Genomic DNA, 57,671 nt, shown 5'->3' with positions numbered 1-57,671 from the left:
CCCGGTTCAACCGTCCGGCTCCGGCCCCGGAGCTGTCCCTGCAGGACCTCATCCGCGACGTCGTCGAAGGCCACAGTGCCGGTGACGCATCGAATGCTCTTCTGGGAGCTGTCCAGCGCGGTTACGCCGCCGGCCCGATGGTCCGCCTGCAAGAACTTCTGGAGACGAGCGGCCAGTTCGCCAGCGCCCTGGAGACCGTGCAGGGCCGCCAGATCGCCGCCCGCCTCTCCGCGCTGGGCCGGCAGATCGAGTTCCTCACCCGCGAAGTCGAAGAGGCAGCCGAGGACCTCGGTGCGACCGTCGCCGTCCTGCCTCCGCACCGCACCCCCGTGCTGCGCGCCCGCTCGCGCCCGGCCGTGGACACCACACCGCCCGCGCCGCCGCCCCGCGCCAGCACGACGGCCCGCCACCGTTAGGAGATCCGCGTTGCCCGAAGCAGCAGCAGAGCCGTTCATACCGATCCGGCACACCATCACCGGCGAGATCACCACCACCGGCTACAACGCCGCCGCCCGGCGGATCCTGCTCCAGGACGGCTTCGAAGAGACGCCCGGCTGCGCCTGCCGAGTGACGGGACTCGGTACGGAGCAGGCGCGCGGGGCTGCCCGGCAACCAGCCAGCTGCTCGTCGCCGGCCGTCCCGTGCCCCTGGACCGAGCCCTCGGCCGGCCGGTGAGCGCCGACGGTACGCCCCGGTTGGCCCGGTCGCCGATGTCGGCACAGCCCGTGATCCCCTCCGAGAGCGGCCGGCCTCTTTAGCGCATCGCCCACCCCGCCCCCACCCACACCTGTTGAAGGGTTCTCGTTTTGACCACACCCGGGCCTACCAGATCAGCGCGCACCAAGGGCGGCGAACTACGGGCCAAGGTGGCCCGACTGCTGGCCGACCGGCCGGCGGACAAGCTCACCATAGGGGACATGGCCAGGCAGCTGGGCCACTCCCATGGCGCCGTCCGCAACGCCGCCCTCACCCTGGTGCGACGGGGCGAGGCCGACCAAAGCGGGACCGGGCAACCGCAGTTCCGCGCGAACGCGAAAACTGCCGCAGCCGCGCAGAGGGCTGTGATCAGCCCACCGGGCACCCACTCTCCCCGCGCCCAGGCGGCCACGACCCGTACGACCTACACCGCAGCAGCCGCGCCCAAGCAGACCGGCCCGATCCGCCGCGCGGGGGGCCAGCTCTACCACCCCCGGGAGCTGGCCGATCTGCCGGACGTCGAGGCGTTGAATCGCTTGCGCGACGCCGACGTGCCGGTACTGCTCTACGGCCCTCCGGGCACCGGCAAGACGAGTTTGGTCGAGGCGGCGTTCCCGGACCTGCTCACCGTTGCCGGTGACGGTGACACCACGGTCGGCGACTTGATCGGCGAGTACACACAGGACGACGCGGGAGCCTACGTCTTCCAGTACGGTCCGCTGGTCACCGCGATGACCGAGGGCCGCGCCCTGCTGATCGACGATGCCACCTTGATCTCACCGAAGGTCCTGGCGGCGCTGTATCCCGCGATGGACGGGCGCCGGCAGATCCAGGTCAAGGCCCACAAGGGCGAGACCATCAAGGCCGAGCCGGGCTTCTACGTGGTGGCGGGCCACAATCCCGGCGTCCACGGGGCGGTGTTGACGGAGGCGCTCGCGAGCCGTTTCAGCGTGCAGATCCAGATCGGCACGGACTACGACCTCGCCCTGGCCTTGAGGATCGATGCCCGGGTGGTCCGGGTCGCCCGACACCTCGCCCAGCAGGTCGAACTCGGCGAGCTGGGCTGGGCCCCCCAACTGCGGGAACTGCTCAGCTACCAGAAGACCGAGGCCGTCCTCGGTACCAAAGCCGCGCTCGCTAACCTCGTCGGCATCGCTCCTGTGGAGGATCGCGACGCCGTCGCCGACGCCGTCACGAAGGCTGTCGGCATCAAGAGGATCGCACCTCTCACCCTCGGCAAGCAGCTCCCCGCCTCAGCCGCCCGGCAGCCTCCGGGCAGCACCGGCTCCGCACACCGGGGCCGCCCGCGATGAGTGCCCACCACCACATCCAGTCCACGCCGGAAGACGACGCCGACCTCGCGCGCTGGGACGACGACGGCGCCCCGCCCGCGCAACCCCGCTCCTCCCCGGCCGCGTGGCTGCGCGTGGGAGCCGAACTCGGCGACCGGCTGGTCGCCCTCTCCGGCCGCCAGGACCTCCTCGTCACCTGCCGCCCCGGCACGCGCAGCGGCGCACCCGCCGCCTACTTCCCCACCCTGGGCGAAGTCGAGTTCGACGCCAACCTGTTCGCCCCACTCCAGCCCCACGAGATCCATCCGCGGATCGAGGGCGACGAGGAGCGGTATCCCGCCGCTTGGGGCGTGTTCGTCCACGAGGCTGCGCACGCGGCCCACTCCGTCTGGACACAGCCTGCCGGAGCCAACCCCCGCGTCGTCGAGGCCGCGCTCCTGCTGGAGGAGAGCCGCGTCGAAGGCGCACACCTGATCACGCGGCCCACGGACCGCACGTACCTCCGCACCAGCGCCCGAACCCTGGTCATGCCCGACATCGCCCACCCCACCCTCCAGGGCATTGAGCAGGCCGCCGCCGCGGCAGCCCTGATCCTCGGCCGCCGGGACGTCGGCATCCTGGACGCGGGCGAGACCCGGGCCGTCGCCGATCTGTGCGAAAAGGTGCTGGGCGCAAACCTGCTGACCACCCTCACCCGCATCTGGACCGCAGCTCACCAGTGCGCCGACCACGACGCCACGGCCATGCTCGCGCACGGTCAAGAATGGTGCGACGTTCTGGACGCCGCGGCCCCCGACCTGCCCGTGCCGGAGGGCCTCTCCGATCTGCTGACCGGCGCCGTGAAGGTCGTCATGGACCACGCGGCAGCCACCGACGCGGCCGACCTCGCGGCACAGGACGCAGCGGCCAACGCCATGGCGTCGCGCTCCAAGGCGCAGGCTCAGGACCGCGCCCAGCGAGCCCGCCAGCGACGCACAGCCGCCGCCACCGCCAAGTCGGTGTTCAACGCCCGTAGCACCACCGTCCACCCCGACGGCACACCGGCACCCTCCGGCAACCCCGTCACCGGCACCCGCAGGCCCACCGCCGCCGAGCAGAGTGCCGCCGCGCGCCTGAGCCGCGCCCTGCGTGCCGCCGCCTACCGCGAGCGGACCGAGGAACGGACCACCAGCCCCACCCCGCCCGGCCGCCTCAACATGCGCGCGGCCCTCGCCCGCGACGCTCAGCGCGCGGCCGGGTCGGTCCCCACAGCGGAACCGTTCACCCACACCCGCCGCCGGAACTCCCCCACCCCACCACTGCGTGTGGGGATCGCCGTCGACGTCTCCGGCTCCATGCGTGCCGCCTGCGCGCCCGTCGCCTCCGCTGCCTGGATCGTGGCACGCGCAGCAGCCCTGACCGACCCCGACTCCCGTACCGCCACCATCGCCTACGACAGGCACCTGACCGCACTGACCCGCCCCACCCACCGAGCACCAGAGCGCGTGACGACGTTCGATGCCACCGGCGGCCACCACAACCTCGCCAACGCCATCGACGCACTCGACCACGGCCTCGAACTCAGCCGCCCCGGCGCCGGCCGCCTCCTCGTGATCGTCACCGACGCCCACTACGGCAGCGACGAAACCGCTCAAGCCGTCACCCGCGTCAAGCAGCTCACGACCGCCGGCTGCGCCGTACTCCAGCTCACCCTCACCGCGGAATCCCGCCACTTGCCGGGGACCACCTTGCTGCACCTGCCCCAGCCCTCCAGCGCTCCCGCCGCCATCGCCAAGGCGGCCACAGACGCCATCCGCAGGACCCGCTGAGACGACGCAGAAGGCGAAAGCGTCCCCGAGACCACCGCCAAGCACTCCAGATCACCCCCGTCCGTCGCATGACTCGTGCAACCCCAACCGTCAACGAAAGGCACTCGATTTGAAGCCCCAGACCAGCAGCCCGACCTCGAACGTAACGCCCATCAAACGGAATTCCCCGGGGGTAAGTACGCACTGGACCGTGGAGCACGCCTGCTCCCACCGGGTAGATCACGACCTGTCCAACCGCCCCGCCGACAAGCGGGCCGGCTTCGCCCGTTGGCTCGTGTCGAAGGACTGCACCGACTGCTGGAAGGCGGCGCGCGACGCCGACTCCGCGTCCAAGGAGAAGTGGCTCGCGGAGAAGCGCGCCGAGGAGCAGGAGGCAGCCGCCACCTGGGCCAAGCAGTTCGACATGCCGCAGCTGGAGGGCCCGGCCAAGGCCCTGGACTGGGGTGAGCGCTCCCGCCATCAGCTGATGATGGCCGCGCACACCGCCCTGGTCGTCGAGGGCAGTTGGGACGAGGCGGACTGGGCGGAGCTGGAGGAGAAGGCCCGCTCCATAACCCGTGCCGGTTGGTGGATCGACCAGCGTGACGCCGAAGACACTGACCTGCTCGAACTCCTCGACGCAGCCACCGAGGCGGACCGCGGGACGGAGAATCCGTTCCGCTGACGGCGGGACGGAGAATCCGTTCCGCTGACGGCGGGACGGAGAATCCGTTCCGCTGACGGCGGGGCAACATAGCCGGGAAACGCCGGTTAGCCAAACCGGCGTTCCTCCGGACTATTGATGCTCCCACCCCGCCAGCCATCGCGTGGAAGGAACCGCGTGCTCCCTCCGTCCTGGGACCATCAGCCCACCCCCGTCACCGCCCGCACCCCCGACCCGCTCACTCCCACCCGAGATATCACTCACGCCCACTTTCAGGCCGGGGACACCGTCGTCGTCCTCAAGGGGGTGGCCGGCGGAGAACTGTGGGGAGACTCCATGCGCATCGTCGCCCCCTCCTGGCACACCCCCACCGACGAGGACGGATGGCGACTGCGTGACCCCACCGGGGGTGCCCAGTCCTACGTCACCGCTCACCCCCGCTACCTCGTGCACCTCTCGCGCCGCTGCCCGGACTGCCTGATCTACCTGCGGGCCATGGAAGACGCCCTCCTTACGCGGTTCGCCGGCCGCGACGAGCTGATCGACTGCTGCTGGTACACCACCAGCGCCCTGGGCCAGCTCGTGCACACCGCAGACACCAGGGGCGGCCGGTGACTCCCCCCACGAACCGCCCGGACCGTGCCGCTGCGCTCCACAAGGCCAGGGCCCGAGCCACCGCAACTGCGGACGATCCGTCCTGGCCGCTGCACCTGGCCGAAGACCTCCACGGCATCCGGGCCGACTGGAAAACCTCAGCCGAGGTGTGCGCGGACGCCGCCTGGGCGGCACGGTCAGCCGGTCGCAGCGTCCTGGGCCTGCTGTCCCCGGAGGATGTCCTCGCAACGAACCGCGATCCGATCACCACCCGCACCTTGGCGCATCTGTACCTGAGCGCCCTGCGGTTCGACTTCCGCTGCCCCACCCTCCAGCGCCTCGTCGAACAGCTCGCGCAGACCGCGTGTCAGCCGCTGGACTGCTACACCCGCGCCCTGTACGCCTTCGCGCTGCTTGGCCAGTCCCGCCCCGAGGGCCTGATGGTCATGGACGAAGTCCTCGCCATGGCCGAGGAGCACCCCAAGACCCTGCACGTCCTGCTGCACGGACTGTGGCTCGGCCAGGACCTGGACGAGGGTGCGGAGCGTCTCCTGGCCCTCAGCTTGCGGCCCGCCCTCGCCACCGGCACCGACCCGATCGTCCTCTTCCGCACGGCGGGTGCCCTGCGCCGGCTGGGCCGGTACGACGAGGGGCTGAGCGCCATCGACAGGGCGATCGACTGTCTTCCGCCAGGAGACATCTCGGTCCACGCCGACCTGGTGCGCGAGCGCTCGCTGCTCTGTGCAGCCCGCGACCTTCATCAGCACCGGTCACCCACCCGCGCGTCGAGTGGGGTGCCGTCGTGATCCCCCGCCTGCATGCAAGGGCCCACTCGCCGCGCGAGCCGCTGGCCGAGGCGCTCGGGCGGCCCCTTTCCCCGAACGAGGGCCTGACGGAGTACACCGTGGTCGCCCACTGGCCGGGCCTGGACTACTACACCCCGGACGACGAGCAGAGGACCTGGACGTCCGTTGAGTGGGCCGAGCACCTCGAAGATCCGTACCTGGAGCATCCGTTCGCTGCCAGCCCGGACGACGACCGGCACGCGATCCTCCATCTCGACGTCCGGCTCCATCCGGACGACCGGGAGCTGACAGGTCCCGAGTGGTCCGAAACCGCCCACCGGTTCGCGCGGGCCGCTGGTATCGAGGTACCTGGCGCCGCAGAGCACGGCTGGCGGTGGATCGCTGTCCAGGGCCAGCCCGGACGTCTGGATCTGATCGCCAACCTGATCCACCTCGACGGCACCTGGCGCACCCCTCCCGCCGACATCCTGCGACGGCTTGCGGACGAAGCGCGCCGCATCGAGCAGGACCTGCACCTGATCCCCGTCCGCACCGGCACCACGCAGTGGTCCGCTGCCCGTACGGTCCCGACCGCATCGGCGCAGCTCGCTGGCGTCCTCACGCAGCTCGCCGACGAACAGGCCGGCCCGCTGGCCACGGTCCGCGGACTGGTCGAGCACACCGCTTACCGGATCGCCCGCCAACCGGGGGCTGCCGGCACGGACACGGCGCACCGTCTGGAGCTGATCGCCCGCCGCCTCCACGCGATTCAGCAGGAGCTGGACGCCACTGCGGCCCATCTAGCCCAGCCCCGGACCGCCGCCGCACCGGCCGCGGCCCGGCGCACCACCCACCGATCTCCGTAGGAGAAACGTCTCTTTGCCCCGCACCACCGGCCGCTTCCTGGACATCCGCCGTGACCCGCACTCCGGCGAACTCCTCGCCCGCGGGGGCGACGCTGAGGCGCACAGCCTTCTCCAGCGCGCGGGATTCGTCGCGGTCGTCCGCCTCCACGAGAGCTACCACCGCGCCCCCGTCGGCCTGACTGAGGACGAGGAGTCCCGTCTCGCCATCGATGCCGTAGGGCGCCTGCGGGCCGTCGGGTACCACGTCGACTGCGACGAGCCCTTCGACACCGAAGCCCGCCCCGCGGCCTATCCCACGCTCGGCGCCTCGGTCTCCCACCTCGCAGAACGCCTCCGCGAGGCCACCGACACCGCCGAGGCAGCCGACATCCTCACCGAACTCACCGCGCCCCACGACGGCATCCTCGCCGGGTTCGAGGAAACCCTCGGCGCCCTGGCGGAGTTCTTCGATGGGCTCGGCGACGCGAGCGATCCGTACACCGCCGGGCGCCTGCGCTACCTCGCCGACGCATACGTCCGCGTCATCCGCTCCGACCTCGCGTACACCCGCGAACGGCTGGCCGACCGGCACGCCCCTCACCCCGGACGCCGCGCCTGCACAGAGCAGGTTCCCGACCATGAGCCCGAACGCTCCGCGGTGTGCGCCTGCCCGCCCCCGCCGCGTGCCCTGCCGGCCCCGGCACCGCCACCCGTCGGTGCCACCCGCCTGCGCCGCTGAGCCCCTTCAACTGCCCAAGGACACCATGCACGACCACGACATATCCGAGCGCCTTGCCTCTTACGCCGACGTCCTCGCCGGCGAACTCCCCGACACCTGGACCAGCACCCACCTGACGGGCGACGCCAAGGACGACCTTGCCGAACTCACCGACCGCATCTGGGACCTGGACCTGGTCGCCGCCTCCCTGGCCGAACACCCCCTGCAGCAGGCAGCCGTCCTCAGCCGCCCCGACGGCGCCCAGCTCGTCCTGATCGACCGGCACGACGAACGCGACGGCTTCCTCCTCGCCGCCGTCGCCCCGCACGCCCTGCCGGACGAGGCGTACCGCGGCGTCCCCGAGCCCAACGGCATCGCCCTGACCGACGACCCGTTCCTCGGCGCCGAGCAGGTCGCCGGCGATCTCCTCGTCCGCTACGACCGTGCGCTCGCCCAGGTGAGGCACAACGCCCTGGACGGCATCCAGCCCTCCCAGCCGGACCGGGTCGTCCTGACCTGGCAGCCGGACGGCAGCGTCGCCACCGCCCCCGCCGACGACCGGGCCAGCACCATCCTCGCCGCCCACGGCTTCATCCAGGACCCGCACAGCGGCATCTACCGCCTGAGTGGCGACGACACCCAGGCCCAGGCCCGCGCGCTGCGCGAGATCGGCCCGCAGCTCGACGCGCTCGGCATCGGCACCGCCCTCCAGCACCCCGCCGGACGCCACGCGCCCACCTCCGCCCCGGCCTCCATGCCGCCGGCCCCCGCCGGCACCCGCACACCCACCGCCAGGACGCGATGAACCAGACGGAGCCCGACTTCTGGGTCCTGGAGTACGTCACCATCACCAAGGACCCCCGCACCGGTCTGGTCGTGGCCATCGGCGGCACCGAGCAAGCAGCAGACATCCTCCAGCGGACCGGCGGCTTCCTCACCTCTCCCGGACCCCGCGGGGACTACCACCGTCTTCCGCACGGCCTGCCCATCGAGCAGCAGCGCCTGAAGGCGACCACCGCCTCGCACGCCCTGCTCGCCGCCGGCCACAGCGTCCACCTCGACCCCGCCCTGAACATGCTGGCCGCCCCCGACGGCGACCGTGACGCAGCCCTGCGCTACCTCACCCAACTCGCCGAGCGCGCCTCGGCCGCCGAGACCAGCAGCGAGGTGGCCGAAGTCCTGACCGAGGTCGCGGCCCCCGTGCACGGGCTGCTGCCCCTGACCAGAGAAGTGATCGTCCGCGCCTGGATCGCCGCCAGTGATCTCCACGGCGCCGCGCCCGGCGAGGAACCCGAGCCCATCGCACGGCTCGGCAGCACCGCCAACTCCCTGAGCGAAGCCGCCCGCGTCATCCTGCACGCCCGCAACCACGCCGCCCGCCCGGCGCAGCCGCCAGCGACCGCACCGGCCCCGACATCGGCAGCGGGCCGTGCACCGTCCCCGGTTTCCCGCCGCCGCTGCCCCCGGAGAAGAAACGTATGGCCAATCTGGCCGACGAGTACGGCACAGACGTCGAGATCTACATCAAGGCCCTGACGACCACCATCCACGCCGACACCCCCACCGGCGCCCCCGCCGGCCTCCACGACCTGCTGGAACAGCTCGGCCTCGAACGCCACGAATACCCCACAGGCGAGCCGCTCTACGTCTGGCACACCGTGCCCGATCACCTCGGTGCCGAGGAGCAGAAACACCTGGCGAACCGTGCCATCCCCGCCCTGCTCATGGCCGGATACACGGTCAACTGCGACCCCGAAGTCTTCGACGAGGCCCTCTACCAGCAGGCCGTGCACCGCCTCCAGGCGCGCGCGGCCCGACCCGCCCCGCAGCAACCGGCGCCCGCCAGTCCCCCCTCGCACTCCGCACCGGTCCGCCGCACCCCGTAAGCCCGGGCGGCCCCGGCACCCCGCCGGGGCCGCCCACCCCCCCCCGCCCGATTCCACGGAGAAACCCGTAGCAGAACGCACACCCGCACCGATCAGCCATCGGCTCAAACCCCGGCTCGCAACCGCCCTGTTCCGCCGCTATCTACGCGCCTGCATCACGGCCGGCCCCGACCGCGCCTCCCCACTAGCCGGCGCCCGCCCGGAAGCCGTCCCCAACGAGGCGCAACGCGTCGGGCAGCGCCACCACCACTGACCGTCCACACACCCGGAGGAGCATGTCCCACCCCGCCCCCTACCCGGTGGCACTGGCCGACGAGATCACCCGCCAGCTCGGCCAGCTCTCCGACCACCTCTCTCAGCTCCCCCCGCCCCAGGCAGCGCAGGTCATCGCCCGCGTCCTCGACCCCGACAACGGAGTCCTCGGCGGCGTCACTCACCTCGTCATCACCGGCAGCCACTTCGCCAAGAGCGAGGCAGAACGAGGCGCCCTGCCAGCGGAGGTATGGCTCGCCCTGGGCCGTGCCGCCAACGAACTGCACGACATCAGCCTGGACCTGGACGAGCACCAGGACCTCCTCCAGCACCTCGGCACCCGACCGGCCACCAGCGCGGCGAAGCCTCCGGCTCCTGCCCCGCTCGTCGTACGGCGGCGCCGGTGAAGAAGAAGCAGTGGCAGGGCTGGGGGCCGGGCGAGCAGGCCGAGCAGCACTACCTCGTCCAGCCCCGTGCCCTGGCCGGCGGCGGTGACGTCCGGCACGTCTCGGAGTTCCTGCGCGCCTCGGGCTGGCGGGAGAAGTCCAAGAAGGGCGGCCCGCTGCTCATGGAGAGCCCGGACCGCACCGTCCGCGTCGCCTACGACCCCTACATCCTGCCGGGCGGATGGACCATCCACGGCCGGGCAGGCGGCGCGACCGGTGAATGGTCTGCGCACCTGGGCCGGCAGACTCCGGTGGAGATCGTCGCCGGTCTTACCGACGCCCTCACCCGCCCCCGCTCCGCACACGCCCCTAACGTCTGGGCACCTCTGCAGGAGCAGAACTGGCACACGCGGTTCGAGGGCCAAGACTATTCGGCGAGCAGCCCCGACGGCACCGCGTGGATGCAGTACCGCCAGGGTGTCGATGGCTCGGCGATGTGGTGGACCGGAGCGCAGGACAAGCAGGGCAACGGCTGGACTGCCCACTTCACGCCGAACACGCCGATGCACCTGGTCCAAGCCTTCTCCACCGAACTTGCCGGCCCGGACCCGGTGATGCGCCCACGCGGACGTGTCCCGCACAGCGCCCAGATCCGGACCTGGTCGGTCTCCGTCAAGCCCTCCCAGCTCAGCGCCTGGCAGCAGGCCCGGATTACAGCTGCCCGCGCCGCCACCTGGGCCCGCAACAGCGCCCGAAGCGCCCGGCCCCGCACCACCGCCCGTCCCTACGCCCCGGCCGGCGGTGCCCGGACCCGCCGCTGATCTCCATCCCCATCTGAAGGAGCCCGATGCCTGCCCCCACCCCGGAAACCCTGCGCGCCCTGACTGAAACGCTGTCGGACGTCACCGAGTACCTGCGCGAGAATCCCGACCCCGATGAAGCCCTCGCCCTCGTCGAGCCGCTCCTCGACGAGTACACGGGCCTGCCCGTCCAGCTCGCCGACACGCTGCGTGCCCTCGCCCGCACCATCCAGGAACACCAGGCCATCCCACGTACCGCGCACGTCAACGTCCTGATCGCCGAGCTGCGTTCAGCCGCCTGGGAACAGACCGACCAGCACACCCTCCACTACGTCCTGGACGAGCTGCGTGCGCTGCACGACGACGCCGAGAGCGAGCAGGGGTGCAGCCGGTGCCGTTGAGCGAGCGCCAGCTCGACGCCTTCGCCGACAAGCACGCCGGGCAGATCCCCTTCGACACCAGCCCCCGCCACCTCGCCGGCCCGGGCGACGCCCGTCACGTCACCCACGGCCTGGCCGCGGCCGGATGGGCCACGGTCTCCGACCCGCTCAGCGCCGAGATCGTGATGGCCAGCCCCGATCACCGCTACCGCCTGCAGTTCGACCCGCAGTCCGCCACCTCCGCCTGGTGGCGGCTGCGGGCCGCCCCCGGCGACAACGACCATGGCTGGTACGCCGAGTTCGGTGAACTCGTGCCGGCCGAGGTCCTCGCCGGCCTCACCGACGCCCTCATCACACCGCCCTCATCGCAACCGGACCCCTGGCAGCCCGTGACCAGCGCAGGCTGGCAGTACGAGGATGCAGGGAGAGCGTTCTCTCCGGACTCGCTGTGCCGGATCGAGCACCGCCCCATGAGTGAGTTCCATGAACGGCCGTCCTGGCACATCGAGGTCAGGACAAGCAGCGACGAATCATTCCCGGGCCCGCGGATCTGGCATGCCTTCCTCGACGAGCACGTTCCCGATCGCCTCGTAGGTGCCTTCCTGGGCGCGCTGGCCGACCAGAGCCCGCTGCAGCGCGGCATGTTCGACCGCACCGCCCACTACAGCGCCGTCAAAGAGCCGAGCCCGCTGCGCCCGCAGCAGGTAGTGGACGCGCACACCGCCCGGGTGAAGACGCTCCGCGCACAGGCCCGCGCAGTGCGCCGTCAGCAGACTGCCAACGCGACACCCCCGGCGCCCACGACCGCCGTCCAGTCGGCCGCCCGCCGCTGACCTCAAAGGATGCTCTCATCTCCCGCACCACGAACCACGGCCGCCGCACCTCGCTGCGGCGCCTCAATCGCTATCTGCGCCACAGTGAACGGATCCTGGCGTCCTGGGACGCTTTCACCGCGTTCAACACGGACTTGGACGGTTGGCCCTTCGACGAGGACGCCTACGGCCGCCGGGCCGCCGTCCGTGACGCGGACACCGCCGCAGTGTTCGACGGCATCCGTCCTGGCGCTCGCCAATTGCTGGCCACCGCCCGGCTCCAGCTCCAGCACCTGCCCGCACACCTCACGCGGGACAGCTGGCCCGGGCAGCTGACCATCCTGGAGGAGGCACTGAGCCATCTCGACGCCTTGGACGCGCAGTGGCGCCAGACCCGGGCCCAGCTCCCCGAGGGCGCCGGTCCGGGCGGCGACGCGTACGTCGACGCGCTGGACGAGCACCACGCAGAGTGCTGGAGCTATCTGGACGACTGGGCCTGCCACGGCCGCGTCATCCTCGACATCCAGGCCGCCGCACGCCGCGCACCGTCCCGGCCGAAGCGCTCGCAGCTCCCCGCCCTGACGTCCCGGCGCAGCGGACACGGCGCAAGGGGGCGGTGACCATGCCCGAGGTCGCCGTCAACGTTGACATCGACTACGTCGCCCCGCGCCACCTGGCTGGCGGCGGCGATCCAGCCTGGATCACCGTCCCCCTCCACCGAGCCTGCGGCTGGAGCTACGGTCACGACCCCCTGATGCCTCGCGTTCTGCTTTCCAGCCCCGACCAGAAGGCCCTCCTGCGGCTGGAGCCTGACCCCGACGGACGGTGGTGGACTCTGCAGCACGCCCCCGCGCCGGACCGGCCCGCCTGGTTCGCCAGCTTCGATGCCCGCACCCCCGTCGAGATGATCGCTGCGTTCACCGACGTGCTGACCGATCCCACTGCCGATCAAGGAGACAACTGGGATCCGCAGGAGCCGCTTCTGACAGCGGGCTGGTCTCCGGCCTACAGCCACCACCGGCTGGCCTCACCCGACGGCACCGTCCGCGTCGAGGCCGACGAGGCAACCGGGGCCTGGTGGGTCGACACCGCCCTCCGCGACTTCCGGACTCTGCTGTGGCAAGCCCACTTCAGCGAGCACACCCCACCGCACCTGATCACCGCGTTCACCGCCGCGCTCACCGACCCCCGACCGGTGCCGCGCACCGCAGGCCCCTCCAGCCTCCCGACTCGCAACCCGGACCTCATCACCCTCTCGCACCGGGAAGTACCCGCCCAGCAGGTCGCCGGCGCCCTGGAAGAACGCGTCCGCTCCCTCGCCGCACGCCGATCCGGCCCGCCGGCGACGAGCACGCATCCTCCGCAACGGCCGCAGACCGAGCGCCACCGCCTGCGCTGATCCCTCCGTCCCCGCCTGGAAGCACCTAGCCCTTGCCCCCCTCCTCCTCCAGCAGCAACACCGACGGATACGACCTCGTCCTGCGCCTCCTGCTCGGCGTGCTCGCCGTCGTTGTCCCCCTGTCCCACCTGGCCTGGCTGTGCGGCAACCTCACCGCCTCCCTCGCCGGAGGCAGCTGGGCCCCCTACCAGCCGACCAACGCCTTGCTCCACCCCGAGCAGGTCTGGCCCGAGGCCGGGGAGAACGCCCTGCTCATCGGGGCACGCATCGTTCCCGTTCTGCTCCTCCTGGCTCTGGCGGTGACGGCGGTCGCCCTGTGGCTCCGGCACAAGAACCACGGCGGCGGCCGGAAGAAGATCACCGGCATGGCCAAGGCCAGGGACATCGAGCCCTTGATGGCCAAGGCGATCACCGACAAGGCCCGCTCGCTGCGCCCGAGTTTGAAGGACGCCAAGCACATCGAAGCCCGCGACACCGGCATCCTCCTGGGCAATCTGCAGAACACCCGGCACGAGGTGCGCATGGGCTACGAGGATGTGGCCGTCGCCATCATGGCGCCCCGCTCGGGCAAGACCACCTCGCTCGCCATCCCCTCCATGCTCGCCGCGCCCGGCCCCGTCCTGCTGACCTCGAACAAGGCCGCAGGCGACGCATTCACCGCCACATACGAGGCCCGCTCCCGCGTCGGGCAGGTGTGGACCATGGACCCCCAGCAGATCGCGCACGCCGCACGCGAGATGTGGTGGAACCCCCTCGCCAGCGCGAAAACCCTGGACGGGGCGAACCGGCTCGCCGGCCACTTCCTCGCCGCCTCGGTGGACGCCTCCCAGCAGGGCGACTTCTGGTCCAAGGCCGGCAGCAACATCCTGTCCCAACTGCTGCTGGCCGCAGCGCTCGACGAGCGGCCCATCACCGACATCATGCAGTGGCTCGCCTTCCCCGCCGACCGCACCCCGCTCGACATCCTCCGCGACCACGACTTCGCCGCCGTCGCAGCACAGCTCAAGGGCACCGTCGAGGGACCCCCGGAGACGCGCGACGGCATCTACGAGACTGCCCGCCAGTACGCCGCCGCACTGCTGAACAACGAGATCGCCGCCTGGGTCACCCCGCAGAAGGACGTTCCCGAGTTCCGCCCGTCGGAGTTCGTCACCTCCACCGACACGCTGTTCCTGCTGAGCAAGGACGGGGGAGGCGGGGCCTCGGCACTGATCGCCGCGTGCGCGGACTCCGTCATGCGCGCGGCCACCGCCCAGGCCGAACGGGCCGGCGGACGCCTGGACCCGCCCATGCTGGCGATCCTCGACGAGGCCGCCAACGTGTGCAAGATCAGCGACCTGCCAGACCTGTACTCCCACCTCGGCTCCCGCGGAATCATCCCGATCACCATCCTCCAGTCCTACCGCCAGGGCCAGAAGGTCTGGGGAGACGCGGGCATGGACGCCATGTGGTCCGCCTCGACCGTCAAGGTCATCGGCTCCGGCATCGACGACCCCGACTTCGCGGACAAGCTCAGCCGCTTGATCGGCGACCACGACGTCGAGACCACATCGACGTCGCACTCGGAGTCCGGCAAGAGCACGTCGGTGTCGATGCGGCAGGAACGGATCCTGCCCGCCGACGCGATCCGAGCCCTGCCCAAGGGCACCGCCCTGTGCTTCGCCACCGGCATGCGCGCCGCCATGCTCGACCTGCGGCCCTGGTACCGAGAGCCAGGAGCCGGGGAACTGTCCGCGGCGTCCGCCCGCGCGTCGAAGGCGATCACGGCTCGCGCCGTCGCGAAGCACGCGCCGACACAGTCCGACTTCGGGACGGCCGCGTGAGCGACGCCCCGCTGCACCTGGTGCCGGTCCGCTCCCGTGAGGCGAAGGACTTCGTGCGCACCTGGCACCGTCACCCCCCGCCGCCCGCAGGATAGATCTTCGCGGTCGGCGCCGCCGACGAGAGGGGCACGCTGCGCGCCGTGGCCATCGTCGGCAGGCCGGTGGCCCGTCACCTGGACGACGGCGCCACCCTCGAAGTCACCCGGACCGCCAGCGACGGCGCCCGCAACGCCAACTCACTGCTCTACGGGGCCGCGTGGCGGGCGGCGAAAGCCCTCGGCTACCGACGGCTGATCACCTACACGCAGGACGGCGAGAGCGGCGCATCCCTGCGCGGCGCCGGGTGGCGCGTGATCGCCAGCCGGCCGCCCCGCGCCGGATGGCACACCCCGGCCCGCCCACGAGCCGGCCACGGCAACGACCACGTCACCCGCCTGCTGTGGGAAGCCCTGTGACCGAGCCCGCTCCTGCACAGCAACGGACCGACCATCTCACCTTGCCCCGTACCGCCCCGCGTCCTCCCGGAGTTGTCCTGCACACCGTCGACCTGACCGAACACACCCGCCTTCTCGGCGAGGTGGCCCCCGTCCTGAAGGAGCTGTCCGTGGAGGCGGCACGCATCCGGGAGGGCGAGATCGCCAAGCCCGTCCGAGAGATCGCACCCCTGAGCCTGCGGGTGCACGAGCTGGCGATGAAGTGCACGCGGCAGGTGCACGACCTGTCGGTCAGCCAGTACCCCGCAATGAAGGACGGGGCCGACAACCTGGCGCTCCTCGCCGGCGCCTGCTCCCAGATCTCACTGGCCGCCACCCTGTGCAACCTCGCCATCCATCACCGCACCGAGATGCTGCTGTACGAGGACGCCGATCCCACCCCGGCGACCAGCCGTGATCAGCTTCGCCGTGCCGGTGTCGAGATGCAGCAAGCGGCCACCACTTATCGCGCCGTAGCGCGACGGCTCTCCCGACGCCTCGCCTCATTCTCAGCGCGCGCTGAAGACCGGCAACTCATCGCCGAGGCCCAAAGGCCCAGCCCGCAGAAGGCGCCCTCCACACCGCCCGTGCTCGCTGCCCGGCGCCGCGTATGACGACGCCGCCCGAGGGCTTCCTGTTCGACGTGGCCGCCCCGCCGACGCCGGTTGAGCGCCTGCTGCTGCTCGCAGACCAGTACGTGCAGCACAACGACATGCTCGACCGTCTCCTGCGGGCCCATCCGCCATCCGAGCCCAACGCCCACGCCGCCTCCGCCCAGCGACTCGCTTCTGCGACCCGCACCGCCCTCAAAGCGGTCACCGACGTACGCCTCTTCCGCAGTCTCGACCTGTCGGACGCAGTGGTCCGCCTTGAGCAGCTCGCCTTCCTGAGCAGTGCCTCCGCGGACCAGCAGCTCCCGATGGCCCGCACTCTGACCGCCTTGGCACCCGAAGCCGCGATGGGCTGCGCCAACACCCTCGCCTACGAAATCCGACGCCGCGGGGGGACGGCAGCAGGCGACGGTCCGGAGCACACCCTGACCGCCGCTCACCACACCGCCCTGTGGGAGATCGCCTGCGGGAACGTGGTGGTCACCAGCTCCCTGGGACGGCAAACCGTCCACTACCGCGACGAGCGCGTGCTCCTGGGCACACTGCGGGCGTTGGAGACAAAGGGGCTCGCGGAGCGCGTTCCGGAGTCCGCGCCTGCCGCCTATGTGGGCGGCCCGCTCCAGGACCGAGTCCGCCTCACTCCCGCCGGCACCACCGCGCTGGCCACGGCCATCAGCAGCCCGCCCACTCGCAGGGTGCCGGGCACGACGCCCGCGCCCGCACCCACCGCTGCGAAGACGGCCGCCCGCAGCCGTTAACTGACCCATCGGAGCCCACAGCAGCCCATGACCTCGCACTACCCTGCAGAACACCCGGATCCACCCCGCGCCCGGGTGGACGGATACGAGGCCCCGCCCGCACGCGTCCCAGACGTCTCCTGCACACCGGCACCGACGCGCTGCACCCGATCAGTCCTGGCCCACTGCCGCCTGCGGTACAAGGCCCGGCGGTGAGGCCCTTCGCGCCCCAGGACCGGGTCCTGGTCTCCCCGCGCTATCTGGCGGGAGCGGGCATCGACCGGCTCGCCGATGCGATCGGCCCGCTGGTCCACCTCTTCGGCTGGCAGAGCGAGCACGATCGCGCAAGCGGACGCATCAGCGTCCACAGCCCCGACGGCAGCCTGTTCGTCAACTTCAACTCCCGGCACACCCACGGCCACTGGTGGTCCCTCGCGCACCACGAGCCGTACTGGGAAGCCCGCTTCACCCGGCAGACCCCGATCGAGGCCATCGCCGCCGTCACCCAGGCTCTGCCCCAGCTGCTCGGCGACGACCGGCACATCGACCGGATCCCGCTCACCACCACCCCCCTCGCGCAGATCGCCGAACTGAACCACTGGCACCGCGAGGACGACACGTTCACCTCGCCCGACGGCCACTGCCACCTGCAGCACACTCCGGCGGAAGACACCCCGTGGCGCTTCCGGCACCACGTGTACGACGGCTTCGACACCCACTGGGACGCCTCCTTCACCCAGGACAGCCCCGAGCGGCTCGTCGCCCAGTTCTCCACCCACCTCGCGACGACCACCCCGGTCGAGCGCACCTTCCGTGACGTCCCCTATCTCGTGCAGAACCTGGACGACGCGCTCATCACCCCCGTGCACCGAGCCGCCGTGAACCCACACGTCCACCACGCCGGCGCCCAGCTCGGCCGCGTCGTACACCGCCGCTGACACCGGCCTCACCGAAACCCGTCATCCCCAGCTGAACGAGCCGACTGGGCCGGCCGAGCACCTCCTGCTCCTCGCCGGCTACTTCACCCGGCACAACGACGCCCTGACTCGGCTGCACGTACACGTCCGTTGCCGCGAGCGCACTGCCATTTCTCCCGGCCTGCACTTCCGAATCCCTTGGACCACCGTGTCACTCCTGGACATCCCCGACGTATTCATCGGGTCCACCGACGACGGCCACACCTTCGTCATCCTCAACCGCCCCATCCGCGACGCCGACCGGCTGCTCACCGACGCCGGCTTCCTCCCTCGTGAACACCACGGCCGCAGGCTCCACCTGCTGCCTCCAGGCATCGCGCAGGACGTACACGAGCGCGCCGGCGTGGCGATGTACGGGCTCTTGGCCCACACCCACGACCTCGTCGACCTTTCCTGGACCACCCGCTGGAGTCCCGACCAGCCGGCAGGCGGCCCAAACCTGCACTTCCAGGTCAGGGACGGCACGGTTGCCGTGACTGCCTCGACCACCGCCGCCCGGTTGCTGCTAGAGCAACACGGCTTCGTCCCCACAGCAGACGGCGCGGCCTACCGCACTCGGGACGGGCTGGACGAGCGCCAACTGCTCAGCGCCGTCACCGCTCCCGAGGCACACGCGTACACCCACGGTCTCAGCGCGCGTGTCCACCTGGGCATCCCCACACCAGCCGACATCCCCGCCAGCACCCGCCGCCGCTCAGCTCCCGCCACCGGTCCACGAATCACACCATCGGCCCCTCGCCGCACCCGCTGACCACCCCAACGCATCCGGCACCGCCATCCGAGGAGCTTCCACGTCCGACACCCCCACCGTGCATGATCTCGCCCGTGCCCTCGCCGACCAGCTCCACCCCGGTGCCGCTCCCCGGGACGTGACCGTCAACTTCGGCGCCCGCCGGCAAGCCCCCATCGAGTACCGCAGCCGCGGTCGGGGCGGGCCCATGACGGTCTACGCCCAAGCACTGCACGCCGCCCTCTACGGCCTTCCCACGCCCGACGAGTCGCTGCCCACCGCCCTGGACGCGCTTCTGCAAGCCACACACACCGCGACCGCCCCGGAACAGAAAACCGCCGTCCTGCGGCAGGTCGCCGAGCAGCTGCGCAACGCCGCCGAGATCATCCAGCGCTACCAGTACCGAGCCCAGTGGGACCGGTTCCCCACCGATGTCGCCGAGCAGCTCGCTACTGCTCACGACCAGGCCCAGCAGATCGCCCTGGCCCTCGACCGCGTGGCCCCCGCCTTCAGCCACCAGCCCACCACGGACACCACGCCCCGTGCCCGGGCCGCCCACGGCCAGAGCGCCACCACCCTCGTAACCTCCCCGCCTTCACCGGCCCCACGCCACCGCTGACCTGCCGCGACAGCGCCCTCCGAGAAAGACATCTCCTGGCCACCACCGACTCCCTCCAAGCTCTCCTCGCCCAACCCCGCTGCGCGCTCGGCGTGTTCGTCCCCGCCGGACTGCATCCGGCCCGCGCCGAGCATCATCAGCTCGACCAGATCGCCCGAGCCGGCGCCGACCTGTTCGAGATCGGCCTCGCCCACCATGACGCCGGCCTCGACGGGCCCATCATCCAAGCCGCCTACCGCCGCGCCCTGAGCCGCGGGCACCTCCTCACCCGCGCCCTGCGCGGGATCGAGCACGCCGCTGGCCTTCGGCCGACCGTCGTTATGACCTACTGGGACCCCGTCAGCCGGCACGGCCCCGAACGCCTGGCCCGGCTGCTCGCTGACGCGGGTGCCGCCGGCGCCATGGTCGTCGACCTGCCCGACGACCAGGCAGAGCGCTGGCAGGCCGCAGCGAAGGCCACGAACCTCTCCACCCCACGCCTCGTCCCCCGCCACCTCACTGACACCGGCCTCGCCACCGTGGCCGCCGGCGCATCGGGATGGCTCTACGCACCCGCCAGCACCGCCCCCACCGGCTACCGCGGCCCGCTCGACGTGCCCGCTCTCGCCGACTTCACGACACGCCTGCGCGCCGCGAGTCCCCTGCCCGTCGTATCGGGCGTGGGGATCTCCACCCCGGCCCTCGCGGAACGCGTTGCGCCACTGGTGGACGCCGTCGTCATCGGCACCCCCGTCGTCCGCGCCCTGATGACCGCCCCCGAGCAGGCCCCGGCACTCACTACCGCGTTCGCCCAAACCCTGAACCCGCACGCCACCACGGAGACCCGTGCCTGACCCCGCCGACCCGGCCCCGGTCCTCGCCCGCATCTCGTCCGACGCGGCCTCGCTGCACCAGGCCCTGCATTTCCTGCCCGCCGAACGAGGCGCATCCGCATCCACACTGGCCGCGCGCCTCACTGACGCCCAAGACCTCGCCGGCACCGCTTTGCGGCTGTTTCTCACCCTCAGCCGCCAGACGACGCGGCCCTGCCCTCCGGACCTGCTGCTCCTTCACCGCGTCGCGCAGATCGCCAAGGCCGCCCAGGACGCCGCCGCCGAACTGACGGCTGCTCTTGCCCGCGCCGTGGAGAACCAGCGCCGCCAGGCAGCCGCCACATCACGGCGGGTGGTTCTGATCGGGCCGACACCGCAGCAGTTCATCGAGTCGGCCACCGACCTCGTCGACCGCATCCCCGCCCTCTGCGACGCCGTATCCCGCGACCGGCCGCAATCCCCCTGCCGCTGACGCGACCGCGATTCGAGTACTCCCTCCCCTTTCCCTAAACCCAGGACAGACCATTTCAGATCAGCCCCGATTCCGCGCCCTCTCCCTCGGTGCGGGAGTTCAATCCAGCACGCTCCTTGCCCTGTCAGCCGAGGGCATTCTCCCCAGGGTCGACTATGCGATTTTCGCCGACACCGGATGGGAACCCGAAGCGGTTTATGCACACCTTGACCGCCTGGAAGAAGAGATAGCCGCCCCCGCCGGGATACCCGTACTGCGCGTGTCGGCCGGAAATATCCGAGACGACGCCCTGAACCCGGATCACCGGTTCGCCTCCATGCCGCTCCACATCCTCAATCAGGACGGGCGACCTGGGATGACCCGGCGGCAGTGCACCGGCGAGTATAAGGTCAAGCCAATCAAGCAGAAGGTCCGCGAACTGCTCGGCTACCCCTATCCGGCACGCATCCCAAAGGGCGTTTTCGTCGAGCAGTGGGTAGGAATCTCCACGGATGAATTCCACCGCGCGAAAGACGCGGACGTCAAGTACATGCGTAACCGGCATCCCCTTCTGGACATGTCCTGGAGCAGGGCCGACTGTGCGCGCTACCTGACTTCCCTCGGTCTCGCCGATACCCCGAAATCGAGTTGCCTGGGATGCCCGTTCCATGGAAATGCGCAGTGGCGGCATATCAGGGACACATCTCCGTCCGAGTGGGCGGACGTCGTCGAATTCGACACGGCCATCCGGCAGGGCAACGCCCGCGCCAACGCCACCGGCAACAGACTGCTCGGCGAGGCGTTCCTGCACCGCTCCCGCGTCCCGCTCAGCGAAGCCCCCATCGATCACGTCACCGCCGCCGAGCGGGCCGCCCTGCGGATCAGCGCGGACGAGGCCGACGTCCTGGAGAACGGTGTCGAGGACGGCTGCTCGCCCTGGGCGTGCCGGGGCGACGCCGACGCGCTGACGCAGGACGACTTCGGGCTGGCCACGTGATACTCGACCTCTTCGCGGGGCCGGGCGGCTGGAGCAGGGCACTGCACGTCCTGGGCGTGCGCGACGTCGGCCTGGAATGGGACCCGTGGGCATGTAAGACCCGTGCTGCGGCGGGGCAGTTGACCATCCGGTGCGACGTGGCGAGGTATCCGGCCTGGCCGTTCCTCGGCCGCACCCGCGGTGTGATCGCTTCGCCGCCGTGTCAGGCGTGGAGCATGGCCGGCAAGCGCCTCGGTCTTCTCGACCAGCCGCTGGTGCACGCGGCGGTCGAAGACCTGGCCGCCGGGCGCGACACCCGCGAGCGCCTCCTCACCGCCTGCCGCGACGAGCGCTCCCTGCTCGCCGCCGAGCCGATGCGCTACCTGCACGCGCTGAACGCGGTCGGCGAGCCCGACTGGGTGGCCATGGAGGAAGTACCGGACGTGCTGCCCTTGTGGAAGCAGTACGCGGCCGTCCTGCGCGGGTGGGGGTTCTCCGTCTGGTACGGGATCCTCAACGCCGCCGACTTCGGCGTCCCGCAGACCAGAAAGCGGGCAATCCTTCTGGCCTCCCGCGTCCGCACGGCGCAGCCGCCCACGCCCACGCACGCCCAGCTCGCCGAGCCGGAATCGCTGTTCGGTCCGGGCCGTGCCCGCTGGGTCAGCATGGCCGAAGCCCTGGGATGGGGCGCGACCGACCGGCCCGTCCCCACCGTCTGTGCAGGAGGTGGGCCTGGCGGCGGCCCCGAGCCGTTCCCGTCGGGCTCTCGCAAGACACTGTCCGACGCGCGGGAGCGCGGCACCTGGATGCCGCGGCCGGACGGGGTGGTTCTGCAGTCCCGCCGGGAAGGCGCGGGGTGGGCGGCCCGGCACGGCACGCGCGAGAATCGTGCGGCCGACGCTCCGGCGCCCACGTTCACCGCCGAGGCGCACCGCTGGTCCTGGTCCCTGCGCAGCAACAACCAGGCCAACGCCACCGTCCGGTCCATCCAGGAGCCGGCTGGCACGCTGTTCTTCGGGCACCGCGCCAACGAGTGCACCTGGGTCGCCGAACCCGCCACACCCTCGGCCACGGACACCGATGCGCCGGCCGTTCCCGAGCCGATCCGGATCACCGCCCGCGAGGCGGGCCTCCTGCAGACCTTTCCCGCCGACTACCCCTGGGCCGGGAACAAGGGCCAGCAGTTCTCCCAGATCGGCAACGCCGTTCCCCCGCTGCTCGCCGGCCACCTCCTCGCCCCGCACCTCGGCGTCACCCTCGACCCCGACGACTTCACCCTCGCCGCCTGATGCCCCACACCCCCGAACCCGACGAAGACGACCTTGACGCCGTCCCACCGCCCCAGCCGGTGTTCCACGTCGAGCAGGCCCTCCTGGGGGCTCTCCTCCTCGACCCGCACCGCCTGGACGACGTGAACGGCATCGCCGCCGACTCGTTCTCCACCGCCGCGCACGCCGCCCTGTATGCCGCGATCAGCACCCTGCCGCGGCCCGATCCCGCCGAGCACGCGAAGAACACCACGTGGCTCGACCGCGTACTCGCCACCGCCCTGGAGGAGGCGCGCGGACTGACCGCCTCCTACCTGCACGCCCTCGTTCAGGTCTGTCCCTGGCCCCGCCACGCCCCCGCGTACGCCCGGATGGTCGAGGCCGAGCACGCCCGCCGTCGCCTGCTGACGGCCGCCGAACGCCTCGTCCACACCGTCCACGACGCCTCCCTCCCGCACCCCGTCCAGACAGCGCTCGCCGAGGCGGATGCACTTGCCGCGGTCGTGGACGACATCGCGAACCGCTTCCCCCCGCGCTCCGGTGTCCTTCCCCGCATCCCGGCACCTCCTCCCACCGCCGCCGACGACACCGAGGCGGTCGAGGAGGAGCAGCTCCTGCTCGCGACCGCCACCGCCCGCCCGGACGACATCGAGGCCGTCCGGTGGCTGCTCCCCGACGACCTCACCCTGCCCCTGCACGCCGGCCTGTGGCAGTGCCTGACCACCCTCGCCCGCCGCGACGAGCCCATCGACCCCGTCACCGTCCTGTGGGAAGCCCAGCAGCGCGGCCTGCTCGACTACGGCCGTGAACCAGGCGAGGTCCTGCGCATGCTGGCTGAACCGGCCGGATCCGTCGAGCACTGGGCCGAACGCGCCCTGCGGCGCTCCCTGCTGGCCACGGCCGAACACACCGGACGGCGCGTCGAGGCGTACGCCGGCGACTCAGCGAACACCCCCTTCCAGCTCGTCGCCGGGGCCCGCCGCGCTCTCGCTGACATCGCCGCCGTCCGCACCCGCTGGCAGCACGCCACCGGAACCACCCCGCCACAGCAGCGGCGACCGGCGCCCGCCACCCGCGCCGGCCCACCGACCACCACGGCCGCACACGCCGCCCGGCCCACACGAGCAACCCGATAACTCCCGATTACGCCGGTGGCCGGGCCCGCGGGTCCGGTCACCGGCAGAACGGATGAGACCCCCACGTGACTGCCTCCATCGACGCCCATGTCCGCCTCGACACCCACCCCACTCACCCGAGCGCCGTGCAGGCCGTCCTGACCGGCACCCAGGCCCGCGTCGCCTCCACGGCTCTGGAGGCTGCCGGCTGGAGTGCCGCCGCCACAGGCGTCCTGGTCCTGGCCCGCATCGATCACGAGGAGCCCTACTGGGCCGCCGACGCCGCCCAGCACCTGACCGCCGAAGGCATCACCGTCGAGATCACCCCGCGCCTCCAGGAAGCCATCGACGAGGAATGGACCTGGCCGAACTACCCAATGCCCTGGTGCACCCGCAACGAGATCCGCGAGGTCTCCGACCAGGCGCAGAAGATCCACGACGACATCCGCAACGGCCACCTCCTGATCCACGCCCACGCCCACGACGGCCACACCACCGTCGCGGTCGGCACCTACCTCCACCAGGGCGGCAAGTCCGTCTACCTCCACGGCGAGGACCATCTGCGTCAGATCGCCGACACCTTCGACTCACCCGCGGAAGCACTGGTGGCCTTCGAGAACGCCCACGCGGCCGAAATGCGCCCCGGCCCAGCGCCCCTGACCGACATCGAACGCGCCGCCACCGCAGCGCGTTCCGTCTTCGACGTCACCACAGCCAAGCCCGAACCGCCCCGCCCCCAGCTGGAGGCCGTCCCCATCTACCTGGCCGATGCCGGTGACCACGACGCGCTCCTCGGCACCTTCCTCGACACGCACGGCGAGTTCGAAAAGTGGCGCACCTGGTCCGATGAAACGACCCACGCCATCCACGAATCGCAGACCCTTCGCATCGAACGCGTCCACGAAACCCAGGCCCGCGAGACCGCCTGGATCGTAGCCGCCTACGAAGCGCCTGTCTCCGACCGCATGTGGCACCTCACCGCGACCAGCGCCACCCCCGCCCCAGTACTGCAGAATCTGCTGAAACACCTCGCCGACGGCGACGGCTGGGACACGGTCATCGGCGTCCCAGTGGGCGAGAGGACGGTCACCACAGCCACGCAGCCGCTCACTGAGGCCGGGTGGAAGCACACCCTGACAGGGCACGGGATCCGGTGGACGTCCCCCGACGGGCAGGCAGGCGTCCGGTTTGACCCACTGACCGCGCAGGCCCCCCAGAACCCAGCCACCTGGACCATCTGGGCCGGCCCCGATCCGGACCGGCCCACCTGGGCCATCACCGCGTCCCCGCACACCCCGAGTTCGCTACTGGCCGACCTCTCCGAAACTCTCGCCCACGAGACCGGCACACGCCAGCCCCAGCCGGGCCGCCGCGAGCACAGGACCCGCCTCGCAGCCAGTGCACCGGCGGCTCCGGCGGTCACGGCCGGCCGACCCGCCAGCCGTTCACGCTGATCATCACCCCCGCACGAGCGGGGCAACATAGCGCGGGATCGCCGGTTGGCCAAACCGGCGATCCCGCGCACCATAGATATTCCGCCGCCACGCCCTGCCCGCACGTCGAGAGGCTCCTCCCACGACCGCAGACACCACACGTAGCGCAGCCCGTCACGTGGCCGGGAGCGCCGGGCGATCACGCCGCCGCGTAGCTCGCCCGGAACAGCTCCTGCGCCCGCTCCACGTCCCTCAGCGTACGAAGCTGCACTTCCAGATCACCCGTGCCGTGGTGACCGAGACCGGACACGTCCCGAGTGAAGCCCGGAACAAGATCGACATCCTTCGGGTCGACCTTCAGATAGACCAGCAGCTTGCTTCGCTGCGGCGGGCACAGGCAGGCAAAGTTGCGCAGCCGCTGATACGCCCGGTAGGTCTTGCGCTCCACCCGGTTCACACCATCCCCGAGCCCAAGCAGGACCTCGTCGACCGCACCCGCCAACTCGCGCATCGCCGCGCCCTGGACATCAGCCGCCGACTGGGCAACCGCCTGGCGCCGTGCCCGGCGGGCCACCTGCACGCCGCCGCTCACGGAGGCCACGGTCTCAAGCCCGAGCAGGTCCCTGCCGAAGAGTCGGTAGCGAACCAGGTCGATCGACCTCCGGTGCTCGCGCACGGCATGCACGTCGTAGCGGGTGAAGTCGCCGGCGATGCAGATCAGGCGTGGTCCGCTCCACAGGACCTGGGACGCGGCCGTCACCCCGAGCCGGTCGCGGACCAGGTGCTCGAACTCCGCCCGGTGGTCCATCAGCCAGGCCAGGTAGAACAGGCCCTGGTTGATGACGCCGGCGTCCGTGCCACGCTTGTACTCAATGATGACCGGCGATCCGTTCTCGTCCAGCCCGAGCGAGTCGATCCGGCCCCCGTGGGCGGGCCCCGTGCTGTACTCGCTCGCCAGGAACCGGACGCCCAGCAGCGTCTCCATGTGCGCCTCGACGAGAGCCTGCACATCGGCCTCGATCTCAGCAAGACGCGGCATGACCTCCGTCATGCCGCTGTTCGTCGTGTCCGTGCGGAACAGCTTCAGGCCCGACACCTTCCCCTCCTCGGCTCGGTGATCACCAACGCCGACGGGGTGCGGGATTGTTTCCGCGAGAGCCTTCGGGGGCGTGAAGATAGTGTGAGACCCTACGTACTGCTCGACCAGGGAGCTCGCGCCCCCCGGTCACCGGGAATCCGCGATTCCCCCATGTGTCCCCCGCGACCTGGGGGACAGCTCCCGGAAGCTGCGTTTACGCAGGTCAGCCCCCGTAGCTCAGCGGATAGAGCACGTGCCTTCTAAACGCTTGGCCGCTGGCCCAAACCTTGCTCCTCGGGGCCGATCCCTTTTATCTCACCGCCACCACAGGTCGGACTCTGCGGGCGCTCCCGCCGAAGCTATAAGGGGCGCAGTCTCATAGCGCTCACTCCGGTACCGACCGCAAGTGATCATGGAGCGCGGAGCTTGTATCGCGCGAGTAGTTGCCTGATCCGTCCCCCTCCGAAGTGCGTCCCGGTAGCCTGCTACCTGCTGATCAGCAGGTAGGGAGACACATCAGTCATGTACGAGCGCGGGATGCGGGTACGGCTCCGAGATCGTTTGTGGGAGGTCGAGGCGGTCCGTGGCGCGGGCAGCGAGGCATTCCTCGATCTACGCCGGGCCGATGAACGCCCTGGGCCACGCCACCTGACAGTACTTGCCAGCAAGGAGCCGACGATCAGCCTGGAGGCGGCCACACAACTACGCTTCGAGCCAGGCAACGCCGTCCTGCTCAACGAACTTCATGACGCGCTGGCCCTCACCATGGCCCACGGCCGCGGAGACCTTCTGGCGGTCGAGCATGGCCGAATCGATGTGGAGCCCTACCAGCTAGTGCCAGTTCTCGTCGGCATGCGCCAGCCGCGTGTACGCCTGCTGGTCGCGGATGATGTCGGTCTGGGCAAAACCATCGAGGCCGGCCTCCTGCTGATGGAACTGGCCCGCCGTGGCCGCGCGGACCGCGTACTGATCGCCTCCCCGGCAGGACTCCAAGATCAGTGGGTCGAGGAGATGCGTTTCCGCTTCAACCTCGACTTCACCAAGGTCGACAGCAAGAAGTGGCTGGAGGTTCGCCGGGACAATCCGACCACGGTCAGCCCGTGGACCGCCATCCCTTACGCGGTGTCATCGATCGACTACCTGAAGAACAACATCGGAGCCATTCAAGCCGCGCCACCGTTCGACGTGGTGATCATCGACGAGGCCCACCATGTCGCCCGCGCCTATGCGGGGGAGGGCCGCTCCAGCGCCACCGACCGCAGCCGCCTGGCCCGCGCATTGGCCGACCACAGCCGAGAGCTGCTCCTGCTGTCGGCAACGCCGCACAACGGGTACCAGGAGTCGTTCGCTAGCCTGCTCCAGCTCCTGTCTCCGCACCTGGCCGCCGATGACGGGCGGCTGGATCCCGAGCTGGTCCAGCCGTACATCGTGCGCCGACTCAAGGACGACGTCACCCGCGGCGAACCGCCTCAGCCGATCAGCCGGCGCCTGCCGCCGCAGCCCATCGAGGTCCGCCCGACCAGCCGGGAGAAGGAGATCCACCAGCGGCTGCGCGGGCACAGCAAGCGCATGCTGACTGCCCTACGCGGCACCGACTCCTACTACGTGCAGGCATTCGCCCTGGAAGTGCTGCGCAAGCGCGCCCTATCCAGCCCCTATGCGCTCTTGCAGAGCCTGCGCCGTCGAGCGGAGAACCTCGGCATCCCGCCGGTCGATCGCACTGGTCGGCAGCGCATGGACGTACTGCAGCAATACCGCGGGGACACCGCACTGCCGGAAGCAGAACTGCGGGCCGCCGAGGAACTGGCGCTGGAGGGCGTAGCTGCCCACCTTCCGGAGGACCATCTGCGCGAGGAGCAGCGCCTGGTCGGCAGGCTCCTGGAGATGGTCGAGTCCCTCAGTCCCGGCGATGACAGCAAGCTCACCCGGCTGCAGGGTTGGCTGGAAGGCTTCCGTGCCGGGCGGCGCGGGGAGAGGGTCATCCTCTTCACGGAGTACCGCGACACCCTGGACTACCTGGAGAAAAACCTGGGCCACGGGCCGCTGCTACGGGTCGACGGCACCATCCCACTGGCGAAGCGACGTGAGGTACTGGAGCGGTTCGCCGCCACGCCTGGAGCTATCCTGCTGGCCACCGATGCCGCCGGAGAAGGTCTCAACCTGCAGGACGCCTGCCACGTAGTAGTCCACTACGAACTGCCCTGGAATCCAAACCGGTTGGAACAGCGCAACGGTCGTGTCGACCGCTACGGCCAGCCGCACGTTGTCGAGATCAGCTACCTCTATCTGGCCGAGACTCGTGATGAGGAAATCCTCCAACGGCTGCGCGACAAGCTCTCCACCATCACCAAGCAGCTCGGCTCCAGCAGTGACGTTCTGGGTGTGGCCGGCCGCAGCGACGTAATCGACGGTCTCCTGGAGGACATCGACGCTGCGGAACTGGAGCAGCGCCTGGAGCGGGCTGTCCAGCAGGTCCGTGACTATCTCGAGCGCAGCGGCGCCCTCGTGCTCATGCAGAGCATGAAGAACGAGAAACAGATTGAGGGCGAGACCACAGCCGCCCGCGAACAGGCTGGCTGGCTTCTGCCAGATTTCGACGAGTTCCGGCAACTGGTGGCCTCCGTGGTGAGGCAGTGCGGCGGCTCTGTCGTGGGCAATGGCGACATCGTGACCATCGAGCCCGGGCCTCTCCTCAAGCAGTACCCGCTCGTCCCCCAAGAGGCATTTCAAGCCACCTTCAGCCGCTCCGTCGCGCTCGAACCCGAGCACCACGGAATTGCCTTCCTCACGCCCGCCCACCCTCTGGTGCGGGCGGTCCTTCAGCGCGTCCGTACCCGCCTGTACGACGAGCGCGCCGCCAACCGCGTTGCTGTGCGCCCCGTGGTTGAGGGCCATGGCGGGTGGCTGTTCACCTACGTCGGCCGGATCACCTCCGACGACGGCCGTGTCCTGGAAGAGCCCTTGGTGCCCGTCTTCGTTCCTCGCAACGCGGACGGCACACCCGCCGCGCCCAGCCAGGACCCAACTACCGACCTGCGCCGCCTCCGCCAGCGCCCCGCGCCCTCCGGCAGCCTCGACATCATTGACAAGGCCCGTCAGGAGCTGGCTCCTGAATTCGACACCGCCGTCCTACGCGGGCAGCAAGAAGCCTCCCGCCGAATCGCCGTCCGCGCCGAAGCTCTGCGAGAACACTTGACTGCCCAATCCCAACGCCTACACGCCGACCTCGACCGCTGGCACGCCGCAGAACTGGCCGAGGCCGAGAGGCGCTTCGCCACAAGTGCCGGTGACAGCATCCAGCTCGGCCTCTTTGCCGACACCGGACACGGGGCCTTCCATACCGTCGACGAGGCCCGGGCCGCCGTCGACGACGAGTTCAACCGACGCCGCAAGGCCCTCAGTCTCGGCTATCAGGTCGCCGATGTCACCGCCGGTGAACCAGTCGGCTGCATCGTGTGCGTGGAGGTACCCGCATGCTGAACATCACCGTCGCTGGCACCACCCTGTCCACGTACTACCTTTCCGACCCCGCACTGTTCCTGCGCGAACAACGCGGCCGGGTCGGAGCCGACGACGCGGCAGAGGGCATCCGCCCCGCCAAGCGTGAGCTGCGGCGCCTAGTCGCTGATATCGATGAGACGAGCACCGCCGGGGAAACCCGTAAGCGCATGCTCACGTGGCTCTCGTGTTTCGGCTGGAGCTTTACCGGCAGCCTCCCGGCCATAGAGGAACCTGTCCCCGGTCGCGCCAGTGCTCCCGATGGCCAACACGGCACGGCCGACCTCGTCTCCGTACTGATCACCCCGCCCGGGCAGCACTTGGACGCCTCCCCCACCGGCCGCCGCACAGGCAAGCTGCGCCCCCAGCGTCAGGCCGAAGTGTGTGCCCGCGAGTACCGGCTCCCCGCCGTCCTGCTCAGCAACGGCAGCGAACTGCGAGTCATCCGACGAGACCCCGGACTCGGCGGTGAAGCCAGCTACCTCTCGGTCGACCTCGTCGGCCTGGCCGAACTCGGTGACGAGCACGAGTGGCGCGTCCTGTGGGCCCTGTTGCGGCCCGAAGCCTTCACCCCCGACCCCGCCGGCGAAATCCTGTGGAAGCGGGTCGAGGATGCCAGCTCCGACGCTGCCACCGCCGTTAGTGAGAACCTCTCCGGCGGCGTGCGCACCGCCATCAGCGCCATCGCCAACGGCGCACTCCACCACTGGCGGCAACACCAGCAGCCCATCCCCGAGCCACGCGACCTCTTCGCCGACGCCCTCAAGATCGCATATCGGCTGCTGTTCGTCGCCTATGCGGAGGACCGCGGCCTCCTGCCCGTGGGCACCCCCTCCTACGACCGCGGCTACTCCCTGCGCGCCCTGCGACGGGAGATCCTCACCGAAGCAGGCTGGGCACCTGACGGAGGTCTTTTGTGGAACTCCCTCCAAGCGTCGTGGTCCCTGCTGCGTGACGGCGTCGATGCTGGGGAACTTCAGATCACCGGCTTCAACGGGGGTCTTTTCGATCCTGTCAAGTGCCCTCTGCTCGACGACCCAAGTCTGGCTATCGGCGACACCTTCGTTCGAGATGCGATCGATGCCCTTTCCTGGACTAAGCCTGAACGCTCGACCAGCAAGACAACTGTTGGACGACAGGCGGTCAACTACCGTGAACTCGGCGTGGAGCAACTCGGCAGTATCTACGAGGGATTGCTCTCCTTCGAACCGCAGATCGCCGACGCCCCAAAGGTGCTCGCTCGCGTCGGTCGCGGCCAGTCTGCCATCGTGCAAGTGTTGGATGCCGAACAGCTGCCTGAGGGCGCCGAAACACTGGATGCATACGACGCCGGTACCTTTTACCTCTTCGAGGCCAGCGGCCAACGCAAAGGCTCCGGTTCTTACTACACCGCCCGTCCACTCGCGCACTTCGTCGTCGGCGAGACGCTGCGCCCGCTCCTCCAAGAGGCCACCCCAGAAGACATCCTCAACCTGCGGATCTGCGACCCCGCCATGGGATCGGGCGCCTTCCTCGTCCCCGCTGTGCACCAGTTGACCGAAGCGTACGGTGAAGCCCTGGCCCGGGAAGGTGAACTACCCGACCACAAACTCGACGATGCCGAACGCGCCGCTTATCGCCGCCTCGTCGTCGAACGCTGTATCTATGGCGTTGACCTCAACCCCATGGCCGTGGAACTCGCCAAGGTGTCCCTCTGGCTCACCACTGCCGCAGCGGGCAAACCCCTGTCCTTCCTCGACGCCCACCTCCGCTGTGGTAATGCAGTGATCGGCGCATACTTTGACAGCTGGGCTGGAGTGCCTGCTCCAGCTCAAAGCGGTCGCGGTCAGCGTGTGGGCACACCCAACCCTGATCAGCAGGATTCCCTATTTGAAATCGAGGAACCAGACCTAGCTGCTTTGGTGCGTGTGCGTCACGCCTTGGCTGCCGACCCTTCTGAAGACCGCATCCAGGTCCGAGCGAAGGAACGGCGTTTCGCTCGCCTTTTGGAGGGAGCCGACTTCAAGCGCCTGCGCACGCTGGGCGATTGGTGGATTGCCCCGTTCTTCGAGGAAATTTTCAGGGGCAATACGGCAGAGTGGCTGGCCGGCCACTACAGGATTATGCGAGGAGAAGCCCCCCGGCCAGAACTGGCCGATGCAGTTGCTCGTGTACGCACCGAGATCCGCCCATTCCATTGGGAAGTAGAATTCCCAGAGGTATTTTTTGACGCAAAGGGGGAGCGACTCTCAGACGCAGGCTTTGACGCCATGATCGGAAACCCCCCTTGGGAAGGAATCACGTTCAAATCCGCAGAATTTTATGGACGCTTCGACCCCTCTTATTCACTACTTAGAGGAAGGCAGGAAAAGGCGGATCGACAGGCACAACTAGATGAACGCCTAGACGTGTCCCGGGCGCGCCTTGCCGTAGACGGCACACTCCGCGGCATGAAGGCTTTCATTAAGAGTTCAGGCGTCTACAAGATGCTGGGCACTAAGGGAACATACAATCTATACCGATCATTCCTCGAACGAGAATTGAGCCTACTGTCAAAATATGGGCGAATTGGCGTCGTAATCGACTCCGGAGTAATCGGGGATGCCGGAACCCAGTATCATCGACGCGCATTGTTTGAGCAGCATCGGATCGACCACTTCATCCTTTGCGACAACACCAAAAAAATCTTCCCCATCGATAGCCGCGAGCAATTCCTCCTACTGATCGCCGGTCGCGGCGATTCGACCTCATCGCTCCGCTTCTCCAGTGGAGTAAACCAACTCGATCACCTAATGGACCTCGACCGCCGGACCATTGAAATCCCGTTCTCTGCGATCCGCGCCATGGCGCCGGAAACCCTGGCAGTGCCAGATGCGCGCGACGAGGACCTCTTGCGCCTGCTAGGAGATATCTACTCCGACCACCCACTCCTACTGGAGCACATGAAGAATGGTGGTTGGCTGGTGGACTGGGGGCGCGAACTCCATATCGACGACAACAAGGATTGCTTCTCCGAGGAACCGGGTGGAATCCCTCTACTCGAAGGTAAAAATATCCATCAATTCGTGAGCCACTTTGCCGAGCCATCATACTTCCTTAACAGTGCTGGAGGAGCATTGCTGGAAGGGCGGGCCCGGAAGCGCTCCAAGCGTAAAAATCTCAGCGGAGTTTCACGAGCCTCCGCAGAGGAGCGCTACTCTAACAGCGAGCCCCGCACCGGAGTGCTTGAAGTTCCCGCAGATGGATACCGACCCGTCCTACGAGAGACATCCAGCGCCACGAATGAGCGCACACTAATTGCAGCGGTAGTTCCGCCAGGAACAGCTGTATCACACAAATTGCACTTCTTCTACCGTTCGATTTGGGATCCCACCGCCAACGGGTACCGCACCGCTCTGAATAGTTCTGCGATGGTTTACCTCGTGGCTCTATTGAACAGTCTAGTGTTGGATTTCATTGTTCGCCGCAAAGCGAGCGCGAGTGTCACGAAGTCGATCATGGCGACCTTGCCCGTCGTTGATGTCCCTCTTGACCACGGGGTAGGGGCCGAGGTAGTGCGACTCTCGGGTCAACTCACCTGTCGCGCTCCAGAATTCGAAGCACTGGCAGAAATCCTCGGCGTGGAATGCAGTCCCCTGACGAAGAGGGAAGAGTATGGCCTCCGTGCCGAGTTGGATGCGCGCGTGGCTCATCTCTACGGTCTCACCGCCCAACAACTGGAGCTGATCCTGGCTGACTTCCGACAGAGCGCGGACGCGGAAGGCAGCCCGGTGCGTCCCAGTGAGGAGTACAAAGCGCTCGTCCGCGAGCACTTCGCGCGCTTGGCTGGCTGATCTCGACCCTCAGCGCAGGACATGTTGGACAGAACAACCGGAAGACAGCCCAGCAGGACGTCAGTCAGTGGTGGAGCCACGACCACCGGAACCTGCGTACCACTATCAATGTCAGTGGTCGGCACTACGCTCGACTCAAGTCGCAGGCGAGCCTCCTCTGTTCGGGTGGGTCGCCGCGCGGCAGGGTGATCGACAACGGGTGTAGGTAGGAAGGGCGAGAGATGAATCCGCTGGAGCTGGCTGATCGGTTGCGTGAGGACTACCGGCGGTTCACCTGGACCACCTACCCCGTCGCCGACCCTGGCTTGCGTTCCCGCCTGGAGCGGCTGGTGGACGACGAGGCGTTGCTGTGGCGCGGCCCGTACCTGTCTGTGCAGCCGCGCTTCCAGCTGTCCGCCACATTGTCTGACCTAGCCGGGATCATTGGGTTGCCACCGGAGGTCACGAGCGCCTTCCCTCGGGTGGACCGACTGTTCACGCATCAGGTAGCGGCGGTGACCCGGATCCGACAGGGCCTGAACACGCTGGTGGCCACGGGTACAGGCTCGGGCAAGACTGAGTCCTTCCTCATCCCGGTCATCGCGCATGCCTACGAGAACCGGCACCGTCCCGGGGTTAAGGCGATCGCGCTGTACCCGATGAATGCCCTGGTCAACGACCAGGAGGACCGTATCAAGGTGGCGTGCGAGGCGCTGGGGCTGACTTATGGGGTCTACACAGGGGCGACGCCTACACACGACCGTACCCGGATGCAGGAGATGCCCCCGGACATCCTGCTGACCAACTACTCCATGCTGGAGTACCTCCTGACCCGCCGGGAGGACCGGGAGCTTTTCCGGAACGGGGTACTGCGCCATCTGATCCTGGACGAGATCCACACCTACCAGGGCGCGCTGGGCACCGAGATCGCCGGCCTGGTGCGGCGGCTTCGCGGTCATGTCGCCGATGAGGGACTGGTGTGTGTCGGGCTGTCCGCGACCGTGAGCGCCGGAGGCGACCACGCGGTCGATCTGCAGCGCACCGCGGAGTTCGCGAGCAGCCTGTTCGCCGCCCCGTTCGATGTGGATGGCATTATCGAGGAGACGGCCGTGCCACAGCCGGAGCCGGTCGTGAGCCTGATCGGTCGGGCACCGGACCGCGACCAGCTTCGCCAGGCCCTTGCCGACGGCGGGGACACCTCGCGGCTCCGGGTCGTGCTGGGTGATCCACAGGCAAGCCCGGTACTGGACCTGCTGCGGGCACACCTGTCCGAGCCCAGCACGGTCGATGAGCTGGTGGATCTTCTCTCGAGTCTGCCGCAGCGGCAGGGAGCCGACCGGGATGCGCTGGAAGACGAAGTAGCCGGTTGGCTGCTGCTCGGGGCGGACACCCACACCCCGGAGGGCCCGCCCGTCCTGGAAGCCAAGGTCCACCTGTTCCTACGAAGCCTGCCCACACCGGTGCGCTGCACCGGGCAATCCGAGCATTTGTTGCTGGACGGAGCCACAACGTGCAGTCACGAAGGCTGCGGCGCGAAGGCCACAACACCGTTGGGGGTATGCCTGGGCTGTGGCCAGGACTATGACCTGGAGCGGGACGACCCCGACGGTCCTGTTGCTCGCTATGTGGCCCGCCGTCTGACGGCCGATGAACCGCTGCAGGTCCCTCAGACTGGTGACCGGAACTGGTACCCGGCGCGCCGCTGCACGAGCTGCGGCAAGGACGCCAACGGTGCCACGTGCCTGGGGTGCGGTGCCACGACCCGCGAGGTCATTGTCGCTGTGCCGGAGCCCGATCGCCCGCTCACGCGGTGCCCGGTGTGCGGGTATCTGCGCTCGCACGGCGCGGTGCAGGAGTTCACCGCCCGTACTGCCGCCGCGGTCACGGCCGCCGCGTTCAGTCTGCACACCGGTCTGGCGGCGCAGAGCGATGACGAGATGCTACGGCGTCTGCTGATCTTCGCCGACTCGCGGCAGGACACCGCCTTCCAGGCGGGCTACTTGCGCGACCGGTCCCGGGCCGTGCAGGTGCGCCGCCTGATCGTGGAGAGCATCTCCGACCGCGTCCGTCAGCAAGAGCCGCCCGCGAGTTTCAACAGCCTCGTCGAGGATGTCTTCCGGCGCGGTCAGGACTCCGGTCTCTACGAGGACCCGGCGGGCAAGGACGCCCGCCGCCGGGCCCTGCGCGTGTGCGAGTGGGATCTGCTCGGTGAACTCGCCAGCGATGAGCGCCGGCCGCCGACCCTGGAACGCCTTGGACTGATCACCATTGGCTACCCGGGTCTGGAAGCACTGGGAGATGACGCACTCGCGCCGCTCACCGACACTCTGGGCGCGGACGCCGCCGCAGCACGCTGGCTGCTGGCCCGCATGCTCGATCTCGTGCGCACCCGGGGTGGGCTCGGCCATGACCTGCTCCAGAAGCGCCTGGACGCCAAGACGGAGGCCGAGCTCGTCGAGGCCGGTGCCACCATGGGGGTGGGACAGTCGATCACCGGCTACGGCGAGACCAGCGTCAGGGTGCCGGGTGCCAATCCCCTGGCCATGAGCTACAAGGGCGCGGCCGGCCGCCTGGTGCGGACCGCTTTCCCGAGTGTGACGAGCTCAGATGCGATCGAGCGCGGGGTACGTAAGGCCGTTGACTTGCTGGCCGAGCACGATCTACTGAAGGGCGCCCAGGTGGGCAGCGGCCGGCAGCGGGTCGTGCTGCGCCAGGTTCCCCCCCAGGCCGTGGAAATTAGGCCCGCCAGCGAGACCACCTACCGGTGCCGCGCCTGCCGGGCGGTGCAGCCCGGCCCCTCGCCACGCAACAAGTGCGCCACTTTCAACTGCAAGGGCACCATGGAGCCGTGGCGGGGCGACCCGGATGACCACGAGCGGCTGCTGGCCGCCAGCGATGCTCCTCTGGTCATCAAGGCCGAGGAACACTCCGGGCAGGTGCCGCTGGAGGACCGCGAGCAGATCGAGGAGCGGTTCAAGGAGGGCGACCTCAACCTGCTGGTGTGCACCATGACGCTGGAGCTGGGCGTGGACCTTGGTCAGCTCCTCGCCGTTATCCTGCGCAACGTGCCCCCGCGTCCGAGCAATTACGCGCAGCGTGCCGGCCGAGCCGGGCGGCGGGAGGAGCGGGTCGCGCTCGTCGTCACCTTCGCCGGTGGCATGCCGCACGACAGCTACTACTACGCCCGGCCAGTGGAGATGATCCGCGGTGCCATCCGCCCGCCGGCGTTCCTGCTGGACAACCAGCGCGTGCTCAAGCGCCACGCTCGTGCCATGGCGCTTGAACTGTGCGGGCAGAACCTCCCCCAGTGGATGCGGGGCCTGGTCACCGAGGACGCGGACGGAAACCTCCACGGCATCGACGAGGTGAAGGCCGCTCTCATCGAAGGGCGCGACCGTATCGCGGCTCAGATCCTCGCCGCCTTCCGCCTCGGCCTCGCCGATGGGGACCTTTCCTGGCTCACCGAAGACTGGGCATACGAGGTGGTCGACTCCTGGATCGACGACCTCGACGCACACGTCGAGCCGTACCGCATCCGTCAGAAGGGCCTGCTGGAAGAGTGGATGCAGGCCGCCAGCAAGCCGGGGAACAAGGAAGCCTCCCGCGCGCTCACCAGCATCAACGCCAGCCTTGAGGCCATGCGCAGCGGCGACCGCATCCGCGCGTACGTGCTGTCCTACCTCAGCTCCGTCGGCTTCCTTCCCTCCTACGCCTTTCCCACCGACACTACGAGCCTGGCGCTGGAACGCGAGACGGCCGAGCTGTCCCAGGACTCCGTCCAGGCGCTCAAGGACTACGCCCCCGGCCAACTCGTCTACGCCCGCGGTGACAAGTGGGTCGTGGATCAGGTCGACTTCCGCCGAGCCAACCTGATCAACTCCGACGGCGTCGGCGCTCTCGACCACATCAACTTGTGCAACCGCTGCGACACCGTGAACGCGCCGACCAGCGCGCACTGCCTGTCCTGCGACAGTGACGACCTGAGCCCCCAGCTCAGCGTGCCAATGCGCGCCATGCGTGCCTCGCGCCGGCAGCGGATCTCGGCCGACGAAGAGCACCGCTCCCGCTCTCCCTTCGAAGTTACCCATCACCTCGGTGCCCCCAACACCGCTGAGACCTACCTCTTCGAACGCAGCGGCCTGGTCCTGCAGTGGGAACGCGGCGCGGACCTGACCGTCCTCAACCGCGGGCGCGTCACCAGGAATCAGAGCACCAGCGAGCGCTTCGTCATCTGCACCGGGTGCGGCTTGTGGTTCGACGCGATCCCCGGCCCTGCCCCGACCCGCGCTCAGCGAGATCGCCAGCAGTTCCACGACAAGATCTGCAGCAACCAACGGCTCGAATACAGCATTCTGCAAGTCGACCGCCGCGTCGACTGCCTGCAGGTCCTCCCCGACCTGGAGGCACTCGACGTCCGTCCGGACCGGCTTGAGGAGTTCCTCGCCAGCATCCGCGCCGCCCTGGACCTCGGCTGCCGCGTCATGCTCCAGGCCGGCGACGACGAAGTCGCCGGCTTCGACTGGCCCCGACCCGACCCGGAAAGCGACGAGGCCACCTTCCGACTCGCTGTGCTGTATGAAGAGGTGCCCGGCGGCGCCGGCTACCTCCGCCAGCTCGCTGCACGCTTCGGTGAAGTGGCCGCCGCCCTCGTCCCTGTGCTTGAGGACTGCTCCTGCGAGCGCTCCTGCTACGCCTGCCTGCGCTCGTACGGCAACCAGCTCGAAGAAGACCTGCTCGACCGTCACGTCGCCGCAGACTTCCTGCGCCGCTTCGCCCATGCGCCGACGGTGGACGGACGCCGAGTGCCCAGCTACACGGACGCCTTCCACGGCCGCCCGCGTTCCGCTATCGAGCGGCGCCTGGCCATCGCCTTGATGGCCCTCGCAGCACCTCGCGGCCACGCCCAGTACGACTGGGGAGACCGTGGCTCCACCGACGGAACACCCCGCCCCGTCACCGTGGCCGACTTCGCCTGGCCCGACCAGAAAGTTGCCGTCTTCTGCGACGGCTGGAAGCACCACCACACCCCGGAACGACAGGCATCAGACAAGACCAAGCGGGACGCCATGCGGGCCGACGGATGGACTGTTCTTTCCTACTGGGGCGGTCAGATCGTCCGCAACGCCGAGCAGTGCGCGGAAGGAATCCTGGAGCACCTCACCACCGAGCACTGATCAACCCAACGGCCCCGGTAGTACCGCCTCAAGGACGTTACTACCGGGGCCGCCACGGTAGGGGACCCGTATTCGTCACGTCACAGACACCGACACAGCTACCCCGCCGCGTAGCTCGCACGGAAGAGGCCCACAGCCCGCTCCGGATCCCGCTCGGAGCGCAACTGCACCTACAGATCGCCTGTGCCATGATGGCCGAGCCCCGTCACGTCCCGGGTGAAGCCGGGCACGAGGTCGACCTCCTTCGGGTCGGCCTTGAGGTAGACGAGGAGCTTGGTCTTCTGCGGTGGGCAGACGCAGGCGAAGTTCCGCAGCCGCTGATACGCGCGGTACTGCTTGCGCTGCGCCCAGCTGACGTCATCCCCGAGACCGAGCAATACCTCATCCGCCACCTCTGCCAGCTTCGCCAGTGCCCCGCCCTGCCTGCGGACAGGCAGCAGCCCGGCCCCGTGCCGGCGAACCCGCTTGGCGCTTGACGCTCGCCCGGTGACAGAAGCGAGAGGCTCAAGCCCAAGGAGGTTTTTACCGAGGAATCGGTAGCGGACCAGGTCAATGCTGCGCCGGTGCTCGCCCACGGCGTGCACGTCGTAGCGGGTGAAGTCGCCAGCGATGCAGATCAGCCTCGGGCTGTTCCACAGCACCTGGGCTGCGGCCGTGGCCCCGAGCTGGTCGCGCACCAAGTGCTGGAACTCTGCGCGGTGGTCCATCAGCCAGCCGAGGTAGAAGAGGCCCTGGTTGAGGACACCAGAGTCCACACCGCGCTTGTACTCGACGATGACCGGCGATCCGTTCTCATCGAGACCGAGCGAGTCGATACGTCCGCCGTGAACCGGGCCGGTGCTGTACTCGCTCGCCAAGGACCGGACGCCCAGCAGCATCTCCATGTTGGCCTCGACGAGGCCCTGCACATCCGACTCGACCTCCGCAAGACGCGGCATGACCTCAGTCACGCCGCTCTTCGTCGTGTGGAACAGCTTCAGGCCCGACACCTTCCCCTCCTCGGCTCAGAGAGAGCCAACGCCGAGAGTGGGCGGAATTGTTTCCGAAGCAGCCTCCAGCCGTGTGAAGATGATGTGGGTGACGCCATGTCGCCCCATGGGGTTCACGCTGTCCCCCGATCCACCGGAGCGTGACAGTTCCCCCATGCGTCCCCCAGCTGCGTTAACGCTTCGTCAGAATGAAACGAAAGCGCAGCTCAGGAGAGGGGCGAGCCGAAATAGGCCGAGCGCCTTCTACAGTAAGCGCCTGCTCTATTGCGTTGAAGCCAATTCACCAATGACTTCACTGACCGCACTCTGTGGCGGACGGGCCATCGTGATCAAGATCTAATCCGGATCTCGTCGATGGGGCCGCGCTTCTCGGTCCAGCCGCTACTGATCTAGGTCAAGCATCTGGACCTGGGCCCCACAGACTCGATGCACTGGTTGTTGATACACAGCCGGTCGTACAGGAGCTTCGTGTGCCAGCTCACCAGGAGACCGATGCTGTTGCCCGTCCGCTGGGCGACCTCGGCCGGGGCCGCTCACTGCCACACCGACTGGTCGAAATGTCTCAGGTCGTACGACCGTTTCGCGACCGAGGTGCTGGCGCGAGTGGGGGTGCGGCGCTGCCCGAGCCCACACCTGTGCATTCAGATATAGAACTTGAATTGAGGTAGTGGCTCCCGGTCAGCGGGGATCTCCCTCATGATCTCGCCAACCAGCCCGGAGAACTTGATCGTGATCGGCAGGAGTCCGCCCAATGCGGCCGAGTTCCAATTGAGCTTGGTGAGCGCGAGAACTTCCCTCAACAGGGTGTCCCGCGAAGAGTCCTGCCCGACGTGATCAGCGACCTGGAGCGGCGCCGGAACGTGCATCCCGTGGAACTCGTTGAGCGCGGGTATGTAACCCGTCGTGTACAGGTAGTCCAACTCCCCGAAGCTGAAGCGGGTTCCGCGAAGTGGCGGATACTTCGAGGTGGTGATGAGGCGAACCCGGCTCTGCGCCTCAAGGGCCATCAGGTCGTAACGCCGCACGCGGGACTCGATCACCGCACGGAAGCCGTCGCGTTCGTCCGGCCAGTAGCGCGAGGTCTTGTGCACCACGACGCGAGCCGGGGTCTGCTTCATCACTGACTCGTACCGCTCGAGCACCAGGGCCATCAGCTGGTGTGCGCCGTCGGCCGTCAGGTGAGGCGAACGGCTCCCGGTCTTGTTCGGGTCCCACTCGAATTCGTGTCCCCGAAGAACCAGCCCTTCCCCTCGCTCGTCAAACGCTTGTACGAGGCTGGTCTGCATCGTCGCAGCCGCGCTACCCAACGGCCGGTAGAAGCCGATGCCGACGTAGCAGGTCCCGGGCGTGAGGCCGTACGGACTCCATGGATAGCCTCCCGCCTTGCAGTACATCGCGGTGAAGAAGTTCCACGCGATGCGGGACGGCGGCGTCCTGTCGCGCCCGTCGAGCGTGGGCGCTCGGACGATCTGCGTCGGCATGCGGAACTTCATGGCGCTTGCCTTGAGGGCGCGGCGCAGGTCGCGATGCACCGCGCCGGTCTCTTTGCTGGTGTAGTCGGCCGTGCCGCAGCGCGCCACGATCTGGTCGGACAGCGCGATCACGACGTAGTCCGGGACGCTGTCACGCTCTGCCAACTGCCGAAACTTGGTCTCGAACAGGGTCAGGGCAGCGTGGAAGCGGTCCTTCTGCGACTTGATCTCCAGTACCTGCCGCAATTCGGTCTGCCCGAGTTCTTCATTCCACGCATCGTCGAACTCCAGCGACGAGAAGAACCCGCGGTCGGGCATCCACCCAGGGAACTCCGGGTTGTTCACGTCCCCACGTACGCCCTCGGCGCGACTGCGCATCCAGGTACGGGCCGCCTCGACGAGCTCTGCGGTACCGATCAGCCCCACGCGCAGCCGTGTGGGATGGCGACCCGATGCTGTCCAGGAACGCGGCCCGTAGCGTGCGATGCCAGCCTTGGGGTCAATGTGCAGGCCGTCGTCAGCGAACTGCAGCAGCGGTTCGGGAAAGTAGGTGCTCGCGATGAGGGACGGCGAGCCGGCGGGCGAGACACTCGGTGGAGCAGGGCGTGCCGTCATCGCAGCATTTCCTCCGCATCCTCGTCGCCTTCGTCAGCGGGATCATCGTCCTCGCTCAAGCCCTCCGCCTCGGCCCAGGTAAAGAGGTCGTCCACGTACTCGACGTTCTTGAAGGGCATGTCGTGCTCGGCGGGAATGCCCGGCCAGCGCACCTGCCCGCTGCTCAGCGATGTCGAGACGATCAAATTCTGCCTGTCCGTGCCGAAGGGGAAGAAAATCCGCGGAGTGCTCCTACCGAGGAAGTCCCGCCAGAACTGGACTTCGCCCAGGAGGTCATGGTTGAACAGTCGCGATTTCTTCCGGGTCACCTGCCGCCCAATGTACTTGGCCTGTATGGACTCGAAGCCATCGGATGTCACACGCAGCTCGGGTCTGACGCTCAGGCACCACTGATTGTCACCGATGAGGAAGAAGCGCAGCGAAACAGCACGGTGAAGCCAGTAGTTGCGAGCCTCTCCGGTCGCTCGCTTCTTGGGCTGCCAGACGACACTCCGGGTCGCCCTGCTGGCATTCAACGGCCGGTACGGCACGGAGCGTTCAACGCCTGCCGCCTCCGGTTCGAAGTAGTAGCGGTGGTGGTCGTGGTCAAGCCGCAGTCCGAGACGTCCGGTGAGTTTGTTCAGCGACCGGTTCAGCAGCGCGACGTACCACCCCAGCCTGTCGGGGTCCGTCCACCACTCCTTGGTGGAGAAGCGCTCGGTCTCCGTGCACGCCACCACGTCAGCGAACGGGTTGCTCGTGTCACGCAAGTCCTGGAATGCCCACAACCGTCCCTCACGCAGGATGAACGGCGTCATCATCCCGGCAGACGTCGCGGCCGGGCGGACCTCGTTCTCCCGTCTGGCAGAGCAAGGGGCTCCGTAGATGTAGCGCGGCATCTGCGTGACCGGCAGCACGTTGCTGTACACGGTGTCGTTGACCATCGGGGGCAGGTCTGACGACACATTGGAACGCCCGCCGAGCCTGCGCTCGATCCGCTGTTCGTGAGCCTCCTTCATGGCGTGCAGACGCTCCACCGTGTACTTCGCCAGCGCACCTTCGGAGTCGATCAGCTGGTGATGCTGATTGCACAGCAAGATCAGATTCTCGTACCGATTGCGCTCCTCTGGCGTCAACGGAGAATCGCCCCGCGGACCATTCGGGCTCTCCGCCACGATGTGGGCCATCTCGCCAAGCACCACAACGGGGTCCTCCGGCGTCCCCTGAGCCGTCAGCAGCAAGCCACATTCGGGAAAGGCGCAGATATTGCCGGAACGTTGGGTCAACTTGCGTTGCTGCGCGACAGGTACGGCCACAACACCTCCTCCGAGTAACCCACATGCTACGGACGACCTCTGGCAAAGGCCCCCTCGTCCCTCCGACGGTAATCGGAGCGGCCTCGGTTCAGATCTCCGCGAAGTGACTGGGTACCACCAGGTCGTGGTCCACCCCGTGGCGATGGCAGCGGGGAGTCTGCTCGGGTGGCTCATCCCCGCTGCCGTTCCCGGTCTGGAGCAGACCATCAGCCCCGTCCTGGGTACCCTCCTCTTCGTCACCTTCCTCCAAGTGCCCGCTGGCGAGCCGTTCCGCTCCTTGCGCCGCCCTGCTCGACACCCTCGTCGTCGCCGCCGTGGTGGTGGTCACCCAGCCCCCCCGTCGAAGTCCTCGGCATGGTCGCCTACGTCCGCGCCGTCCCCCGCCCGCTCTCGGCAGGTGAGCCATCATCTTCCGAGCCCGTTGAATGCTGATCCGTACGGGTTCAGCGGCGGGAGCATCCCGTCCCGCAGGCACTGGCGCGGTCGGCGTCCACGATCCGGTCGCGGTCGACGCACGAACCGCGGGTGGCCGTCGCACCGAAGCGGAGCCCATGCCCGTCCGTCGGTCTGGTGTCACCGCCACCTCGCCCGCGCGTTGAGGAGGGGTAATCGGCCTAGGCCGGCGCCAGGTCGTTCAATGCGACCTGAAGCGCCGCCCTGGTCACCGGTGCTGCCTCAGCGACCTTCCGGAGGTCTTCATCGGTCAAGTACCGATAGCTCTGGGGCGGATGGAACGACCCGGAGGCTCGCAGCGCGGCCAGAGGGACGGGGTCCTCGAAAGCGATCGGTTCTTCGAGTGACAGACCGCTGGCCTGGGTCGCTCCGCTCATGTACTCGTCGTACTCGCGCCGGCTGATCCCGGCGCTCGTACGGCTGGCCGACCAGACCTCCCGCGGGGAGGCCACCTGCACGGAAGCGATCCGCGCCATGCCCACGATGGCCATCGTAGGCGCGGTCGCGTACAGGAGCACGGGCGTGCCCGGTGGGGCGGCGACGCGCTGCCGGCGGACCTCGACCGTCTTGGTTCCGGCAAGGATCGCCGTGGCGAACCGAGGGTGGACGGACAGCAGCATCGCGCGCTCCGGATCACTCACGTCTTTCGGTGCCCCTCTTCGTAAACGGCCTGGAACAGCGCGTTGCTGATCTTGGACAGCGACATCAGCGACAACCGTAGTCCCAGCCCGTTCGCCAACGCGGTCAATCGTGAATGCGTCACCTGTACGGGAAAGATCTCTGTGTCCGAGAACCTCAGAGCCATGACCTTGCCCGAGTCGTCGGCTGTCGCACGCACTTCGGCACGACCATATACGCCCAGGTGTTCGAATCGCGAGAAGAGGGTGTCAGGGTCGTCGATGACCACCTCGTCCAGACGTGAACAGCCGATGACCATCTTGCCCTGCTGCCCCGAAGTCCCCTCACTGACGTACCACAGGATCCGGGCGGGAACGCTCTCTCCCCGGTGTCCGGACGAGCGGTAGTAAACGTGCTCGCGGCTGATGCCCAGGACGTCGTCCCGGGGAACGAGCATGGCCGGAACGTCGAAGAGCTCCGTGGACCAGCGCGGCTTGATGGGGGCGATGAAGGAGGGCAGGGCCGTGTCGATCAGTTTGGCCGGCCACCACACCCGCTCGGCCATGCTCACGATCTCGGGCGACGCGCGATCATCCAGCCGTGGCGTCGACCGCCTCATCCGTCCCGCGATCTCCGCGGCCTTCTCCGAGACGGACTCGGCAGGTCCGCAGACGTCGACCAGGAGTGCGGTGAAACCACTCTCGCCCTCCGTGAAACCGTCCGCGCCGGCAGCCGACATCGCCGTCGGCGACAGGAACGGATCGGTGATACGGACCGCCTGCGCCCCTCGCTCTCGGCCGAGCCGCTTGAGCAGGAACAGCAGTTGCCGGGCGAGTGTCTCCTCCAGCGGGTGCGATGCCGTGCGGAGGAACGCCACGTTCAGCGTGCGGCCGTCCATAGCCCAGACATAAAGGGCTACGGGATGCCCCTCTCCGTCCCGGAGCAGCTCCCTGCTCCACAGCACGCCGTCATTGGCGAGGCTTTTCAGTCGCTCCGCGAAGGCCGTTCCACGGTCACCCTCGGCCTGGTCGAAGAAGGCGACCAGCTCTCCTTCACTGCCTGGCGCGATCTCGTCGGCGGAGAAGGCAGTCCCCATGAGATCCGCAGGACGGTACACCTGGGCCTGGCGCAATTCGTCCACATGCAGCGTGACCACGGCCGGGGAGACGACCTTGACCCGTGCGACGTCCCAGGCGATGTCGGCCAGAGCCGCCAGTGCGGGATCGCGCGTCACCAGCACCTGGAGCCCGGCACACGATGTCTCGGCCACGTAGCGCAAGCGGGAGCGCTGCCGACCGTCGAGGGGGACATCAGGCAGCTCCTTCCTGGCTGCCGCGGCCAGCTCCTCCAAGCGGATGGCCACGGCTGCGCTGTCCGGAGACAGTGACCGCAACTCAACCAGCCCCGCGCGCTCATGGTTGCGCGCCTCACGCTCCTCGACATCGCGTACATCGTGCAGAAGCTGCGGAGTGAACGCGAGCTCGATCAGGTCGGCGAGCCATCCCGCTTCGAGGGCACGCGACTCCGCAACAGCGCGTTCCGCTCCCGTACCGCGCAGCCCAGCGAACACCCCATGGTCGACGGTCACCACCAGCAGCGCATCACTCTGAGCCTCGGTGAACAGATCCTCGTGCCCCAGGTCGAGCCACCAGGTGTCCAGCGTCTCCTGGTCCTTGCCCCGCCCCAGGCTCTCACCCTTGGGAACAAAGCCCAGCGCCGTCCACATGCCGCTGAGCCCATAGTCGCGCCGACACTTCGCACGAATACCGAGACGATGAGCATGCCGCGCGCGGATCGCCTCGATCAGCGCACGAGCAACACCCCTGCCTCGATGCTCCTCGGCCACGCACAAATGAGCCAGACGCACATACAGACTCCGCTTAGGCAGCCCGAAGAGCGCGTAACCAACGACCTCCTCGTCATCCACAGCCACCAGCAGGCCGCCGTCCTCGGCGTGCTTACGGTAGGCAGGCGGCGTGAGCAGACCCAGATACTTCGTGTATCGGTCGCCCAAAGCGACAACCGCGTCCAGCAACTCCAACTGTTCCGCAGACACCGGCAGCACTCTGATCGCCATGTTCCCCCTCCGGTTCTCTCAACCGACAATGCCCCAGGACGGCATACTGCCCAACAGCGTCAGTGCCGAGCCACTGATTGATCAAAACCGGCTGACTGGCGGGAACTCACCTGACAGCCCGCAGCGACTCCTGTGACCGCGAACCTGATCAACCACCCCGGCCCCTCTGGGCCAGTACGCACCCCGGCGGTCACTCATGGGCAGAATCCGCAAGCTGGTTGATCAAGACCATTCTTCTCCACGACCGCGTGGACGCCGCTTCTACGCTTGCCGTCATGCGCGAAGTCGAGTACCGGAGCAGCGGGGTTCCGTTGGAGGAGTATGAACTCACGCGCGGGGACCACCGCCGTCAGAAGCAGAGCGAGGAGATCAGCGAGTGGGCTCGGCGCCAGGTCGAGGAGGACGACGCCAAGTGCCGGGCAGATCCGGAGAGGGCGGAGCATCGCCGTCAGGCGTTCGAGAACGTCGCAAAGCTAATGCAGTCCTTCAAGAAGGCCGACCACGAGATCATGCGGTGGCGTGTCCGGCTGTACTGCGGCCACACCATCGAGACGGAGGCGCACTACACGTATACCGCCCCCTCTCGGCCGGGTCATACGGCAGGCGATGCTCTGAGTGTGGGGCAGACCGGCAAACAATCGTGGCTTTCGAACCCATCGGACTGCGTGGAGAGCCACCGGATGCAACAGAGCCCCTACCTCCACCGCCCCCGAAGAAGCCGACACAGGCCGAACTCGAACGACGCCTTAAGACGCTGGAGAAGGAGAACGAACACTTGCGCGCGAAGCTCAGTGGCTGAAGGCCCCGACCGAAGCCACCGGGCTGACTCGCCAGCAGCTCATGGAGGCCGAACTGACGGCAACGGCGACATTCGCCGCCCGCACGGTTCGCCCGCACAATGGCAGCTCATCGCTCCCTTCGGCGAAGAGCCGGCCACGCACCGGTCGGCGTTACGCCGCCATCGCGGCGTACACACGGCCCGCGTCAGCCCCAGCTCGTTCGAGCAAATTGTTTTGAACCGCCCGTCGCCGACAAACGGAACTGACAACATGCCGCCGTCGTACGTCAACCTTAAGTCGAAGGCGGGCCATTGGAGCGGCAGGTCAATGAGCGGCAACTGTCAGTGCTGCAGTGGGTGGGAGCCGGGTGCCCTGCCGGTGTCTGGGAGACCAGCTCCTACAAGACCACGTGTCAGGCACTGCAGAACCGGGGCCTGGTCACTGTCTCCCGGAAGGGCGGGCAGTGGAGCGTCGCCCTGACGAGTGCAGGCCAGCACTACCTGGCGCACGGCACCTACCCTTTCCGCGGGTCACGCCCGCGCAAGCCCCAGGCCGCCGCTCCACGACCCCACTCCACCCGAGCGCAGGAAACTCCGGCCGCCGGACGGAAGCCAAGCCCTCCATCACAACCTCGTGTGACGTTCACGGAGCAGCTGCTGCAAGAGCTCGCGGACGCCGGCGGCCGGATCGTCAAGAACGGCAGCGGTCCGGACTTGGAGAAGTGGCCGTCCCGCGTCGCCGCGGCACGTAGGTCCGGAAGGGTCCCGGAGACGAAGGAGCTGTACGGGAGTTGGTGCCGTGGCGGGTACGAGGTCAAGCTCGTCGACATCCCCGCCTGGCGCCTTGCCGTCCTCGAACCCGTCCCCGTGCCCTCGCGGCTCGCGCGGCCGCACACCGTGGTCCGGGCCATGCAGAACGAACCCCAGCCACTGGGCCTGACCAAACCCGTCCAAGGCCGCGCCCTCCGGCTCATCCAGGCACTGATCACCGCCGCCGAGGCCGAAGGACACTCCAGTTCGGCAGGACAGACCGGCTTCGCGCCGCCATCTCATCGCCGCCGGAGGGCATCTCCCCACTTCACCATCACCGTACAGGGCCAGACCGTGGGGTTCCTTGTCCTCCAGGAGCAAGACCGGACCGAGCACATCGCCACCGAGAAGGAACTCGCCGCGGCCAAGAAGGACTCCTGGGTCAGGATCCCCCGCTTCGACTACACCCCGTCCGAACGCCTCCGCTTCGTCCTCAGCGGCGGCCAGCCGCACCGGGCGAGCGAATGGGCCGACACCCCCGGCCGCCCCCTCGAAGACCAGCTCGCCGAGATCGCACAGGAGATCACGCTTCGAGGCGAAGCCGCAGAACGCAGACGCCTCGACGAGATCGAAGCGGCACGCCAGAAGCGCATCCGCTGGGAAGCCGCCATGGAAGAAGCCCGCATCCGGTACGCCGAGGCGTACCGCGTCAGGCACTTCGAAGCGCAGGAAGCGGCTTGGCGCCACGCCACTCGACTGACGGAGTACGTGAGCGCCATACGCACGCGCGTCGAGGCCATGCCGCCAGGGCAGGCCAGAACCGACGCCGAAGCATGGATCAGCTGGGCAGTGGCCACCGTCGAGCGCCTCGACCCGCTGAACTCACCACCCCGGTTGCCCGACGTCCCCGAACCGCGAGCCGACGACCTAAGGCCCTTCCTCGGGCACTGGAGCCCTTACGGACCGACCTACTGAGCGCCCGCTCCGCCGACACCGGCATGAGCTGCTCGAGCCCTCCTTCTAGACATCGGGACCTGATGGCCGTGCCCTCGAATGATCAGGCTGGGCAGTTTGCATTTCAGCTCGGCTCGGCCATGCCCACTCAGTGTCCAACCCATGCCTGCCAAGCTCGTCAAAAAGGCCGACGTCCCACAGCCAGCCGGACTCGAACTTATTGATTCAGCCAAGGTTGAAGCGGAGCCTCAGCTGGGTGCTAACCAGTTCGTAGCCTGCGAGGTCCGGGGCGCCGAATGGGTTGGGCAGGACGGTGATGGCGCGGCGGTCACGGTCGAAGACATGGGAGACGTACACGATGAAGTACGTCTCGCCCGGGGCCAGCCGGGAAGCGCGTCGTACCTCCGACTCGCCCAGGATGATCTCTCCGCTGTCGCCCGTGGACGCCTTGACCTCGTAGAGGTAGGTCGCGTCGCCGTCGTGGATGAGGAAGTCGTAGCCGAGCCGGTCGTCCCCCGGCTGTGCTCCGGCGAGTCCGTGCACGCGCAGGCTGGACTTCCATGAGTCCTGTGGTTCGACGCCGAACTGCTTGTGCAGCCAGGCGGCCACCGCCGCCTCTCCCGCTACGCCCACAGGCACGGTGCGGTCTTGGTCGTTGCCCGCGGCCTGGTAGGAACCGCCCTGCGATCCCGTTCCGGGCTGTGACGGGGTGCGCGGCCGGGGAATGCGGGGCGCGAGCGTGGTCACGGCCGTGGCCGAAGTGGCGCGTTGTTCCGGTGTCAGGTCCGCGGCCACCTCACGGGCCAGTGCGGCCAGGTCGTCGGGGCCCGCCGGGACGAGCCTGCCGTTCAGAGCCACTTGGGGGCCGGGCACGGGTGCTCCGGACTGGCCTGTGCCCGCGGCCGTGCCGCTGTTCCCGGCAGGCGCCGACGAGCTCGTCGGGGACAGCCCGAGTTGGGCGCGCCGGTCCGACAGGGGCATGTCCGTCGGCCAGTGGCCGTGGTGGCTGAGCCAGGTGATCAACGCCTTCGTGGATAGGACCTCGAAGTCCAGCAGCCCTTCGTCGTCCAGCGCTCGTAGCACCTCTTGCGGGGGCGGCGGCACCACGGTGTGGCTCGTCGGGTGCAGACGCTGCCATTCCTGGATCAGCTGCCGTAGACGCGGCAGGTGCTGGTGGACGGCGGTGGTGGATGCTTCGCGGACCTCGGTGAGCGGCGGCAGCGCGCGGGACGTCGACGGTTGTGCGGGGAGCGATCGGGTCAGCCAGGCGTCCGCGTGAGCTTGGAGGAGCTGGTCGGTGAGGTCCCAGAGTGTCGTGTGCCAGGTCGGGTCCGGCGCGAGTGTGGGCAGGCCCCGCAGGCGCACGTAGGCGGCCAGGGACCGGCCGGAGCGGTGGACGTCGGCGTGGGCGTCCCTGATCCGCTCGGCGAGTGCGGGACGGTTTCGCTGGAGCCAGGTCGCGAACTGCTGTTCGTGCCGGTCGGTGTTGTCGATCTGCGGCAGACTCAGTGCGCGCCAGGCGCGGTTGGCTTCGGCCAGGGTTACGGACAGGGCCCTCAGCTGCCGTTCCGGATCGTCGTCGTCGAGGAGCCGCATGAGGCGTTCCGCGTCGGGTGCGCCGGTGCGGGCGGTGAGCCAGGCCAGGAGGGCTGCACGGTCGGGGAATTCCTCGACGCGCTGTTGGAGTTCCTCCGCGAGGTCGAGGTAGAGGCAGGCGAGGAGCGGCACGAGCCGCGCGCTGCCGGAGCGCTGCGAGGCGCGCTCGGCGAGGATTACGCGCAGCTGGTGCTGCCGTAGCTCCAGGACGTCCGCGAGATCCTCCTCGGAAACGTCGTCCGTCTTCAGGTCCCGCTCCTCCAGCCGGGTCAGTGCCTTCCACAGGATGTCCGCGAGGTAGGGCGCGCGGATGAGAGCGGCCAGGGCGGGTGCGGCGGTACGGAGCACCCGCCAGCCGGTGCGCGCCCCGTTGTGCATGACGACGACACAGGGCCGGTCGGGGTGTGGGTGGAGCAGGGCGCGGTCCGTGCCGTTCTCGGTGAGACGGTGTCCGGCGATCCAGACGACGGCCTCGTCGGCCACGGTCACCTCGCAGCGGCGCAGCAGGGTGGTCGCCTCGGCCACGGTCACGGGCTCCGTCCGGGACGCGCGCTCCTCGTCGAACTCCACCAGGGCCGCGACCAGGGTGAGCAGCCAGGGGCCCGCGTACTGGGTCAGCGGCAGGCGCATCGCCTCACGGATGGGCAGCCCGTTAACCTGGATGTCGTGTGTGGCGTCGCCGCACCGTTGGACGTCGAACGTCGTCCCCTGGTCGAGGAAGGCGTGGACCCGGGCGCCCAGCGCCCTGTCCCTGATCGGGATCACAGGTACCGGGATGCGGTCCAGGAGGGCCCGGTTCTGGGCGCCGTCCGGGTCCGGGACGAAGACCGGCTCGTCCGTCTCCGCCGCGTCCAGGGGTTCGAGTGCACCGGCCCGGTGGACCAGCAGCCGGTGCGGTGGCGTGGCAGGCCCGCCGTCGGTGGTGCGTGTGCCGCCGTTCGCGGGCAGCAGCTGGGCCCACGCCTTCTCGTACTCCTGCCCGATCTCGTGCGCGTGCCTGCCTTCGCGCAGGTGCGGGCCGGCCTGCACCAGGTTGGGCAGATAGCTGAGCCGATCGAGCGCGGTGCCGGGGTCGTCCCAGGAGCGGATGCCGAGCAGGCCGAGGCGTGCCACGAGCTTGGCGGACCGCCTGCTGCGCAAGGTCGCGGGCACCACGCTGAGGAAAGGGGGCGGGGACTGCGTGCCCTGCCCCCACCAGGCCCGGCCCGCCGTGGCGAACACGATCCCCTCAGCGGTAGCGCCTGGGACGGTGGTCTGCGGGATCCACGGCGCTTGGGCGAGGAAGGCGGCCAGCGGAGTGGGCCAGGGGGTGCCCGCGGAGTCGGTGTGGCGTACGAAATGCATCTCCAGCGCGGAGTCGAGCCAGGAGAAGGCGAGGCCGTGCACGATGAGTTCCGCGTAGAGCCTGCGGTCCTCCTCGCCGAAGGCGGCGTAGTCGTCCTGTCCGGGCAGCACGTCCGCGGAATGGGCGCGTGAGTGGTAGGCCACCTTGAGGTAACCGACCCGCCGCCGGTTCGGCCAGCGCTCGGCGGTCGTCCGCCACTGCGGCAGCAGATCCCGCCGGTTCGGAACCCAGAATCGAGCGGGCCAGTTGAGATCCTGGCCTCGCACTTCGGTGCGGAAGCCCTCGTGCCGGGGACGCAGGCCGTGAGCGACGCCGTGCCGTTCGAGGAAGCGCCGCATGGCCTCGACGGGGAGCGTGTCCCCGCACAGCTCTTCGGGGCGCGGGAGGAGCCGCTGCTCCGTCTGGGTGAGTACGGACGACAGTCCCCGGACGCGCTCCAGGAACCGGGTCAGAGTGTCATCGACGGAAGAGTGCTCACCGGGCCATCCCGGCCCGAACATGGCACGGCTCGCCTCCTGCCAGCCGCCCCGGGTCGGTACCCGGAGATCCTTCAGCCGCGGAGCCCTGCGCCCCTCGGTCTCCAGCGCGTGGGAGACCGCGCAGGCGTAGCGAAGGCAGGCCAGGCGCACGCTGTCCTCGACTCCGCCCTCTCCGTCCGCCCTCAGTGCCGCGGCCACGACCTCGAGCACCCGGTCGGCTCCGTACTCGTGGACGAGGCCGGCGGTCCTGAGCCAGGTGCGGCCCTGCGCTCTGCGCTTTTGGCCCTTGCCGGTCCAGGCGATGCCCTCGTGTACGAAGTGCAGACGGCCGGACAGTCCGTCGGGCAGGGCCGGAAGGGAGCCGCCCCGCAGGGACTCGCGGTCGAAGAAGACGCCTTCCCCGCCAGCCGGTGCCGGCGACGCCGACCCGGATGTGAGAATGATCCGCTTGCCGGTCAGGTCCGAGCCGTCGGGGAACTCCTGCGAGAGGTCGTAGTAGAAGTCCGCCCACCATCCAGGGTCGAAGGGGGCACTGGCGGCGGCCTCGGCGAGCCGCTCCGCCCAGGAGGCGAGGCGCTCCGACGGCGGTTCGAGGCGCGTGCCCACACTCCTCGCGAGAGACACCAGCCGCCGCAGCCGTACAAAATGCAGCTGCGGGTCGAGGAGATCGGTGACCCCACTGGCGGCGACCGGGTGCGGGGTGAAGGCCGTGGCGTGCTCCTTGCCTTCCCACAGCACTGCCCGGTGCAGGGAGGTGCGCGTGCCGGACGCCGTGGCGATCACAGGCATGAACGGCACCTGGGCGATGCCGTGACCCAGCCGCTGGAAGGCGGAAGTGAGCCGGGTCAGTGCCGTGGGCGACCGCCAGCACATCAGGTCGACCAGCGCTCCGGCGGGAATGGGGGCCCGTCCCTCGACCGTGGCGAGCACCGCGCGGGCACACGTCTCGGCCACGGTGTCGAGCAGCAGGCCATTCCACGGCACCGCCTCGTTGAACGAGCGCCGGTTCATTTCGGCGAAGAACGGGGCGTGAACGAAGCCGCGCAGGGGCGTCGGGATCTGCTCGCCCATCGGCAGGAAGGTGTACAGCCGCCCCTCCCGCAGGGGATCGGCGACCGGTACGGCGACGCGAACCTCGGCCTTCTTCTCCCAAGCCATCCAGTCGCGTCGCATCCCGCTTTTCTCGATCGACGCGGTGAGCGCCTCCCGGGCGCGGTCCGGGGCGACCTTCCCGCAGACGACGATCAGTCGCATCCGCCGGCGCAAGGTGACCTGCTGCACCTTCAAGCCGCGGGCCTGGTGCAGCACCTCCACCTGGCGGTCATACGTCTTGCCCCGGGTCTTCCCTGCGACCCGCCGCTCCAGCCGGACACGTTCCAGCCGGTCAAGAAACAGCTCGAACGGGGCGTTTTCGTCCATGAGTTCCCGCATTTGTGCCCCGACGGCCGAGCGCGCGTCGGCCGACTTCAGCGGCAGACGGACGACGGTGACGAAGCCCCGGCGCATGAAGTTATGAACGCTCTTCGGTGCCTCCTCCAGGAAGACCGGCACCTTCAACGTGAGCAGAGTTTTCTTCAAGTAGTCGTCGAAATCGGCGCGTTCAGGTGCCACCTCCCGGGCGAGCGCGTCGTAGTCATCGAGCCGGGCGAACCGGAAGGTGAATCCGTCGGGGACCCGGGATCCCTCCCTGGCCACGCTGTAGATCTCGGGTGCGTCGCACAGGTGCAGCACGCTCTTGAAGCCCACGCCCTTGTGGCCGATCCCCGCGTCGGCACGCTTGCTGGATAGGGCGATGCGGCACAGGTCCTTGAAGTTCTTGCCGCCGAACGGCGTGCCGCCATTGGCCACATAGAGGGTGCCGTACTCACCCTCGTCCTCGTCCAGCCGGATTTCGATACGTCCGTCGGCGGCGCGGGCCAGGTGCGCGTCGTGCGCGTTCTGCAACAACTCGATGAGCACCCGGCCCTCGTACTCGGGCGCGATGATCGTCTCGGCCACCGCCTTGGCCTCGCGTGCCGCGTCACGGCCGTCGTCCCAGTCCCGCAGACAGCCCCGCACCTCGATGAGTGCCTTGTCGTGAACGCGCTTGCGCACCGCGGCCCTACGGCGCTCCCGCAACCGCTCCGCCGCCCCCCGCCGCCCCCCGCCGACCCCCCGCTGCCATACCGCTGCCCCCCACCCCGTGCGCCTCCGCCCCGCTCTGCCGGTGATCCTACTAAGCGGGAAGGAGCCCTGAAGGGCTTTTGACACGAGCTGCCCTGTGACTCCGCAGCACCTGCAAAGCGGCGCAACATAGCGCGGGATTGCCGGTTAGCCAAACCGGCAATCCCGCGGATCATTAATGGCCCACCGCCAACACCTGCTCGCATGCCGGAAGGAATCGCGAAGATGACACCAGATCGACTCCGAGAGCCAAGATCCCTGGTCCCCCTTCAGCTCTCTGCAGCACGCAGCGACCCCGTCACCGATCGGCGCGCTCTCTCAGCTGGTATCGGTGCAACCGCTACCGGCCCTTGCCGCTTTGCCGTTTTTGCCAGCTGACTCCGCAGTACGAGGCCCCAGCCACCGACTTTAAGAATAGCGATACCGCCTGAGCAAGGAGAAACACTTCGAAATGCATCAAGAAAGCAAAGCGCCGTCAGGCCCCCCGCTACAGCCCTATCCGCATTCGGGCTACCTGGGACGGAACAGGGAGCGTGGAAGATGCATCAGGGGCACTGGGATTCTCACGAGCGAAGGGCTACGACCTTATTCGTCGCGGAGAGTTCCCCTGCCGCGTGCTGCGCATCGGCCGTACGACACGTGTCGTCACCGCGTCCCTGCTCCGCGTGCTCGAGAGCGGGGTGCCTGAATACAACGGTACCCACGCCGACCGCGACACGTCGTAGCACGATTCGCGCAGAAGCCCCGATGGGGTGCTTCCCGAACGGCTTCGTCGTATCAAGGGCTCCGAACGCTCGAGAGAGGTGAAGTCGACAGTTGTGCCCATCGGGGACGCCCCACTCCCTTGTGCGCTCCCTGCAGAAGCCCCGTCGGGTATGGATCCCCGACGGGGCTTCGCCGTATCACCGACATCTCACAGCGCGCTCGCCCATACAGGCTGCGGCCCCCTGGGCGCCGGGGCTCCTTAATCAGTGTCGGCAAATCGCTGCCGGACGAGGAGAAGAAGTACAGGGCGTTCCCGTAGCCTGGGCCCACGTTGCCGTCGAGATCCCTACTCCCTACCAGCGCTCCTCGGGAAGCGGGCGGCCGCTCAGACCTCACCGAGGAGTTACCTCCCGCACAAACGCTGCCTCTGCTGTCCGAGTTCGGGAGGAGAGTCAGCGGTGACCGGGCATGATCGGATCGGTGGGTTCGACGGCCATGTATGTCTCGGCCGTCCTCGCCTCCAGCACCCCGCCTCTGGCTTCGGGCCCTTCCACCACGAGGGGAGCACCGCGCAGGAGTCCGGCCGGCACCTCTTGGGTCCTGTACGCGTTGGCCATCTCCCGCCTGACCGTCACCAGTCGCTCGTCCTCGCGCTCGTAGAAGGTGCGCCGCGCTTCGCGGCTCATCTCCTCACGTTCCTCGTCCGCCCCGCGCCGCACGAGGAACGGAGCCGCAGGGAACAAGGGCTCCTCCGCTGGGATCTCCGTCTGCATCTGGTGCAGATGGGCGCAGGCCGCGTACAAACCACGCGACAGGCCAAGGTGGAGGCCAATACCGGGGATACGCCCGACCACGAACTCTTTCACGGTCGAGTGCTGTTCCTGCCGAAGCCGCTCGTAAGGCACCCCTTCGGCCAGCACACGCCTGCGTAGATCGCGGGTCCCGGCATCTAGTTCAAGCGGCCTCATGGCGCTCTTCCGCCTGGATGGTCCGCCAGGTCCCGGCCCCGTTTCCGCAAGCGGGACGACCCGCAGGTCCTGGACTGCCCCGAACGCCAAGGCTCTGAAGACGAGAAGTTGGTCCCGCGCGACACTGAGCAGATCGTCCGGGGTCTCGTCCAGTGAGGGTTCGCCTCCGTCACTCGAGGGGCCGGGTAGGGAGTGGACGCCGCCGACCGAGGACGGGCCCACGAGAGTGGTGTGCACCATCATGACGAGGTGGTCGTCCTCCCAGCGGCCGGGCTCCGGCAGTACCGTTCCGCAGAGCACCTGCCGGTGCGCGACGGCGATCTCCGCCGTCGCCTGGTCCAGCTGCCACTGTCCGTCGCGCATGTCGCCGACTCCCAGTGACTTGCGCGCCTTGGCTTCGATCAGCCACGGCAGCGCCTCGACCGCGTGATTGCCGTAGAGATCTGGAAGCTTCTTCGTCGGATCCACCAGCTCGGGTATGCCGCAAGCCTCCAGGTGCACGGTGGCCGGCAGCCCCGCCATACCGACCGTCAGCCACTGGGCCATCGTCATGCCCAGGTGGTATCCAAAGGCGGCATGGGCGCTGCGTTCTGTGCCGTGGCGGTAGACGGCGTTCACGAACAGCCGCCGCTCCGCCGCTCCAGCGGGCGCCTCGAAATCCTTGAGTGTGAGATACGCCTGCAGTGGGGCAACGCGAGCGATGAGTTCGTTGACGGCGAATGCCGGCGTCTTCCGCAGCCAGGGTGCCAGGTCGCGGCCCGCGCTGGTCGCCGCCGTCACGAGTTGCCGCCAAGTGGTGGTGGCCAGGTATTCACCGTCTGCCGGGAGCGCGTCGGTCACCGGCCATGGCTGCGCGGCCTTCGGCACCTGGCGGCGGTCCCACTTCGCCAGGTCTCCGTCGGAGCGCACGCGGACAGGTATGTCGAGAGCGTCGGCCAGCGTGAAGGTGAAGTCCGAAGCCTCGGGAGGAGGGGTGAACGCCATGAGGGGAGCCTGCCAGAGCGCGCGACTCCACCTCCACCAGTGACCGGAATGGACGGTCCGCGTTCAGCACCACATCGGCCAGTTCGAAGAGCGCGTCCGCACGTCTGGTCAGGAGAACTCGTCCCGAAGGAGTGACCTAGTCGGCGTGGTGGCTCTCGTAGAGGTGACTGCGGTATTCGGCGGCCAGGCCGAGCCAGGCGGTGACCTCGGCGTCGGCGTCCATCCGCGCACGGCCTTCCCCACGCTGTCGTGCACCACGGCTCCTTCACTGGCCGGCCCTGCGACCGAGAGGCACAGACCGCGCGCCTCCTGAGGGGCGACCAGCGTTGGCCCCAATCTCTGGACGGTAGATACCTGCAGCCGCCTTGGCCGGATCAGGATCGCCCCGTCGTGAACAGTTGCAGTGAACTGTTCACTACGTTTTGCTTCCGGTATGGCACAGTCCCTCCGCCCCCAGGCCCTGCAACGCCAACGACTGTTCAGAGACATGAGCGTGGAACAGCTCGCCGACGCTGTAGGGGTTACGCCACGTGCTGTACGCCACTGGGAAGCGGGAACACGGACTGTT

General features: G+C 68.7%; 43 protein-coding genes and 2 pseudogenes (2 of these 45 running past the window's edge). 37 read left to right on the top strand and 8 right to left on the bottom strand.

What is annotated here, in order from left to right:
• The 31 genes from R2E43_RS33650 to R2E43_RS33500 form a co-directional block, all read left to right on the top strand.
• A protein-coding gene (locus R2E43_RS33650; protein WP_332056870.1) for a hypothetical protein crosses the window boundary here: on the top strand, nt 1-416 show its end. 775 nt of this gene lie to the left of the window's left edge; 416 of the gene's 1,191 nt are visible here — the last part of the coding sequence; its start codon lies beyond the left edge, outside the window; its stop codon occupies nt 414-416.
• Nucleotides 417-453: 37 nt separating this feature from the next.
• Nucleotides 454-675, top strand: coding sequence for a hypothetical protein (locus R2E43_RS33645; RefSeq protein ID WP_332057141.1), 222 nt, complete (start codon nt 454-456; stop codon nt 673-675).
• A 191-nt stretch (nt 676-866) separates the two neighbouring features.
• On the top strand, nt 867-2,009 hold the full coding sequence (locus R2E43_RS33640; protein ID WP_332056869.1) for an AAA family ATPase: 1,143 nt from the start codon (nt 867-869) through the stop codon (nt 2,007-2,009).
• Complete coding sequence (locus tag R2E43_RS33635; RefSeq protein WP_332056868.1) at nt 2,006-3,796, top strand: vWA domain-containing protein; 1,791 nt, start codon at nt 2,006-2,008, stop codon at nt 3,794-3,796. Before R2E43_RS33640 ends, R2E43_RS33635 begins: the two co-directional genes overlap by 4 nt.
• Before the next feature lie 190 nt (nt 3,797-3,986).
• Nucleotides 3,987-4,460 (top strand): hypothetical protein, encoded by a 474-nt coding sequence (locus R2E43_RS33630; protein WP_332056867.1) that lies wholly within the window; start codon nt 3,987-3,989, stop codon nt 4,458-4,460.
• 156 nt (nt 4,461-4,616) lie between these two features.
• Nucleotides 4,617-5,054 carry a hypothetical protein gene (locus tag R2E43_RS33625; protein WP_332056866.1) on the top strand — a complete coding sequence of 146 codons (438 nt, stop codon included), beginning with the start codon at nt 4,617-4,619 and terminating at the stop codon, nt 5,052-5,054.
• Nucleotides 5,051-5,839 (top strand): hypothetical protein, encoded by a 789-nt coding sequence (locus R2E43_RS33620; protein WP_332056865.1) that lies wholly within the window; start codon nt 5,051-5,053, stop codon nt 5,837-5,839. The genes R2E43_RS33625 and R2E43_RS33620 overlap by 4 nt, the downstream gene beginning before the upstream one ends.
• The gene (locus R2E43_RS33615) at nt 5,836-6,684 is read left to right on the top strand and encodes a relaxase/mobilization nuclease (RefSeq protein WP_332056864.1); all 849 of its coding nucleotides are present in this window, start codon (nt 5,836-5,838) and stop codon (nt 6,682-6,684) included. Before R2E43_RS33620 ends, R2E43_RS33615 begins: the two co-directional genes overlap by 4 nt.
• Nucleotides 6,685-6,697: 13 nt before the next feature.
• Nucleotides 6,698-7,402, top strand: coding sequence for a hypothetical protein (locus R2E43_RS33610; protein WP_332056863.1), 705 nt, complete (start codon nt 6,698-6,700; stop codon nt 7,400-7,402).
• A gap of 25 nt (nt 7,403-7,427) precedes the next feature.
• Entirely contained in the window at nt 7,428-8,186 is a 759-nt protein-coding gene (locus R2E43_RS33605) for a hypothetical protein (RefSeq protein ID WP_332056862.1), read from the top strand.
• On the top strand, nt 8,183-8,917 hold the full coding sequence (locus R2E43_RS33600; protein WP_332056861.1) for a hypothetical protein: 735 nt from the start codon (nt 8,183-8,185) through the stop codon (nt 8,915-8,917). The genes R2E43_RS33605 and R2E43_RS33600 overlap by 4 nt, the downstream gene beginning before the upstream one ends.
• Nucleotides 8,860-9,267: a hypothetical protein gene (locus R2E43_RS33595; protein WP_193458592.1), complete on the top strand. Its 408-nt coding sequence runs from the start codon at nt 8,860-8,862 to the stop codon at nt 9,265-9,267. Before R2E43_RS33600 ends, R2E43_RS33595 begins: the two co-directional genes overlap by 58 nt.
• A gap of 275 nt (nt 9,268-9,542) precedes the next feature.
• The gene (locus tag R2E43_RS33590) at nt 9,543-9,926 is read left to right on the top strand and encodes a hypothetical protein (RefSeq protein WP_127433504.1); all 384 of its coding nucleotides are present in this window, start codon (nt 9,543-9,545) and stop codon (nt 9,924-9,926) included.
• On the top strand, nt 9,923-10,726 hold the full coding sequence (locus R2E43_RS33585; RefSeq protein ID WP_332056860.1) for a DUF317 domain-containing protein: 804 nt from the start codon (nt 9,923-9,925) through the stop codon (nt 10,724-10,726). Before R2E43_RS33590 ends, R2E43_RS33585 begins: the two co-directional genes overlap by 4 nt.
• A 26-nt stretch (nt 10,727-10,752) precedes the next feature.
• Entirely contained in the window at nt 10,753-11,106 is a 354-nt protein-coding gene (locus R2E43_RS33580; RefSeq protein WP_168723761.1) for a hypothetical protein, read from the top strand.
• Nucleotides 11,097-11,918, top strand: a complete 822-nt coding sequence (locus tag R2E43_RS33575; protein ID WP_332056859.1) for a DUF317 domain-containing protein — start codon at nt 11,097-11,099, stop codon at nt 11,916-11,918. Before R2E43_RS33580 ends, R2E43_RS33575 begins: the two co-directional genes overlap by 10 nt.
• Before the next feature lie 134 nt (nt 11,919-12,052).
• On the top strand, nt 12,053-12,517 hold the full coding sequence (locus R2E43_RS33570) for a hypothetical protein (RefSeq protein ID WP_332056858.1): 465 nt from the start codon (nt 12,053-12,055) through the stop codon (nt 12,515-12,517).
• Between the two features lie 2 nt (nt 12,518-12,519).
• Nucleotides 12,520-13,296: a DUF317 domain-containing protein gene (locus R2E43_RS33565; protein ID WP_332056857.1), complete on the top strand. Its 777-nt coding sequence runs from the start codon at nt 12,520-12,522 to the stop codon at nt 13,294-13,296.
• Nucleotides 13,297-13,328: 32 nt separating this feature from the next.
• Nucleotides 13,329-15,119: a type IV secretory system conjugative DNA transfer family protein gene (locus R2E43_RS33560; protein WP_193458597.1), complete on the top strand. Its 1,791-nt coding sequence runs from the start codon at nt 13,329-13,331 to the stop codon at nt 15,117-15,119.
• Between the two features lie 95 nt (nt 15,120-15,214).
• A complete protein-coding gene (locus R2E43_RS33555; protein ID WP_332845888.1) occupies nt 15,215-15,574 on the top strand; it encodes an XF1762 family protein in 360 nt (119 codons plus the stop codon).
• Nucleotides 15,575-15,615: 41 nt separating this feature from the next.
• Nucleotides 15,616-16,206, top strand: a complete 591-nt coding sequence (locus R2E43_RS33550; protein WP_332056855.1) for a hypothetical protein — start codon at nt 15,616-15,618, stop codon at nt 16,204-16,206.
• Nucleotides 16,203-16,961, top strand: a complete 759-nt coding sequence (locus R2E43_RS33545) for a hypothetical protein (RefSeq protein WP_332056854.1) — start codon at nt 16,203-16,205, stop codon at nt 16,959-16,961. The genes R2E43_RS33550 and R2E43_RS33545 overlap by 4 nt, the downstream gene beginning before the upstream one ends.
• Nucleotides 16,962-17,152: 191 nt before the next feature.
• On the top strand, nt 17,153-17,878 hold the full coding sequence (locus R2E43_RS33540) for a DUF317 domain-containing protein (RefSeq protein WP_260612686.1): 726 nt from the start codon (nt 17,153-17,155) through the stop codon (nt 17,876-17,878).
• Between the two features lie 187 nt (nt 17,879-18,065).
• On the top strand, nt 18,066-18,668 hold the full coding sequence (locus R2E43_RS33535; RefSeq protein WP_332056853.1) for a hypothetical protein: 603 nt from the start codon (nt 18,066-18,068) through the stop codon (nt 18,666-18,668).
• Nucleotides 18,669-18,726: 58 nt separating this feature from the next.
• The gene (locus R2E43_RS33530) at nt 18,727-19,266 is read left to right on the top strand and encodes a hypothetical protein (protein WP_332056852.1); all 540 of its coding nucleotides are present in this window, start codon (nt 18,727-18,729) and stop codon (nt 19,264-19,266) included.
• Between the two features lie 92 nt (nt 19,267-19,358).
• Nucleotides 19,359-20,099 carry a tryptophan synthase subunit alpha gene (trpA, locus tag R2E43_RS33525; RefSeq protein ID WP_185931335.1) on the top strand — a complete coding sequence of 247 codons (741 nt, stop codon included), beginning with the start codon at nt 19,359-19,361 and terminating at the stop codon, nt 20,097-20,099.
• Nucleotides 20,092-20,550, top strand: a complete 459-nt coding sequence (locus tag R2E43_RS33520) for a hypothetical protein (protein ID WP_332056851.1) — start codon at nt 20,092-20,094, stop codon at nt 20,548-20,550. Before trpA ends, R2E43_RS33520 begins: the two co-directional genes overlap by 8 nt.
• A 52-nt stretch (nt 20,551-20,602) precedes the next feature.
• A complete protein-coding gene (locus R2E43_RS33515; RefSeq protein WP_332057139.1) occupies nt 20,603-21,526 on the top strand; it encodes an adenine nucleotide alpha hydrolase family protein in 924 nt (307 codons plus the stop codon).
• A complete protein-coding gene (locus R2E43_RS33510) occupies nt 21,523-22,794 on the top strand; it encodes a DNA cytosine methyltransferase (protein WP_164379513.1) in 1,272 nt (423 codons plus the stop codon). Before R2E43_RS33515 ends, R2E43_RS33510 begins: the two co-directional genes overlap by 4 nt.
• A complete protein-coding gene (locus R2E43_RS33505; RefSeq protein WP_332056850.1) occupies nt 22,794-23,909 on the top strand; it encodes a DnaB-like helicase N-terminal domain-containing protein in 1,116 nt (371 codons plus the stop codon). The genes R2E43_RS33510 and R2E43_RS33505 overlap by 1 nt, the downstream gene beginning before the upstream one ends.
• Nucleotides 23,910-23,974: 65 nt before the next feature.
• Complete coding sequence (locus R2E43_RS33500; RefSeq protein WP_332056849.1) at nt 23,975-25,342, top strand: DUF317 domain-containing protein; 1,368 nt, start codon at nt 23,975-23,977, stop codon at nt 25,340-25,342.
• A 178-nt stretch (nt 25,343-25,520) separates the two neighbouring features.
• Here the strand turns inward: R2E43_RS33500 and R2E43_RS33495 are convergent, their stop codons facing one another.
• Complete coding sequence (locus R2E43_RS33495) at nt 25,521-26,417, bottom strand: DUF5655 domain-containing protein (RefSeq protein ID WP_332056848.1); 897 nt, start codon at nt 26,415-26,417, stop codon at nt 25,521-25,523.
• A 504-nt stretch (nt 26,418-26,921) separates the two neighbouring features.
• Here R2E43_RS33495 and R2E43_RS33490 point away from each other — a divergent pair.
• The 3 genes from R2E43_RS33490 (at nt 26,922) to R2E43_RS33480 (ending at nt 38,862) form a co-directional block, all read left to right on the top strand.
• Nucleotides 26,922-29,879 carry a helicase-related protein gene (locus tag R2E43_RS33490; protein WP_332056847.1) on the top strand — a complete coding sequence of 986 codons (2,958 nt, stop codon included), beginning with the start codon at nt 26,922-26,924 and terminating at the stop codon, nt 29,877-29,879.
• Nucleotides 29,873-33,709, top strand: coding sequence for an Eco57I restriction-modification methylase domain-containing protein (locus tag R2E43_RS33485; RefSeq protein WP_332056846.1), 3,837 nt, complete (start codon nt 29,873-29,875; stop codon nt 33,707-33,709). The genes R2E43_RS33490 and R2E43_RS33485 overlap by 7 nt, the downstream gene beginning before the upstream one ends.
• 221 nt (nt 33,710-33,930) lie before the next feature.
• A complete protein-coding gene (locus R2E43_RS33480; RefSeq protein WP_332056845.1) occupies nt 33,931-38,862 on the top strand; it encodes a DEAD/DEAH box helicase in 4,932 nt (1,643 codons plus the stop codon).
• Between the two features lie 98 nt (nt 38,863-38,960).
• Here R2E43_RS33480 and R2E43_RS33475 read toward each other — a convergent pair.
• From R2E43_RS33475 to R2E43_RS33465, 3 genes and pseudogenes are all read right to left on the bottom strand, one after another.
• Nucleotides 38,961-39,851, bottom strand: a pseudogene (locus R2E43_RS33475) (DUF5655 domain-containing protein).
• 641 nt (nt 39,852-40,492) lie between these two features.
• A complete protein-coding gene (locus R2E43_RS33470; protein ID WP_332056844.1) occupies nt 40,493-41,938 on the bottom strand; it encodes an argonaute/piwi family protein in 1,446 nt (481 codons plus the stop codon).
• Nucleotides 41,935-43,233, bottom strand: a complete 1,299-nt coding sequence (locus R2E43_RS33465; protein ID WP_332056843.1) for an HNH endonuclease — start codon at nt 43,231-43,233, stop codon at nt 41,935-41,937. The genes R2E43_RS33470 and R2E43_RS33465 overlap by 4 nt, the downstream gene beginning before the upstream one ends.
• A 142-nt stretch (nt 43,234-43,375) precedes the next feature.
• On the opposite strand from R2E43_RS33465, the pseudogene R2E43_RS33460 reads away from it, so the two are divergent.
• Nucleotides 43,376-43,516: pseudogene (locus R2E43_RS33460) on the top strand (arsenic resistance protein); the annotation flags it as partial.
• 331 nt (nt 43,517-43,847) lie between these two features.
• Here the strand turns inward: R2E43_RS33460 and R2E43_RS33455 are convergent.
• Together R2E43_RS33455 and R2E43_RS33450 are read right to left on the bottom strand one after the other, a co-directional pair.
• Nucleotides 43,848-44,327 carry an ASCH domain-containing protein gene (locus R2E43_RS33455; RefSeq protein WP_332056842.1) on the bottom strand — a complete coding sequence of 160 codons (480 nt, stop codon included), beginning with the start codon at nt 44,325-44,327 and terminating at the stop codon, nt 43,848-43,850.
• Nucleotides 44,324-46,381: a GNAT family N-acetyltransferase gene (locus R2E43_RS33450; protein WP_332056841.1), complete on the bottom strand. Its 2,058-nt coding sequence runs from the start codon at nt 46,379-46,381 to the stop codon at nt 44,324-44,326. Before R2E43_RS33450 ends, R2E43_RS33455 begins: the two co-directional genes overlap by 4 nt.
• A gap of 1,414 nt (nt 46,382-47,795) precedes the next feature.
• On the opposite strand from R2E43_RS33450, the gene R2E43_RS33445 reads away from it, so the two are divergent.
• Nucleotides 47,796-48,884: a hypothetical protein gene (locus R2E43_RS33445; protein ID WP_332056840.1), complete on the top strand. Its 1,089-nt coding sequence runs from the start codon at nt 47,796-47,798 to the stop codon at nt 48,882-48,884.
• 204 nt (nt 48,885-49,088) lie between these two features.
• On the opposite strand, the gene R2E43_RS33440 is transcribed toward R2E43_RS33445, so the two are convergent.
• Together R2E43_RS33440 and R2E43_RS33435 are read right to left on the bottom strand one after the other, a co-directional pair.
• On the bottom strand, nt 49,089-54,377 hold the full coding sequence (locus R2E43_RS33440; protein ID WP_332056839.1) for a sacsin N-terminal ATP-binding-like domain-containing protein: 5,289 nt from the start codon (nt 54,375-54,377) through the stop codon (nt 49,089-49,091).
• Nucleotides 54,378-55,603: 1,226 nt separating this feature from the next.
• Nucleotides 55,604-57,103 carry a hypothetical protein gene (locus R2E43_RS33435; RefSeq protein ID WP_332056838.1) on the bottom strand — a complete coding sequence of 500 codons (1,500 nt, stop codon included), beginning with the start codon at nt 57,101-57,103 and terminating at the stop codon, nt 55,604-55,606.
• Between the two features lie 433 nt (nt 57,104-57,536).
• Between R2E43_RS33435 and R2E43_RS33430 the strand changes: the two genes are divergently transcribed.
• Nucleotides 57,537-57,671, top strand: the 5' portion of a protein-coding gene (locus tag R2E43_RS33430) for a helix-turn-helix domain-containing protein (protein WP_332056837.1). It continues 1,092 nt past the right edge of the window; 135 of the gene's 1,227 nt are visible here — the first part of the coding sequence; the start codon lies at nt 57,537-57,539; the stop codon falls past the right edge of the window.

Source organism: Streptomyces violaceoruber, assembly GCF_033406955.1.
Classification (GTDB): Bacteria; Actinomycetota; Actinomycetes; order Streptomycetales; family Streptomycetaceae; genus Streptomyces; species Streptomyces violaceoruber.
The sequence above is the reverse complement of the archived record's forward strand: the minus strand, read 5'-3'. Positions and strand labels throughout refer to the sequence as shown.

Bases quoted from the DNA above. Each gene is read 5' to 3' on its own strand.
- R2E43_RS33635 (WP_332056868.1), top strand. From the start codon at position 2,006: ATGAGTGCCCACCACCACATCCAGTCCACGCCGGAAGACGACGCCGAC.
- R2E43_RS33605 (WP_332056862.1), top strand. From the start codon at position 7,428: ATGCACGACCACGACATATCCGAGCGCCTTGCCTCTTACGCCGACGTC.
- R2E43_RS33600 (WP_332056861.1), top strand. From the start codon at position 8,183: ATGAACCAGACGGAGCCCGACTTCTGGGTCCTGGAGTACGTCACCATC.
- R2E43_RS33595 (WP_193458592.1), top strand. From the start codon at position 8,860: ATGGCCAATCTGGCCGACGAGTACGGCACAGACGTCGAGATCTACATC.
- R2E43_RS33590 (WP_127433504.1), top strand. From the start codon at position 9,543: ATGTCCCACCCCGCCCCCTACCCGGTGGCACTGGCCGACGAGATCACC.
- R2E43_RS33580 (WP_168723761.1), top strand. From the start codon at position 10,753: ATGCCTGCCCCCACCCCGGAAACCCTGCGCGCCCTGACTGAAACGCTG.
- R2E43_RS33565 (WP_332056857.1), top strand. From the start codon at position 12,520: ATGCCCGAGGTCGCCGTCAACGTTGACATCGACTACGTCGCCCCGCGC.
- R2E43_RS33545 (WP_332056854.1), top strand. From the start codon at position 16,203: ATGACGACGCCGCCCGAGGGCTTCCTGTTCGACGTGGCCGCCCCGCCG.
- R2E43_RS33505 (WP_332056850.1), top strand. From the start codon at position 22,794: ATGCCCCACACCCCCGAACCCGACGAAGACGACCTTGACGCCGTCCCA.
- R2E43_RS33490 (WP_332056847.1), top strand. From the start codon at position 26,922: ATGTACGAGCGCGGGATGCGGGTACGGCTCCGAGATCGTTTGTGGGAG.
- R2E43_RS33485 (WP_332056846.1), top strand. From the start codon at position 29,873: ATGCTGAACATCACCGTCGCTGGCACCACCCTGTCCACGTACTACCTT.
- R2E43_RS33480 (WP_332056845.1), top strand. From the start codon at position 33,931: ATGAATCCGCTGGAGCTGGCTGATCGGTTGCGTGAGGACTACCGGCGG.
- R2E43_RS33470 (WP_332056844.1), bottom strand. From the start codon at position 41,938: ATGACGGCACGCCCTGCTCCACCGAGTGTCTCGCCCGCCGGCTCGCCG.
- R2E43_RS33450 (WP_332056841.1), bottom strand. From the start codon at position 46,381: ATGGCGATCAGAGTGCTGCCGGTGTCTGCGGAACAGTTGGAGTTGCTG.
- R2E43_RS33435 (WP_332056838.1), bottom strand. From the start codon at position 57,103: ATGGCGTTCACCCCTCCTCCCGAGGCTTCGGACTTCACCTTCACGCTG.